We start from the raw sequence: 57671 nt of genomic DNA, 5'->3' as shown, positions 1-57671 counted from the left end.
GGGCTAACTCGATTCGAATGCAACTATCAGTGGTTATGTCACAAATATTCCGCCGGTGATATTGCTGAACACACAAAGGCAAGATGCTCGCGCTAAACGAAAAGTGCACACTATAGGTTATTTCGGCTCCCCCAGTTGAGCCAGTATCAATCGCGCAAGCAGGACGGCTTATCTGGCTTGGAAAGTCATTCACAGACGCAAAAGCTGGTTGCGCTTTTGCTGGCAACGCGTAGGGCCTGGCAAAGCTATTTATTCACACGCTTTCTGATCAATACGCCTTGATGATAGTGGAACGCTTGTCGACAATCGCCCTGTATGTGGGAAGATAGATTGAAAAATCCGCTCCCCACCTCAACAAATTGTTGAGCAAAGAAAAAGAGAGCAATTTTCAGGCCAATCGGTTAAATGAGGAGATTGATCGGGCTTGACCCCCACGCATTGCTGGAAGAAACTGCGAGCAAATATCAGAACGCCTCGATAGTAAACAGGATATCAACATGTACGGCAGGATGAACCGGATGAAACAAATTTCTAAAGCGGTATTTTTGGCTAGTGCTATTCCGCTGACATTCGTTGTTCCGGGACAAGCAGCAGATTATTTTAGCACTTCGCCAGCGGTTGTCGTCGATGCTGGGGTCTGCAGCCAGCAGAGCGTTTTGCGCAGAGTCGTTGCCGATTTTAGCTATCAAGTCCGTCACGTTCCTGAGCTGCCGCAGGTTGGAATTTCGGCCATGAGCGATGTGCAACTCACTCGCTATGAACCGAAAACCAATCCTGCCGAGATTGAACGTACATATTGCAAGGCCACCGCTGTTTTGAGTGATGGTCAATATCGCCCGGTTTGGTACATGGTCGAAGAGGGACAGGGTTTTGCCGGCGTCGGCACGAATGTCGAATTTTGCGTTGACGGCTTCGACCGGTGGCATGTTTATGATGCCAATTGCCGTGTATTGCGTTGATAAAATCCACAATAAACCGGTTTGCGACATTTATAGGGGTATCCCTATTGCTTGCGGGACTGGCAATAGCGCCAGTCTCTGCACAAAGTTTTGAGCGATATGAAGCCGGGAACTTTGATTTCTATGTTCTCGCCTTGTCTTGGTCACCCAGTTATTGTTCGCTGGAAGGCCCCCAAGCAAACCGGCAGCAATGCGCCTCGACTCGAAATTTTGGCTTTGTGGTTCATGGATTGTGGCCGCAAAACGAATATGGCTATCCTGCAAATTGTGAATTGAGCGCCAAAGAGAATCGCGGAAGTCACGTTCCTATGCGATTATTGTCTGGCGTTTCCGACATTATGCCGTCTGCCGGTCTTGCAGCCTATCAATGGCGAAAACACGGTAGCTGTTCCGGTCTTACGCAAGAAGACTATTTTGCAACATTGCGAAAAGCGCGTTCAAAGATCAATGTTCCGCCCAGCCTGCGCAATATTGCGACTGATCGGCAGATTTCCCCGGTTCTGATTGAAAAAGCATTTATCGCAGCCAATCCGGGAATGAAGGCCGATGGAATTGCTATTGCTTGCAAGCGCAAACATTTGACGGATGTGCGCATTTGCCTGACCAAGGATCTCGAGTTTCGTAGCTGCGAGCAAGTTGACCGTTCCGCATGCCGCAGCCATTCTGTTTTTATTCCCGCGAGTCGCTAGTGTTCAAGTATAGGAATTGCCATGGCACAGATTCTTTATTCTCCCCCCTCGCCTTATAGCGCCAAGGTGCGCATGGCTGCTCATTATGTGGGCATTGAGGCGGATAGTGTGGTGGTGACCACAGCGGCTGATCCGAGGAGTTAATTAATGCTAATCCGCTAGGGAAAATACCTACCTTCATCACTGATGAGGGAAAGTCTGTTTTCGATAGCCGGGCCATTACGCAATATCTTAACCGTGTCTCGGGCCACAAGCTTTTTCCCCGGAATGCCGAAAGGCGCACGGATGCTGAGCGCTATGAAGCGCTCGCCGACGGTCTTTGTGATGTATTGCTGGTGCATATGTATGAGCGCCGCGTGCGCCCTGAAGAAAAAGTTCATCAGCCATGGCTGGATAGGCAGTGGAGCAAGGCCGAGCGCGCACTTGATGCGCTTAACGAAGCGCCGCCGCGCCTTGCTGGAAAACTCCATGCTGGACATTTGGCTGTAGCGGCAGCTCTTGGCTATTTAAACCTGCGTTTTGAAGGAAAATGGGAGCGCGGACGGCCAAAACTGAAACGCTGGCTTAAGCGCTTTGAGGAAGTTCATCCGGAGCTGGCTAAACTGCTGCCCCATGAATGATAGCCGTGAATGGTAATTAAGTACGACGAGAGGCGCTGCTTTTCTTTAGCGCTAAAACAAAAAACCGGGCAAAAACTGCCCGGTTTTTTGGTTCGATATAAATATCAGAACTTGTAGCCAACACCGACGCGAATGTCGTGGCTGTCGAGCTTGTTGCGAATTGATTCGCCGCCGAAATGATAGGTCTTGTTACCGAACTGGGTGTAGCGGTATTCAACACGACCCAGAATGTTTTCAGTAAGCTTGGCTTCCAGACCCGCACCAGCAGTCCAACCTACGCGGAACTTGCTTTCATCATCGATGCCGTTGTCAAGCTTGACCTGCGCACCAGCAATACCAGCAGTGATGTAAGGCAGAACCGGGTTCATGTCGTAACCAAGACGGGCGCGGAGCGAGCCTTCAAAGCCCTGCTTAACTTCCAGGCCGTTCTTAGATTTTTTGGCCCAGTTGTAGCCTGCGTCACCTTCAACACCGTATACGAACAGGTCTTCTTGGAAGTTCCAGCCCGCATAAGCGCCAAGCTTCACATCATCAGGCTTAATGGTACCGACAGCGTTGTTCTTAAGTTTATTCCAGCCATAGCCGAGATAAAGACCGGTGTAACCGCCAGCCCAGCTATACTGAGGAGCGATTTCGACTGGTGCAGGAACGGGAGGCTGTTCCATGATAACATCTGCCGCAAATGCGGTTGCAGAGAACGGCAGCAGCGCAGCCGAAGCGATTACCAATGATTTAAGAGTGCGCATAGCATTCTCCTTATTAATTACTTTCGCGCGGTCCCTTATCGGGCGGACGTTTGGAAGGGACGCCCGTTCCGCGCTGACCGGAAAGATATATCGGAGCTAAATGCGGCATGACCTGACCGGTTTTGTGTGCAAAAACTGTCCAGAAGATGGCAGAAATGAGATGTTGCATTCTCGCAACGCTTTGATCGAGGCCCTAGGGGGATGAATCAATAATGATCGCGGCAGTGCTGACGACTAGGCAACGTTGCGATCTACTTGATTTAATTAACGTTTTGTCATCAAACTAAAATTTTTGTAAGTTTAGTAGCTGCATTTTGCGGGGCAAAATGGCATGAACGAGAGTATGAATCACAATAAGGAAGTGTTTACCCTGTTACAAAATCCTTCAGTCCCCCATGCGAAAGACTGCCCTGTTTTAGTGACCGGTGGAGCAAAACGAATCGGAAAAGCAATCGTACTCGACCTTGCTAAGTGGGGTTTTCCCATCGCCATTCACTGCAACCATTCGATTGCCGAAGGCGCGGCTTTGGCTGCGGAAATTCGCACGCAGGGCGGAAAAGCCTGCGTTTTGCAGGCAGATCTGACGGTTGAGCAGGAAGTTCGCAAATTAATAAGCGAAGCGGCGACAGAGCTGGGCCCGATTCGGCTGCTGGTAAATAATGCGTCTTTGTTTAAAGATGACAGAATCGGTCATTTGGATATGGGACTGTGGGACCAACATTTCGCGGTCCATGTGAAAGCGCCTATTATTCTTGCCGAAGAAATGGCCAAAGCCCTTTCAAAAGATTACACCGGCCTTGTCATAAACATGATCGACCAGCGGGTTTGGAAACTAAACCCTCATTTTTTCTCCTATACATTATCAAAAACAGCGCTTTGGAACGCTACTCGCACGCTTGCTCAAGCGCTTGCTCCGCGTATTCGGGTCAATGCAATCGCACCTGGGCCAACATTACCCAGTGCCCGGCAAAGCGAAAGCGATTTCCAATCACAAGTTAGCAAGCTGCCTTTGCAACAAGCGCCTGATCTGTCTGAATTTGGCCGTACTATTCGCTATTTTTGGAAGAATACAGCGATAACAGGCCAAATGATTGCTCTTGATGGCGGGCAGCATCTCGCCTGGGAAACACCGGATATTGCAGGAATTAATGAATGACCGGATCCCGGAAGTCTCGTAATGACGCCGCGTCACATCTACCGATAGTGGGCGAGATGGACGGAGGCAGGATCATTGCGGTGGATGCGGAACCACAGATTGATGAAAAAAAAGCCGAAGAGCCCCCTGCGGTCTCGGCGGTTGATAGTATTCAATGGGATAGTTCTGACGGCCAACCGGACACAAAAGGGCTAAGTGGGCCTGACATTATCAATGCATTTGTGAAGCATCTGCCCAATAGTCCTGGCGTCTATCGAATGATTAACGAGGCGGGCGACGTGCTTTATGTGGGTAAAGCACGGAACCTCAAAAAACGCGTTTCCAATTATGCTCGCGGCGTGGGTCATTCTAATCGCATCACGCGGATGATTCATGATACGGTTACGATGGAATTTGTCGTAACGCATACGGAAACAGAAGCGCTTTTATTGGAAGCCAACCTCATCAAGAGATTGCGCCCGCGCTTCAACGTTTTGCTGCGTGATGATAAATCCTTTCCTTATATTCTTTTGAGCGGCAATCATCGCGCACCGGGCATTTTCAAACATCGGGGTGCTCGCAGCCGTGCAGGCGAATATTTTGGACCTTTTGCATCAGGCGGGGCGGTAACGCGCACAATTAATGCGTTGCAACGGGCTTTTTTGCTGCGGACCTGCACTGATTCCGTTTTTGAATCCCGCACCAGGCCGTGTCTGCTTTATCAGATCAAGCGATGTTCTGGGCCGTGCACGCATGAAATTAGTGATGAGGATTATGCCGAACTGGTGAATGAAGCGCAGGCGTTTCTTACCGGAAAGAGCCAAAGGGTCAAAAATCATCTCACCCAAATGATGCAATCTGCTTCTGACGACCTCGATTTCGAACGCGCAGCAATTTATCGAGATCGTTTGAGCGCCCTATCTCACGTCCAATCACACCAAGGTATAAACCCACAGACCGTTGAAGAAGCAGACGTTTTTGCTATTCATCAAGAAGGCGGAATGACCTGTATTCAGGTGTTCTTTTTTCGCACCGGACAAAATTGGGGTAATCGCGCTTATTTTCCAAAGGCCGATAGTTCGCTCAGTGCAGCGGAAGTGTTGGGGGCTTTTCTTTCTCAGTTTTACGACGATAAGCCGTCTCCGCGCTTGATCCTTCTTTCAACAAAAGTGGACGACCAAGCGCTCATCGAAGAAGCCTTGTCGACCCGCGCTGCACGCCGCGTTCAGCTAAACGTGCCGCAACGGGGAGAAAAAAGAGATCTGGTTCAACATGCATTGACGAATGCGCGCGAGGCGCTCGGCCGACGTCTAGCAGAAACGTCTTCACAAGCGCGTTTGTTAAAAGCATTTGCCGAAACATTTGGTCTCGCCCGTCCCGTTCGACGCATCGAAGTCTATGATAATTCTCATATTATGGGAACAAATGCTGTTGGCGGCATGATCGTGGCGGGGCCTGAAGGCTTTGTCAAAAATCAGTATCGAAAATTTAATATCCGCTCTACCGACATTACGCCAGGCGATGATTTTGGCATGATGCGCGAAGTAATCGGCAGACGTTTTGCACGTTTGATCAAAGAAAATAGTCCGGAATTGAACATTCCTGCCGCTAGTTCTGATGAAGCGGAGGAAGATTTTCCAGCATGGCCAGACGTCATATTGATTGACGGCGGCCAGGGGCAGATAAACGTCGTGCGGCAGGTTCTTGCCGAATTGGGCATCACGCATTTGGTGACTGCGATCGGCATTGCAAAAGGTGTTGATCGTGAAGCAGGCAGAGAACGATTTTTCGTTGAGGGCAAGCCGTCTTTTACTCTTCCGCCCCGTGATCCCGTTCTTTACTTCGTTCAGCGTCTGCGCGACGAAGCGCATAGATTTGCGATTGGAACGCATCGAGCGCGCCGGAAAAAAGAAATGATTAGCAATCCGCTCGATGAAATTGCCGGAATTGGACCAAAGCGCAAACGGGCACTGTTGCATCATTTTGGGACAGCCAAGGCAGTATCGAGAGCTGCTCTTGAAGACTTGATGCAGATTGAAGGCATATCAGAAGCGATGGCCCGAGTGATTTACGAGCACTTTCAGGAAAGATAAGGCTTAATTATAGGGGGCAATGTTAAGCTTTTCAAAAACAACAGGTTTAGTCATAAGATATTAGCGTATGGGTGTTGATTTTCCGGCGGCGCTAATGATGATGAGGCTAATGCACAATTTCTCAGATTAGAAGATTTGAAAAAACTTTGTGTAGGTCAATGAGTTGAGTACGTCGCCCGGCTTCAGTCGGTGCCTGACGTCCTGACAAAGATGCGGCGGTACAATGCGGAATAACCACACACTTTCCTTACCTAACATTCTGACCTATGGACGGATTTTAGCCGTACCACTTGTCGTTTTATGTTTTTTTGTGGAGGGACGTCTGCAATCAAGCGATTTTGCCCGTTGGACCGCTCTGGGTATATTCATCGTGGCAAGTATTACCGATTTTTTTGATGGTTATCTCGCACGAATTTGGAAACAAACCTCAACTATTGGCCGCATGCTCGATCCAATCGCTGATAAATTGCTGGTTTCCGCCTGTCTTTTATTATTAGCGGGCGATGGTACTATTGCGGGATGGACTTTGTGGGCTGCTATTATCATCCTCTGCCGCGAAATTCTTGTTTCGGGATTGCGGGAATATCTCGCAGAACTCAAAGTAAGTGTTCCTGTCTCACGGCTAGCTAAGTGGAAAACCACTGCCCAGATGGTCGCGCTAGCCTTCCTGCTCGCTGGGCCTGCGGGAGATAAAATCCTGCCCTATACGACTGAATACGGCATTATCCTGCTTTGGATTTCTGCAATTCTGACACTCTATACCGGCTGGGACTATTTCCGGGCTGGCCTCAAACACGTGATGGATTAGTTTCGTGAGCGTAAAAATTTTCTATTTTGCCTGGGTGCGCGAGAAAATTGGTCTGGACTACGAGGAGTTTCAGCTCCCATCACCCCAAATAACCATTGCGGACTTAATCTCATCGTTAAAAAGCCGTGGGGCCCCGTATCAAGACGCGCTTGAGCACGAAACCGTAATCAGGGCCGCCATTAATCAAGAACATGCCGACCACGACCAAATGATTAAAGATGGCGACGAAATTGCGCTCTTTCCACCGATGACCGGAGGATGAAATGAGCCTCTTAGAGAATTGCCCAATGCTGATTAGCGTATGCAGCGCAGATTTTGACACGGCTGCGGAGATTCGCCGGCTCAGTGAACACAATAAAAATATTGGAGCGGTCGTGAGTTTCACGGGTCTATGCCGAGATGAAAATGGTAGGCTGTCCGCTTTGGAGCTCGAACATTATCCGGGAATGGCTGAAGCTGAGATGAAGCGTATTGCGCGAACTGCTGCTGAGCGTTGGGCTTTGTCGGGCCTTTCGATCATCCATCGATATGGCTTGATCAAGCCCGGCGAAAATATCGTTCTTGTGTTGACTGCATCTGCCCATCGAAAAGATGCTTTTGAAGCGGCATCCTTTTTAATGGACTATCTGAAAACCGATGCGCCCTTCTGGAAACGGGAGCATTTTGCAGATGGTCGGCAGGGTGATTGGATAGCGGCGAGCACAGAGGACCAACAAAGGCGACAACGTTGGCAGATAAGCTAAAGTGAAGCACAGTTTATTATTATAGTTTTCTGCTTTAATTGTGAATTAACCATTTAACCCCCTAGAATAAGAGAGAAATACGCGCTCAGCTAATGAGCCGCCATAATTTTCACATGAAGCTTGGGTTTAGCTCAGTGAAGAATCAGGAACGGGAGTTTTCGAAAACTTTAATGCTCAAGGGACTAAGCACATCGCTGTCGATCACGGTAGCTCTCATAGTCGGCATTAGCATGCTTGGCGGTGCGGCTTTTTTTGTCACGACCTCTATGCCAACTGCCAGCGTCGCTGCTGAAAAGACGGTTAGTGGTGAGGTTCGATATCGCGAACGCATCGCACTGCCGCCCGAAGCTTCCCTGACAGTACAGTTAAGCGATATTACCGATCCGAATGTGCCGATTAAAACTGTGGCAGAAACGCGTATTGATGAAGCGCAAGGATCACCTATTCCCTTTGCTATTCATTTTGATTCCAGCCAGTTTAAGCTGGGGCATAGTTACGCATTACAGGCGCGAATTGCTGCTGGAGATACACTTTGGTTTGTGAATGAAAAGCCCATTGAAGTTGATATGCAGAACTCACCGACATCGGCCAATATCGATCTGGTGATGGTTCGCAAAAATATGGATGAGGTAGGGTCGGCTGGCATTGAAGGTAAAGACTGGCTTGCTGAAGCCATTCTCGGGTCCGAGATAAGCCCAAATGCGCATGCTACTCTGACTGTAAGCGATGATGGTGCGGCGAGTGGCTCTGCAGGCTGTAACCGGTTTTTTGGTCGAATAGCGATTGATGGAACTAATCTTTCCTTTTCTGAAATCGGCTCGACTTATATGCAGTGCCCGCCTGCCCTTATGCAGCAAGAGCGCAAATTCATCGACGCTTTGAACAAAACCCGTTCCTACAGAGTCGAAACCGGCAAGCTTTTTCTTATTGATGAACAAGGCAATGACTTGGCGAGTTTTTCGCAGAGCCTATAAAATAAACTGAAATGAATTTAAGTGCAGTCATAAAAAAGCCGGCGATGCCGGCTTTTTCTATTAGCGAATGCTTTGGCAAATTAGCCGACGATTTCGGTGCCGGAGAACCAGTAAGCAATTTCTTCTGCCGCGGTTTCGGGAGCGTCAGAGCCATGAACCGAGTTTTCGCCGATGGACAAGGCAAATTCCTTGCGGATGGTGCCTTCAGCAGCATCGGCCGGGTTGGTTGCGCCCATGATTTCACGGTTCTTGGCGATTGCGTTTTCGCCTTCGAGTACCTGAACAACGGTTGGGCCGGAAGACATGAATTCTACCAGTTCGCCGAAGAAAGGACGCTCTTTATGTACTGCGTAAAAGCCTTCAGCTTCACGACGGCTCATCCAGACGCGCTTTGATGCTACGACGCGCAGGCCAGCCTCTTCGAGCTTGGCAGTGATCGCACCCGTGAGATTGCGACGGGTTGCATCGGGCTTAATCATGGAGAAAGTACGTTCAATGGCCATTATGACACCTTGTTGAGTGGGAATTGATGAAGTGGTCGCTCTATACCGTTGATAGGTGCAATTGCCAAGGGGCAGCCCTCTTGTTCTACGTTTCATAGACATTGTAATCGCTGCTTGAGGACATCCATATTAGTTTCATAAATAGTGGGTCATAATTAGCGGGCATTGTGCGGAGACATTCTGCTTTGAAACAATATTTTGAGATGATGGCCCATTACAATCAATGGGCCAATGAGCAGCTTTATGCAGTGGCGGCAGACTTAAGCGATAGAGATTATCGGCTGAATCTGGGTTTGTTTTTTGGCTCTATCCATCGGACTTTCAATCACCTATTGGTGACTGACCGGATTTGGATGAAGCGTCTCAGCGGTGTCGGAGCGCATCCGGATAGGCTTGATGCGGTGATTACCGATAGCTTTATTGAGCTTCGCGATTTACGTCGGGCGGAGGACGAACGAATTTGCAATTTCATAGCATCACTTGATTCAAAAAGAATTGCTGGTCGGTTTACTTATATAAGCGTCACGGATTTGCGGACGATCAGCCAGCGACTGGCTCCGGCATTAGCCCATTTATTTAATCATCAGACCCATCATCGTGGACAAATCCATGCAGGGCTGACCCGTTTGGGAGTGGATGCACCCTCCCTTGATCTTATTTATTTTCAGCGTACAGAAAGCGGTCGGCGCTTCGCTTGAGGCTTGCGCTAACTTCTCAATACGTGCAAAAGCCAGACCATGCTGATACTTGATGATATATCCGTTCGCATTGCAGGGCGCCTGCTCATCGACCACGCCAGCATTACGCTGCCAGCCGGTTCCAAGACCGGCTTTGTTGGACGAAATGGAACCGGAAAATCGACGCTTTTCCGCGTGATAACTGGCGAGCTTGCGCCAGAAACCGGCAACATTTTTCTTCCCAGCCACACGCGGATCGGTCAGGTGGCGCAGGAAGCGCCCGGCACAGAAGAATCTCTGATTGAGATCGTTCTGAAAGCCGACAAAGAACGCACTGCACTTCTGGCCGAAGCAGAACAGGCAACCGATCCGCATCGTATCGCAGAAATACATACGCGGTTAGCGGATATTGATGCACATTCTGCAGAAGCGCGCGCTGGCGCGATCCTCTCTGGACTTGGCTTTAGCGCTGAAGCACAGCACAAACCGGCATCGGCTTTTTCTGGTGGCTGGAGAATGCGTGTGGCCTTGGCGGCCGTGCTTTTTGCGCAGCCAGACCTTCTCCTTTTGGATGAGCCGACCAACTATCTCGATTTGGAAGGCGTCTTGTGGCTGGTGGATTATGTCAGGCGATATCCCCATACGGTGATTATCATCAGCCATGATCGGGATCTGCTTAATTCGGCGACCTCTTCGATCATGCATCTTGACCAAAGGAAAATAACATTCTGGCGGGGGAATTATGATCAATTCGAGCGTCAACGCCATGAGATGATTGAGCTTCAGCAAAAAGCTCATACGAAACAAGAAGCCCACCGCAAGCATGTGGAAGCCTTTGTCGAGCGCTTCCGTGCCAAAGCCACCAAAGCGCGACAAGCACAGTCGCGTCTTAAAGCGCTGGAAAAGCTAAAACCCATCGAACTTTATGTTGAAAGCCACGTGCAACCTTTCCGCTTTCCTGATGCGGAAAAGAAAGCGGCCTCCCCTATCATCGCCCTTGATCACGCAGATGTGGGCTATATAGCTGGCGAGCCGGTTTTGCGTAATCTGACCTTGCGGATCGATAATGATGACAGAATTGCTCTGTTGGGTTCTAACGGTAATGGTAAATCGACACTGGCAAAGCTTATTGCTGGTCGCTTGAAGCCCGAAAAAGGCACACTCACGCTTTCACCTAATTTGAAGGTGGCATTCTTTGCACAACATCAGCTTGATGATCTGATGCCAGAAGAAAATGCCATCGAACATGTGCGCAAACTTATGCCTACTGAGCCAGAGGCAAAAGTGCGCGCTCGCGTCGCCCAAATGGGGCTTTCCACCGAGAAAATGCTCACACCTGCCAAAGATCTTTCAGGTGGCGAGAAGGCACGGCTTCTGATGGGGCTTGCAACATTTCACGGACCTAATCTGCTTATTCTGGACGAGCCGACCAACCATCTGGATATTGATAGTCGTGAAGAGTTGATCCACGCGCTCAACGAATTTAACGGCGCTGTTATTCTGATCGCGCATGACCGTCATCTGATAGAAGCAACTATGGAACGGCTTTGGCTGGTGCGCCAGGGCGGCGTCGGCCCGTTTGAAGGCGATCTGGATGATTATCGGCAGATCGTGCTTGCAGATGCCAAGGGCGAGCCGGTTGCTGTTCGCGACGAAAGCCCTAAACTGAATAAGGCAGAACAGCGAAAGCTTGCGGCTCAAAAGCGTGAAGCGCTCGCCCCATTACAGAAAAAGATCAAAGAATCCGAACAGTTAATCCAGAAGCTGCAGAAACAGATTCAAGGTTTTGAAGGCCAGTTGGAAGATCCGGCGCTTTATGAAAAAGACCCGCAAAAAGCGATCCGCATCAATAAGGAGTTGAGCGAAGCGCGCTCAAGCCTTGCGAATTTAGAAGAACAATGGCTGGAATTGTCCACGGAATATGAAGAAGCAATGGCCGATTAATCGGCCATTCTCCGCATGAAAGATCAGTTATTGTAGTATAGAATACGCTTCATATCATCTTCTGAATAAAGATCGATAAAATCGACAGGCAACAGGCCATAATAGCAAGGACTAACCGGAGCTTGCTCAATATAATTCATAAATTTGTTTTTAGTATATTGTGCTATATCCTTGATCGATGACGTTAAGTCAATCGGATCATGAGCGTTGAAGCTATTCAGATAATACTGATCCTCATGATTATTATGATAAGAAGCCGCGTCATTGAGCAGGGTTTCAATCAGGTTCCATTTTTTGGCGTGATCATCTTGCTCATCGTCATCTTGAATTTTCAAATCATCCCAGCGGATGCCCGGCAGCGGCTTGACGTTTGAAACAACTGTTATCTTACCTCGGGCTTCTCCCAATCTTCCGGGAGAGATGCGCGTATCAACAAAAAGCATCGAGGTTTGATAATGTCCGTATTTTCCATTGAATATACTCATAAATTCCGGATCAGACGCAGAAGATTGTTCTTGCTTGATGCGCATAAAAATCGTCTCGCTCGGATTATCGCTCAAAAAGCCAAGACATTCCTGCATCACATCATCAAAGCTTTGCCTTTCATCAATGATGCTGTGATGCATCTCAAATGAGCCGTTTTTTACATAACAGCGAATATCAAGATAGCGTGCTCCAAGTTTTAACTGCTCGGTCAAGCGGAGCGTCTGACATTTTCCGATGCCGACAATTTCGTGTATCGCACAAGAATCATGAGTTCCCATGATCGTCATTTGCGAAAGTGCTCGGTTGGAGTCGACAGCTGACATCCAGCTCGACAGCGGTGTGTTTAATGAAATCTGAGCGTGATTAGTCATCAATAAATCCATCAGCTGAAAAGGTTCAAGGCTGGACAGATTATCGACAGGCAGTCACTCACGGTACTGCTATAATTTGCACTTATCTTCGATCAACTGCGAGCACTCAATGCTTGGCTTCGGGGCGTCGACGACGCAATCTGGTGCGCATCAGCGCATAGACACCCATAACACCCATTATCAGGCCAATGGTTGTTATGGTTTCGTCCGCCTCTTCCGCACCCCGACGCAGAACCAGCTCGGCTTTGGATAGTCGCAGACCATCAATATCGCCTTTGACTGTGCGGAAAGAATAATTTCCCTTAATGACCGGATCTATATCTCCGGCACTCTGTCGCAAGACATCTCCATTCTGTGGGCGATCCACATTCATTGAACTGCTTTTGGCTACAAAATCGAGCCGCTCAGAAAGAACGGGGAAACCATCGCGACTTACGGCAAGTCTGATTACAGAGCGGCGTTCAACGGGCACATATCCTGGCAGCGGTGTTGCGTCGACAAATATTCTGACCGGACCATCGCTTTCTTGCAGCAGGACCTCTTTTGTAATGAAACCGCTGGCCGGATTTTCAAGTATCACCCATCGTCCGATCTCGCTTCCGGTAAAATGGCGCATATACCATGGGTAGCCCAGAGCAAGGCTGAAGCCCGCAATAATCATAGCGACAAAAATTGCACGCATCAGGCTTTTCTCTCCCAGCGACGATCCGGGGTGTGTTGCCAATAGGTTAGCTCGTGGCTCTCGGCTTTAAATGTCTTCCACTGCGCGCGCGCCTTATCGAGCTGCTCTTGATCGTGGCCATCAAACATAATCACCAGCCGTTCATAGTCGCCTGCATGATCAAGCTCCGCTCCCTCAACAAGAAAGCGAACCGTTGCCCCGTTGGGGTTCATTTGGCTCGTGGTAAGCAGCACTGGTTGATGCTCCGGATGCGGCTCTTTGTCGGTGCCATGGGCAACAAAGGATGTATCTGAAAAGGTCCAAAGCAGAACATCCAGCGCATCGCGACGCTCTTCGCTGACGGTCTGAATGGCAACCCGCCATCCGCGCGAAAGCGATCGATCCACGAGCCTGGGCAAAGCTTCGTCAAGGGTGGATTCCGTCAAATGGTAAAAGAGGATTTCAGCCATGCGGTATCCGTACAGGATAAAGCAGAGTGAAGAAAGTGATTCACCTCTTCACTCCACCTTCTTGATCTTTAATCGGTATCAGTTTTCAAAATGATCACGAACCAACCGATCCAACAGCCGCACCCCATAGCCCGAAGCCCAGCTTTGATTATATTCATTAGTAGGCGACCCCATTGCGGTACCGGCCACATCCAGATGCGCCCAAGGCGTTTCTCCGACAAAGCGTTTAAGGAATTGTGCCGCGGTGATCGCGCCGGCATAGCGACCTGAGCTGTTTTTCATGTCGGCGAATTTCGAATCAATCATCTTGTCATAGGTCTTGCCCAACGGCATGCGCCAGACTTTCTCACCAGTGGAGATACCGGCATCATAAAGCTGATCGGCCAGTTCATCATCATTGGAAAACAGCCCAGCATGATCTGTGCCTAAGGCAACCATAATCGCACCCGTCAGAGTAGCAAGATTGATGATGAAGCGCGGTTTGAAACGATCATTGGTATAATAAAGCGCATCGGCCAGCACTAGGCGGCCTTCGGCATCGGTATTTATAACTTCAATCGTCTGGCCTGACATGGATTTAACAATATCGCCCGGACGCTGCGCATTTCCATCAGGCATATTTTCAACAAGGCCGATAACTCCAATCGCGTTGACTTTCGCCTTGCGGCTTGCCAATGCGCGCATAAGTCCGGTTACTGCAGCAGCACCGCCCATATCGCCTTTCATTTCCTCCATACCGGAAGCAGGTTTAATGGAAATGCCGCCTGTGTCGAAGACTACGCCTTTGCCAACAAATGCAACTGGCTGTTCTTTGCTCTTAGCACCTTGCCACTGCATGACAACCAAGCGTGGCGGCCTAACTGAGCCTTGTGCCACGCCAAGCAGCGCGCCCATGCCAAGCTTTTTCATCTCTTTTTCGCCGAGAACTTCGACCTTCACGCCCAGTTTTTCGAGCTTTTCGGCTTCGTTCGCAAATTCTACCGGCCCAAGAATATTAGCTGGTTCATTCACTAGGTCCCGCGCCTTGCGCACCCCATCAGCTACGGCTTCCGCTACCGTAAACGCAGCTTTCGCACTTGCGACATCCGCGACGCAAATATTGATTTTAGCCGAAGCTTTCGGTTCTTCCTTCTCTTCATCTTTACGCGTTTTGTAGCGGTTGAATTCATAAGAACGCAGAAGCGCACCTAGGGCTACATCAGCTGCTTCATCGCCGGCGATCGTGGTTTCGGGAAGAGCTAGAGTAATGGTTGCGCGATCAGATTTTCCGATGCGTGAAAAAGCCGCGCCGCCAATTTTTAGCCAATCATCATTTCCAAGCTTAGCCGGGTCACCTACCCCTACGAGTACGATTTTCTCTATCCCGTCGCTTGAGGCTTCGATGGCCTCGGCCGTTTTTCCCAATGTGCCAGTGAACCCTGAAATTTCGCAAATCCGAGAGATCTTCTGCGCGCCGCCGACCGCCTGGGCCGCTTCTTCAGAAAAATTTCCTCCCTTGGCGACCAAAACGATGCTCACACCACGTTGCGGTGCTGAAAATTCGGCAAAGGAAACGGAAGGACGTTTAGACATATCAACTCCAAGTTGGTCGAGTGGCAGGAAACACGGTTGTGTCGCAATTTATTATTCAGGGGAATATGGCAAAACCGCAAAGATAGCGCATCATCTAAATCAAGTTTTGGTCAACTTCGGCTTATCGGCTACAAAAACTGTTGCATCAGTGGATGCGTATCTTTTAACAACTGGCACAAGCGAAAATTATTTCATAAACTGTTAACCAAGTTTATTGGGTTAATTTTAGCCAAAAACAATTAGTATACGCCTTATCTAATACGCATTCATTTATCAGGGTAGGCTCCGTCAACGAATCGGGATGTAAACTCCACCTATGAAACTAATTGAGTTATACATCCTCCGCCGTGTGGCGGTAATGTTCTTCGCGGTACTGGGTGCCGCTGTTGGCATTACCTGGACGGTGCAGGTCTTACAGCGCATCAATTTTCTCACCACAAGCGGACAGTCGTTTCAAACCATTGTCCAGTTCAGCTCGTTGCTGATTCCGTCAGCCATTCCGCTGGTGATGCCGTTCGCGCTCATCATAGCGATTACGCAAACGCTATCGACAATGAATCAGGATTCGGAACTGGTGGTCATCAATGCTTCCGGAGCGCCACGCAGCGCTGTGATGAAGCCAATCCTTCTGCTTGCTGCCGCGATTTCGGTTGTTTCCTTTCTGGTTGCCAATTATGTCGACCCATATGCGCGCTTGAACATGAGAGCTATGATAGCCAATGCAAGTGCGGATCTGCTCAATGTCGTCGTTCAGGAAGGTAGCTTTCACAAGCTTGCCGATAATCTTTATATTCAAATTGCCGAACGTGAGGCCGATGGCAGTATCGGTGGGTTGTTCATTGCTGATTCTCGTGATCCACAGCTTGATCTAATTTATTACGCGGCTGAAGGAGCTATTGCGAGCACACCTGCAGGGGATATGCTCCTCATGCAGGAAGGAGAAGTGCAACGGCGCGATGTTTCCGACAACACCGTTTCCATCATAAAATTCGATTCCTACGCGTTTGATCTCAGCCAGTTCACCTCGGCTGGTGATTCGATGGTTATTTATGCCAAGGATCGACCACTGTCCTATTTGCTCAATCCCGATCCCAATGATCCGATTCTGCAAACCCGACCGTTGCGTTACAAGGCGGAGCTCCATCGGCGGTTGACGGAATGGCTTTATCCGATTGTTTTCGCAATGATAGCCTTGGCCTTGGCAGGAGATTCGCGCTCACATCGCGAAGCACGTATATCGGCTTCGTTCTCCGCTATCAGCACGGCCCTATTGGTTTATTGGGCAGGGTATTTTTCATCTGATCGAGCGGATCGGGACCAGACTTTCATGGTAATAATGTATTTGGTTCCGCTCGGAGTAATCCTGATAACGGGCTTTACACTTGCGACGGGCCGGAGGATCGGCTTACCTGACAAATGGAACGATCGGGCGCTCGAAAGTTTTGACCGACTGAAACTCAGTTTATCGAATCTTCACAGACGCCTGCTCAAGCGTTCGCATAAGGATGCAGGAGGTCGCGCATGATCGGATGGACTCTCAGTCGCTATTTTTTTATGCGCTATGTGCAGATCACATTTTATTTTCTGCTCGGCATTTTCGCATTGGCGCTGCTGCTCGATTTTACAGAGAATGCCAGTAAGCTTGCCAACCTGCCCGGCTATTCCGTGTGGGCGGCGCTGGGTATTTCCGCTATCCGCGTCCCTTTCATCATGCAGCAAATGATTCCTTTTGTGGCGCTTTTTTCCGCAATGGCCACGCTCATTTCGCTTAATCGGAGATATGAGTTGGTTGTTGCGCGATCTGTCGGGGTATCGGCGTGGCAGTTTCTGTTACCCGCATGTTTTGGCGCGTTTTTATTCGGCTTGGCAACGATTTTCATCCTCAATCCATTAGCAGCTTATGGGTTTGCTAAGGCTGAGGAAATCTCTTCATTTTGGAAGAATGGGAATGTAACCAGCGTTTCCGCTTTACGTGATCCGTGGATTCGGCAAAAAACCGATGAAGGCGAAACAATTATTGGTGCGAAAAGCATCCTCGATAATGGGACAACCTTATCGGATGTAACCTTCATTGAGTTTGATGAGGGCAAGAATATTCGTCAGCGCTATGACGCACGTATTGCCAAGCTCAAAACCGGGCATTGGGAACTTAGCGATGTCACGCGATTCGCGCGCGGGGAAGAGCCAACGCATATCGAAACTCTAAATATCGCTACGCAGCTGCGTCCGGAATATGTGGAAGAAAAACTGGCTTCCCCCGATACTATCCCCTTCACACAGCTGCGAGAAAAGATAAAAGTTGCGCGTTCGTTTGGTTATTCTGCCAATGCATTTGATATGCAATACCAATCACTTCTCGCACTTCCGGCCTTATTAATGGCAATGACACTCATTGCCGCAACAGTTTCATTAAAATTTGTCCGCTTCGGACAATCAGGAACGATGATTCTGGGTGGCGTTATTGCTGGCTTCATGCTTTATGTCGTCTCAGTGCTGGTTAAGGCATTCGGGAATGCGGGATTCGTTCCGCCGTTCGTGGCTGCCTGGGTACCGGTGGTCATTGCAACGTTCTTTGGTGTCTCCTTTTTGTTGCATAAGGAGGATGGTTAGTGGGTATGAGTAAAGCCCGCATAGTGCTACCTAATTCGCTCGCCCGCCTTGCTCGCGGAACGGCTTTGGTATGCGCATTTGCTGGTCCTTTTGTTTCTGTCGCAGTTTTACCTTCTCCAGCTTTGGCGCAGGATGCGCTTTCCGCTAACTATCAGAGCGACCCAAACGCGCGTATGCTTTTGCAGGCGGATGAGCTGGTTTATGATCGTGATCAAAATCTGGTCACTGCTCAGGGTGCCGTGCGTATTGAATATGACGGCAACCGGCTGGTTGCCGATCAGGTAACTTACAATCAGCAAACACGCCGCATGACTGCGAGCGGTAATGTCGAAATTGTCGAACGCGATGGCAACCGCATCTATTCTGATCATCTCGACGTAACAGATAGTTTCCGCGATGGTTTTATTAATGGCCTTCGTGTTGAGACCACTGACAATACCCGCTTTGCCGCAGAGAGCGCCGAACGCAGCAATGGCGAGATCACAACCTTTAACAATGGTATCTATACAGCCTGCGAAGCGTGTGAAAAAAATCCAGACAAACCTGTCCTCTGGCAGATCAAGGCTCGTAAAATCATCTGGAACAGCACGACGAAAACCGTTCGTTTTGAACGGGGCCGTTTTGAGCTGTTTGGGATGCCGCTGGCTTATTTCCCGGCTTTTGAGATGGCTGATCCTACCGTCAAGCGCAAAAGTGGTTTCCTGTTTCCCGGCTTCGGCTATAAAGACGATCTTGGCTTTGGAATTAAGAATTCTTATTTCTGGGCGCTGGCGCCTAATTATGACGTCACCCTTTCCACAACGGCTTACACTAAGCAGGGTTTTCTGACGGAAGCAGAGTGGCGCCATCGGCTGGAGAGCGGCACTTATAATTTCAGAATTGCCGGCATTCATCAGAATAAGCCGGATGAATTTGACCTAGGGACCATTGACCGCGAAGAAAAGAATCGCGGGATGGTCGCGTCTAAGGGTGATTTCGCAATCAATTCGCGTTGGCGCTATGGCTGGGACGTGATGGCTCAAACCGATCGCAATTTCAGCCGTACTTATGACATCGAAGGCTATAGCAATCAGACACAGGTCTCTAAGATTTATCTAAGAGGAATTGCCAACCGCAATTACTTTGATCTCAACTTCTATCGGTTCAACGTGCAGGAATCTTCCCTGCCTAACAACCCCAACGAGACCTACACCAAGCAACCATGGGTTTTTCCAAGCCTTGATTATTCCTATACCGCGCCCGAACCGGTCTATGGCGGCGAGCTGAATTTCACGACCAATCTTCAGGCGCTTTATCGGAAGAATGCAGACCACACGCCGGAAAAAGTCCGCGTTCGGGATGCAAGTGGAAACTGGAAAGAAATAACGAACCCTTATCCACGTGTCCCAGGTTTTAACGGTACCAATGTTCGGCTTACCACTGAGGCCGAATGGAAGCGGACCTATATCACGCCGGCTGGGCTGGTGATCACGCCATTATTAGCGCTGCGCGGCGATGCCATCAGTGCAGACACCAATTTTAATCCAGTTCTGGCAGGTTTTGCGGCCGATGCAGTGCGCAAAGAGGCTTTTCGTGGCATGGCAACTGCGGGTTTAGAGCTTCGCTGGCCCGTCCTGTTTTCGACCACGAGTTCGACCCATATTCTCGAGCCAGTTGCGCAAATCTTTGTGCGCAATAACGAACCTTATGCAGGCGATCTTCCAAATGAAGATGCGCAAAGTTTCGTATTTGATGCGACCAATCTGTTTTCACGCGACAAATTCTCCGGTTATGACCGCGTTGAAGGCGGTACCCGTGCGAATCTCGGCCTTCGTTATTCAGGCAGCTTCGACAATAGCGATTGGACACTTTATGCGCTCGGTGGACAGTCCTTCCAGCTTGGCGGGCTAAACTCGTTCAGCACCAGTGATTTTGTCAATGTCGGTATTGAGTCGGGACTGCAGGATGCCCGGTCAGATTATGTGGCAATGGTTGGCACATCCAATTCAACCGGCTTTTCATTCGCTGCGCGTGGACGTTTCGACAAGGATGAGCTTGATATCAAGCGCGGCGAAATGGAAGCCCAGCAAAGCTGGAAACGCCTCACCCTATCAGCGCGCTATGCCTATATCGCCCCACAGCCCGCTTATGGTTATAGTGAGTTAAGGCAAGAAGTATCTGGAACCGCCCGAGCGCGTATCAACGCCAATTGGAGCATATTCGGTTCAAGTACTTATGACTTGGTCTCCGATACTTTGGTGCGTGCGTCATCCGGGCTTTCCTATGACGATGAGTGCTTCACCTATTCGATGGTTTATGCCCAGACGCGCAATCCACGTAACGATAAAACAACGCACACTGTCGGCTTTAATATATCGTTCCGTACTCTTGGTGATATAGGCAGCGGAAATCAGACCTTCTAAAGCTAAAAAACGAGGGGTTTGCGTCATCGTATACTCCTCGTAAATAGCGAAGGGTCATTGTTTCGCCGCACTGCCTACACTATACAGTATCTTAAATGGGTGAATTTTTTCGCCGGCTGGTAAATTGGCAGGATAATTGGCTCATCCAGATACGGACCGACGAGGCTCCGCCTTGCCTATCTTAAGGAACCGGGAAAACACGATGAAGTTTGCAAGACCTCTTTTCGCCTCCATATTAGGCGCTGCGGTGTGTTTAACGGCGCTGGGTACAGCTGTGAGCGTCAACCCGGCTGTTGCGGCCAGCGGTGGAACCGAGATTAAAATCATTGTTTCTGGTAATGCGATTACTTCCGGTGACATTGCGCGTCGGGTCGCATTTCTCAAGCTTCAGCGCCGCGGCGGCAATCTCAACCAAATAGCCCGCGAAGAGCTCACTGAGGAAATGCTCAAGCGTGTGGAAATGAAAACCCGCGGCATCAATGTTTCTGATCAAGAAGTCGATCAGGCTTATGCAGGTTTTGCGACACGCAACAATATGAGCGTAGCCCAGCTTAACCAGTTGATGAATCAAGCCGGGATTACACCACAGCATTTCAAGAATTATATTATGGTTCAAATGGGTTGGGGCCGCCTTATCAGCGCACGTTTCCAATCTACCGGTATGATTAGCGAACAAGAAGCTGTCCAACGCATGCTCAAAGATGGTGGTAAGAAACCGGTTGCCACCGAATATCATCTGCAGCAGGTAATCTTTGTTGTTCCTTCTACAAAACGTTCGCCAGCCACATTGGCAAAGCGCAAGCAGGAAGCCAATGCTTTACGCTCGCGTATTCAGAGCTGCAACACAACGCGCCAACAGGCAAAGGGCATTATTGATGTGACTGTGCGTGACCTTGGGCGCATACTTGAACAACAATTGCCGCAAGAATGGGCGAAGCAGGTCAAAGCTACCAAAGTGAATGGCTCTACACCTCCGCAAGAAACGGAAAAAGGCGTAGAATTTCTTACTCTATGCAGTACACGCCAGGTTTCTGATGACCGTGTAGCGCAACTGGTCTTTTCAATGGAAGGTACAGAATCGCCCGGAGGTCAGGAAAAGAAAGCCGAAGAAATGAGCAAAACCTATCTCAAGGAACTTCGTGAGAGAGCGACGATCATCAATCGTTGATCCGTTTGCCATTCCTTGCCCTCACTTTGATCACATAATTTAACGGGCGTTACCCCCATTTTCTGACAGTGAGAAATCATATGAGTGCTCAGCCTGTCCAGCCGCTCGCGGTTAGCATTGGCGACCCCTCCGGAGTGGGACCAGACATTGCACTTCAAGCATGGCTGAAGCGTGAAGCTCTGGCTTTGCCGCCCTTCTTTCTAATCGCGGATCCAGCACAGCTTGCGCAACGGGCAGAACGACTTGGATTAGAAGTGCCAATCGAAGTAATTGCTTCACCCTCACAAGCCGTTGAAAAATTTGCTCATTATCTGCCGGTTCTTGCTCTTTCAGCCGCACATAAAGAGAGCCCCGGCGTGCCACTCGCAGAAAATGCTGAAGGTACAATTGAAGCAATAGAACGCGCAGTGTTCCTGACGTTGAGCGGTGAGGCCAGTGGGGTTGTCACCTGCCCTATTGCAAAAAAGCCGCTTTATGATGCAGGCTTTAACCATCCCGGGCATACAGAATTTCTAGCTGAATTAGCAAGCCGTCATGTGGGGCGGGGTGTAACTCCTGTTATGATGCTTGCCGGACCGCAATTACGCGCAGTTCCGGTTACTATTCATATTCCGCTGGCTGAAGTCCCATCTGCTCTTTCAACATCGGGCATAGTTGAGGTCGCCCGTATCACAGCCAAGGATTTAAGCGCTCGCTTCGGTATAAAAGCCCCTCGCCTTGCCATATCCGGTCTAAATCCACATGCTGGCGAAGGTGGCGCGATGGGCAAAGAAGATGACACTATCATCCGACCAGCAATCAAAGAGCTGCAAAGTGAGGGCGTGAATGCCTGGGGCCCTCTGCCCGCTGATACAATGTTTCACGCGGCGGCACGTAAAGCCTATGACGTCGCCATATGCATGTATCATGATCAGGCATTAATTCCTGCGAAAGCGCTGGCATTTGACGAAACGGTGAATGTGACACTGGGCCTTCCCTTTATCCGCACTTCCCCCGACCATGGGACGGCATTCGACATCGCTGGCAAAGCCATTGCACGAGAAGACAGTTTGGTAGCAGCAATCAAGCTGGCGCGCGAGCTTGCACAGAATGAAATGGGGCAGCTCGTATGAGTATCGACAGTCTCCCTCCGCTGCGAGAGGTGATGCAGCGTCACGATCTCATGCCGAAGAAATCTTTGGGGCAGAACTTTCTGTTTGATCTCAATCTGACATCTAAAATTGCGCGACAAGCAGGCAATCTGCAAGATCAGCCCGTAATAGAAGTTGGCCCCGGCCCCGGTGGACTTACCCGTGCTTTGCTGGCCCAAGGTGCAATAGTGACTGCAATCGAGCGAGATGATCGCTGCCTGGGGGCCCTTGCAGAAATTGAGGCTCATTATCCCGGTCGGTTGCGCATTATTGCAGGGGATGCGTTGGAGCAGGATTTTACCAAGCTTTTCCCAGATGGTCAGAAACCAAAAATTGTAGCAAATCTGCCCTATAATGTAGGGACACAATTGCTGTTAAATTGGCTGCTTTGCGAGCCTTGGCCGCCATTTTATGAATCCATGACATTGATGTTTCAGCGTGAAGTCGCAGAACGGATCGTCGCGCAGCCTAATGGCCATCATTATGGCAGACTGGGTGTTCTTTCTGGATGGCGGACCGAAGCCAGAATTGCGTTTGATGTGCCGCCACAAGCTTTCACACCACCGCCCAAGGTTATGTCATCAGTGGTTCACATCGTGCCGCGTGAGAATCCCCTACCCTGTCGCGCTGCACGTCTGGGACAGATCACCCAGGCCGCTTTCGGGCAACGTCGTAAAATGTTACGCCAAAGCTTGAAATCAATCGGCGGAGCGGAGCTTCTCGAAAAAACTGGCATTGACGGCACAAGACGCGCAGAGGCACTCAGCGTTGAGGAATTCATCGCTTTGGCCAATGCCTGATCTCGCATTCTAAAAGGTAACCTATTTTTCGGCGGCCTGTGCGCGGCGATTTTCCATGATCATTGTCCATGTATAAAGCGCAAGCCCTGTCCATATCAGGATAAAGGCGATGAGTTGCACCCAGGAAAAAGGCTCTCCGAAAATAAAGATAGCAAAGAAGAACAGCATTGTCGGTGTCATATATTGCATCAATCCGAGCGTAGTATAACGTAAGAGCTTGGCGCCCGCCGCATAAAGGATCAAAGGTATTGCTGTAAAAGGCCCGGCGAGTATCAGCATTGATATGTCAAATGCCGTGCCAGAGAAAAAATGCTCATTACCTTTTGAAATCAGCCATATAATATAGCCAAGGGCTGGGATAGTGAGCAAAATTACTTCCAAAGTGAAGCCCTGCAATGCGGACATGGGCAGGGATTTTCGGAAAAAACCGTAAAGGCCGAATGTAGTCGCCAATATCAACGAGATCCAAGGCAAGCCGCCGCTATTTATCGACAAAATAGCCACTGCCGCGGCAGCAAAGCCGATCGCAACATATTGTATTTTGCTCAATCGTTCTGAAAGAAAAAGTGCCGCCAGCACAACATTTACCAATGGGGTAATATAATAGCCCAGTGCGGCCTCGCTTAACTGGTTGTGAGCGACCGCCCAAACATAGGTCGACCAGTTAACCGAGATCAGCGTTGCGGTCAAAGCAGCCATGGCCAGAAGCCGCGGGTTTGTGAGCGCACTTATGATGGTTTTAAATTGGCCGAGCAAAACCGCCAGTATAAGCGCTACCGGCACGGACCATACAATTCGGTGCGCGACAACCTCAACGGCTGGTATATGCGATAGCAATTTGAGATAAAACGGGAGCGCTCCCCAAAGTCCATAGGCAGCCAGAGCCATCAAAAAGCCCTGTGCCCCGTCCGAAAGCCTTCCTTCGGACAAGGTTTGCTTGGTCATTATCAGCTCCGTTTAACACAGCTCTCAAGCTGTCACCCATGTTCGATTAGATGCTATGCCCCAATGAATAACAAAATCTATTCAATTTAACTGATCTAAAGTTCAATTGATGTGATCGTGTTTATTCAGCTGCGACGACACCGGCGAGAGATCGATTTTTCAAAAGCTTATAGTTGATAGAGTCCATCAGGGCTTGGAATGAAGCATCAATGATATTGTCAGACACACCAACCGTGCGCCATCTGGCCCCAGTCGCGTCTCCCGATTCGATTAGAACCCGGGTGATTGCTGCAGTACCGCCATTCAAAATGCGGACCTTGAAATCGACCAACTCCAGATCTTTGATTTCTTCCTGATAACGTCCGAGGTCTTTGCGAAGTGCAATATCCAATGCGTTGACCGGTCCGTGACCTTCCGCAACGGACATATGCATCTGTCCATCAACTTCAACTTTAACGACCGCTTCTGAAACGGTCTTCAACACTCCATTGACGTCAAAACGGCGCTCGACCAAACAGCGGAAAGAATCAACTTTGAAAAATTCCGGTTGGGGATGAAGCATATTTCGGGCGAGAAGTTCGAAACTGGCATCTGCGCCTTCATAGGCATAGCCTTCAGCTTCGCGTTCTTTGACCAGCGAAATAAGACTATCGAGGCGCGGATCCTTTTTTGTAACATGAATGCCACGGCGTTCGAGTTCAGCGATAAAATTTGACTTACCGCCTTGATCCGACACCATAACCCGCCGTTGATTGCCCACCGATTCCGGTGGAATATGTTCGTAAGTTTGCGGTTCTTTCAAAAGTGCTGAAGCATGGATTCCAGCTTTCGTAGCAAAGGCCGATGATCCTGCATAGGGCGCCTGTGCCATCGGGGCACGGTTAAGTATATCGTCAAAGGTGCGCGAAATACGGGTGATTGATTGCAGAGCATCGGCGGTCACACCCAGCTCGAAGCGGTCAGACCAATAAGGCTTCAATGCCAATGTCGGAATGAGCGTAACCAGATTTGCATTTCCACAGCGCTCGCCGATTCCGTTAAGCGTTCCTTGAACATGGCGCACTCCGGCATCAATCGCTGCCAGCGAGACTGCTACCGCCTGTTCTGTGTCATTATGGGCATGAATACCTAAATTCTCTCCCGGAACCAGATCCATTACCGCTTTAATGATGTTTTTAACTTCCGAGGGCTGTGTGCCGCCATTTGTATCGCAGAGAATCACCCAGCGCGCTCCGGCATCATAGGCGGCTTTGACGCATGCAAGCGCATATTCCGGATTGCCTTTGTAGCCATCAAAGAAATGCTCACAATCAACGAGCGCCTCACGGCCAGACCCGACAGCAGCTTTCACAGAGGCGGTGATTGAATCGAGATTTTCTTCGTTGGTGCAGCCAAGCGCAAGCTTCACATGGTAATCCCAACTTTTTGCGACGAAGCAGATTGCGTCACTTTCAGCCTGCAACAAAGTCGTAAGGCCCGGATCATTGGATGCGGAGACGCCCGCCCGCTTGGTCATGCCAAAAGCAGCAAACTTCGCATGCGTGGTCTGCCGTTTTTGGAAAAAGGCCGTGTCGGTAGGATTGGCGCCGGGATAACCACCTTCGACATAGTCAACGCCCAATTCCTCAAGAAGCGCGACTATAGATTTTTTGTCTTCGACCGAAAAGTCAACGCCAGGCGTTTGCTGCCCATCCCTTAGCGTGGTGTCATAAATATAGATGCGCTCGCGTGTCATATGTTTGCCTGTCATTGCAATATCGATCATTTTGGCTCGTCGCTGACCTCATGGTCAGGGTGCTGATAGGAGACCATCGTCCTTGCGAATTCGTGACTTTTCTCATCCCGTTCGGTAGGAAAGCCCGGCAGTGCCGTGAGTTCTTCGAGATAAGGGAGCTTCTTTTCAACGCCCCATTGTATGGTTGGCTTTATCGCGGCAAGATCATCGAACGTACCAATCGCCAAAGCGATTTTGTCAGAGACTTCGTAAGTCAGAGGCGTGCCGCATTTTTCGCAGAAACCACGCTTAACATGATTTGACGATTGAAAACGTTGCGGCTCTTTGCGTCGCCAAGTCAGCTTCGCCTTGCCTACGGCAACCAATGGCGCATAGAAATTTCCAAAGGCTTTCTGGCACATGCGACAATGACAGATCGAAGCGTCGCCAAGCTGACCCTCAATGTGAAAGCGCACCGCGCCACATTGGCATCCGCCGGTAAAATGCGGCTTATTATCAAGTGTCATAGCGTCCTCCCAGATCCAAGGCGCTAGCCTATCACGTCCCAGGTCGTGATGCGCTCACCCGTAACGGGATCTTTGCTGTCTTTTAATTGGATACCTTGAGCCAGAAGCTCATCGCGGATGCGGTCAGCATCAGCCCAATTTTTCGCGGCAATCAAATGCAGGCGTTTGGATATTTGCGCGTTCACAGCGTCTTCATCAACTACGGCGGTAGAAAAAATTGGCAAATCTGAAGCCGTGATGAAATGCGGGTCGAGCAATCCCAAAATAGCCATGCCGTCCCCAAGGGCTGATACATCGCGATTTTTGAAAGCTTTGCGCAAAGCGGTGATTGCGGACCACGTATTCAAATCATCGGCAAGCGCTATGACAACTTCATCAGCCGCCGATAATTGCTTCGAGCTGCTAAACTCTTGCTCACGCAGCAATCCATACCATCGACGCAATTCCTCAGCGGATTGGGCCAATCGTTGTGCTGTCCAGTTTATCGGCTCGCGATAATGAGTTTGCAGCATTGAAAACCGCGCTGCGAGACCAACCCAACGATCACGCTCATCTTTATTAGGCCAATCTCCCAATTGCGGCAGGCCGTTGTCCAATACTTCGCGAATAGTGATGAAATTGCCGAGTGATTTCGACATTTTCTGGCCTTCGACCTGCAAAAAGCCATTGTGCATCCAAAGCTTAGCCATACGCTCGGTGCCCAAAGCGCAGCAGGACTGGGCGATTTCGTTTTCATGATGGGGGAACACAAGGTCGATCCCTCCCCCATGAATATCGAATTGATTCTTCTCCGGATCATCGCATTGAAGACCGCCACCAAAAGGCTCCAACAACTTAGCCATCGACATGGCCGAGCATTCAATATGCCAACCTGGTCGCCCGACAACCTCGATTCCGGCGGGAGACGGCCAACCGGGTTCGCCGTCTTTTGATGGTTTCCAGAGCACAAAATCCATCTCATCGCGTTTGTAAGACGCCACATCGACCCGAGCACCTGCAAGCATTTCATCAAGCGAACGTCGAGCGAGCGCGCCGTAACGCGGCCCTTTGAGATTATTCATTGCAGATGGGGAAAAGAGAACATGATCCTCTGCCACATAAGCAACGCCGCGTTGGATCAGCCGCTCAATCAGCGCTCTCATTTCATCCATATGTTCGGTGGCTCTGGGCTGAGTCGTGGGCTGCAAATTGCCCAATGCTGTTACATCAGCCTGAAACTGCGCATTGGTGCTTTCCGTAACTTTTCGAATAGCTTCATTAAGAGGCAAATCGGGATAATCACGGGCAGCTCGCGCATTTATCTTATCATCGACATCGGTAATGTTGCGTGCGTAAGTGACATGAGCTTCGCCATAAACATGACGAAGCAAACGAAAGAGAACATCGAAAACAATGACCGGCCGCGCATTGCCAATATGTGCATTATCATAAACGGTCGGGCCGCAGACATACATGCGGACATTATCCGCATTAAGAGGAGTAAACACCTCTTTCGTGCGGGTCAGCGTATTATAGAGTTTAAGTTGCGGCGTCTGAGCCATTTCATTTCCCCAAAAGGCTTGAATACAAGAACAAATCCAGCCGGCTGGCCGGGGCGTTATCATCCTGTAATCGCTAAGGGAGACGAAAACGACCGGGCCAGCAAACTGCTAGCAAATAATAGAACCGGTGCAAATAATCGCGATCGCCATTTTCATAAATGCACTTATCTCTACCCACCCGGCCTCCGTCAAGTATTTTAAAAATCTGCCCGATAAGCCCAGCGCTCAGCGCTCTTTACCTGTGTCATTTTAGCAACCCTGGGGTTTTAAGATTGCATAGGTCGGGATTTCCCCAAAACCGGCTTCAATCAGCCTTCATTCCGTCTCATTCCATCACGAAATAGTGATCGGTAATTCGGATGAGGATGAGGCCATGTGTAAAACTGAACCACCACTGCGAGAAGATCCGCTTCTCAGTCAATATCGGGATATCGGACCTGCGGTCCTTGTCGCAGCTTTGATGAGCAATCCCAAGCGCCAAGAGGTCGAAAAAGACAATATTAGGCGCTCAATCTTAGCTGTTAAAAAACCGCGCTATAAGGCTTAAGCCGATCAGCGCCATGACAACGCCGATAATGCCATCCAATATGCGCCAGGCCGAGGGTTTGGCAAAAAACGGTTGCAGCAGACGCGCGCCGTAGCCGAGGGAAAAAAACCAGACAAAAGAAGCAGTGGCAGCACCTGCACCATAAGCGGCACGGTCTGTGCCTTCAAATTGTGCCGATAAACTTCCCAATAGAACCACGGTATCAAGATAAACGTGGGGATTGAGAAAAGTCAGTGCGAGACAGGTTGCTACCGCTGCTTTGAGGCTCATTCCGCCGTCTGAGGTGGTCAGCATGGCTTCTGGATGAACGGCCCTGCGAAATGCGGTTATGGCATACCAGAATAAAAACAGCGCTCCGGCGATTGTAACGAAAGAAATAAGCGTGGGCGATTTAGCAATCAGTGTTCCCAGCCCCGCTACTCCAGCGGCGATTAACAGAGCGTCCGAAACTGCGCAGATTAGACATAAGATGAATACATGCTGCCGCAAAAGACCCTGACGCAAAATAAATGCATTTTGAGCACCTATTGCTATAATCAATGTGGCGCCTAGCAAGAACCCTGAAATTGCAGCTGAATACACGAGAGTTCCTTACGCTCAGAACATTGAAAGCTGGTCGTCCGAAGAATCTTTCGGACCCGGTTTATTCTTTTTTGTCGGTGGCTCGGTTCCCGTCAAGCATTCTTCAACACGGGTCTGTAGATCAGGCGATGTATTAGCAACTTTGTTGACCTTATCGGAAACAGGAATGATTTCGAAAAATTCTTTCTGCACGGGATTCATGACGTCGTGGACTTCTCTAGCCAACACATCTTTGCAGTTTAACCAGCGCTCATAATCTTCGGGCTGAACAATTACCGGCATCCGTTCATGGATAGAACGAAGTTCATTTTCGGCACGGGTGGTCAGCAGGCCAACCGTATCAATTTGGGATCCGTCAGCGCCGCTCCATGTTTCAACCAGCGCGGCAAGTGCTATGGTTCCGCCCGCACGTGGCTTTATCCAATAGGGTTGCGACTTGTTTTTGCCCACGCGTCGCCATTCATAAAAGCCAGAGGCGGGAACCAGAGCGCGGCGGTGCACAAGTGCGGCACGGAATGATTTCTTTTCGGCTGCTGTCTCGGAACGAATGTTGAAAACAAGCGGCCATTCATCGGGCTGTTTCACCCATGATGGTATAAAGCCCCACCGCGCTAGAACGCCAATCCGGTTCGGATGATTGCTGCCAGGCCGCGGTGTTTCGCCCGCCAAGATAGATAGGATCGGCTGAGTCGGAGCAATATTGTAACGAGGTGGAAAATCCTCCGCGATCATTGCACCGAATAATGCCTCAAGCTCATCCCGACTTGCTGTTAATGAAAAACGTCCACACATTTGACCCATGTTCAGGCTTTTTCTTTCCGGGTCAAGCCATCTGCATGTTGCAAAAACTTTCAGCACCGATCATAGCTTAGACATGATTACTACCGCGATCTTTCCCGTCCCAGCTCAAGTTCAGGGAGTGTCGTTAATTTGCCGCCGTGACAAGCGTTTCCTCCTGGTTAAGCGGGGCAAAGAGCCGTTAAAGGGATGGCTTGCCTTTCCCGGCGGCAGTGTTGAACCCGGCGAAACTGCGGAAGAAGCAGCAAAGCGAGAATTAAAAGAAGAAACCGCTCTCCATGCGGCAAGACTAGATCATATGATCACCGTAGATCTGGCAACGGGTGAAAAAGCCTATGATAAATGCTATTATTTATCGGTGTTTCGCGCCCATGACATTACCGGTATGGAACAGGCCGGAGACGACGCGGTTTCAATTCACTGGCTAAGCGTTGAAGAAATGGAAGGGCAGCAAGTAACGGAATCGACGCTGGCCATGGCACGCTCCGTAGCTCAAGCCGAAGACACTCCATAATTCTTTGCGATATCGACGCCTTGATGCAGCCTCGATTCTTTGCAAAACTTCAGGTCAAGAGAGGGCACGATTTGAAAGGCAGACTGCTTTTCCCTTTTGCTGTGATGCTTGCGTTGGGCTTCAATTCCCCGACGCTTTATGCACAAGACGCTTATGATGGGAAATTATTGCGGGTTGCGGAAGTTTTAGGTTCCCTTCACTATTTACGAAACTTGTGCGGGGAGACGGCAAGCATTTGGCGCGATCAGATGGATGCAATTATCGCAGCCGAAAACCCTACAGAATCTGAACGGCTGCGTTTAATATCGGGCTTTAATTATGGATATCGGACTTTCAGCGAGAATTATATTCGCTGCACGCCATCTGCCCTTGCGGCGATTGATCGCTATATGAAAGAGGGAGAGCGCTTGTCCAATGAGATCATTTCGCGCTATGGCAATTAACCATTTAATAATTCTTATGCGCATTGACGCAAATTACGCGATTCAGAATCGCTATTATCTGTTAACACTGTCTTAAAGACAGGTAGTTGCAAGGTTGCCCCCTCTTAGTTGAGTGAACGCCCTGCAAAAGAAAGATGCAAGCCAAGATGAAATCGATGGATCATTTACCAGCCGATCTGGACGAGATGATTGCCCGTGAAAAGAAGCTGGTCGCAATTGAATATCAAAACGAAGCCTGGGCGGATGGTGTCTCCGAAGGTATTGAGACCGAAATTTTGGCAGAGGCTGCCCTCACCACCGCTTTGACCGAACTCATGCGGGAAGCAGGTGAAGATTGCGCACTGGAACTGATTGAGAAAATGCGCGGCCAGATCATTGCCGGAAGTTTACTTCCAGAACGAACCCTTCAATAAGCCCGTTCCAGCGCCGCCCAGCACAGTATAGCTCAACACAAATACAGCACAGCGAAAATGCCTCGCCAGAGGCCATTCCCATTCTCCTAATGAGGCAGCGCTTCTATAAATTCGACTGGCTCGCCCCTATGTGGGCTAACGATCTCGCCTTCCCACATCACCTTGATACCGCGGACGAAAGTGCCGACAGGCCATCCTTGGACGGTCTTGCCATGATATGGCGTCCAGCCGGCTTTCGAGCCTGACTGTTCATGGGTGATGGTTTCTTGACGCTTCATATCGACGATCGTCAGATCAGCATCATAGCCAACAGCAATACGACCTTTGCGAGCCATACCGAAAATTCGGTTGGGACCGTGGCTGGAGAGATCGACAAAACGTTCCAGTGAAAGCTTTCCAGCATTAACATGATCGAGCATAATGGGTACTAGGGTCTGGACACCTGTCATGCCCGAGGGCGACGCCGGATAAGGCTTTTGCTTTTCTTCCATAGTATGTGGCGCGTGATCAGAGCCGAGCACGTCAATAATGCCTTGCTCAATGCCTTTCCAAACACCGGCGCGGTGGCGCTTATCGCGCACAGGCGGGTTCATTTGAATGAGATTACCCAATGTTGCATAATCATCGGCGGAAAGTGTCAAATGATGCGGGGTGGCTTCGCAGGTCGCCACATCTTTATACTGGCTTAGAAGGTCGATTTCTTCGGCGGTAGAAATGTGCAATACATGAATACGAGCGCCTGTTTCACGCGCGATATTAACAAGACGCTGCGTGCATTGTAGCGCTGCCACCTCATCGCGCCAGATTGGATGGCTGGACGGATCGCCTTCAACACGCAAATCCTGCCGCTCGTTAAGGCGAAATTCGTCCTCGGAATGAAATGCCGCACGCCGACGCGTGTTTTTCAGTATTGAGCGAACGCCTTCATCATCCTCCACCAACAGATCCCCCGTCGATGATCCCATGAAAACCTTGATACCCGCAGCGCCTGGCAAACGCTCAAGCTCGGCCACATCCTTGGCATTCTCTCGCGTTCCACCCACCCAGAAGGCAAAATCGCAATGCATACGATGACGACCGCGCCGGATTTTATCTTCAAGCGTTTCGGCAGAAGTGGTGAGTGGTTGTGTATTGGGCATTTCAAAAACAGAAGTCACCCCGCCCAGCACTGCGGCGAGAGAGCCCGTTTCCAAATCTTCCTTATATTCGAGACCCGGCTCACGAAAATGAACCTGACTATCCACAACACCGGGAAGGATATGAAGTCCTGTACAATCAACAATATCGCCAGCGGAAGCAGCCGATAAAAAACCTATCGCAGCTATTCGTCCATCACGAATTCCAATATCGCGCTGACCAATGCCGTCATGATTAACGATGGTGGCACCTTTCAGGATCGTATCGAACGTTTCAGCCATTGTTGACTCCTACTGGCTTGATGGGGCTTGCGAGCCTCTCCGATGGGGCTTACGTAACGATAGTGGTAAAGGCAAGGAAGAAACGATGGTGACGGTAACGGGTGCGATAAATCTTTCCAATAGAGCGCTGGTTCATATTACAGGAGAAGAGGCAGAAAAATTCCTCCAGGCTGTAATTACCACCAATCTCGATAAATTAGGCCCGGATGAATTAAAGCCCGGCGCACTTCTCTCGCCGCAGGGGAAAATTCTATTCGATTTTCTGGTCTCGCGTATCACGGACGGTCTGCGCTTTGAGATGCCTGCAACTATTGCAGAGGATTTCATCAAGCGAATGACCTTTTATCGTCTGCGGGCGAAAGCGGAAATTTCGCTTAATCCAGAATCACTTGTGAGCGTTTGTTGGCAAACAGATTCTAGTCCTTCTCAGCACATCAAGCGCGATATGCGTTTTCCGTCAGAGCTTAATGTGCTTCGCATCTATGGCAGCGCCGGAGATACCAGCGATGAAAGCGCATGGATCAGGCTTCGCGCTGAATATGGCATTGCTGAAGGCGAGACTGATTATGCTTATGGCGACGCTTTCCCGCATGATGTTAATCTTGATCAGATCGGGGGCGTCACTTTTCCTAAAGGTTGTTTTGTGGGGCAGGAAGTTGTTTCCCGTATGCAGCATAGGGGCACCGCGCGGCGGCGTGTTCTGGTGGCAACAAGCGATGGCTCACTTCCGGCAAAGGGCACAGCAATCAGCGTTGGCGGGCGCGAAATTGGCACGCTGGGAAGCTCCTCCGGCGATCTCGGCCTTGCTTTGGTGCGCATCGATCGGGTCAAAGATGCCATGGACTCCGGCACTGCAATCATGGCAGGAAATCAAGAGATTCAACTTCACCTGCCTCCTAATGTCCGGTTTGGATTTCCAGAAACGGAACCGAGAGGCACTTAATGGCCGCCACAGATCGCTTGATAGGCAAAGAGCGGGCCTGGCAGCGTATGCTTTCCGGGCGCCGCCTCGATCTTCTGGACCCCTCGCCGCTTGATATTGAGATTGAAGATATTTCACATGGCCTAGCGCGTGTGGCCCGGTGGAATGGTCAAACGATTGGCGAGCACGCTTATTCGGTTGCACAGCACTCTTTGCTTGTTGAACAGATTTTTGGTCAACTTATGCCGGATGCGAGCCAAGAATGGCGCATGCATGCCCTGCTGCACGACGCGCCGGAATATGTGATTGGTGACATGATTTCGCCGTTCAAAGCGGTGATGGGTGGCAATTATAAGCTGATAGAGGCACGGCTCGAAAATGCTATTCGCTTACGCTTTTCTCTATCGGCAACCATTCCAATGGTGTTGAAAAAAGCGATTAAGCGGGCCGATCGTATCGCCGCCTTTTTTGAAGCTACCCAACTTGCCGGTTTTACGGAACGGGAAGCTGTTAAATATTTCGGTCGCCCCAGAGATTTCAACCCGGCTGGCCTTATGCTTGATCCGCGACCAACCCAGTCAGTACAAAGTGAATTTCTTGATCGCTTTAACGCCTTAGACAATGCGCGTGGAACGTGACATGGCGGAAATAATTGTCAGCCCGCTATCGCAACTCAATTCATTGATAGAACTGCGCAAGCCGGACCATATTGTAAGTTTGACCAGCGGCGAAATTCCTGATCTTCCCTATGATACCCGGCGACTATGCCTGACTTTTAATGATATTGTGGAGCCGCGTGACGAACTCATAGTGCCAAGCCAGGTGCATGTTGAGCGACTGCTCAGCTTTGCTCAAGAGTGGGATCAGTCGCGGCCATTGCTTATTCATTGTTATGCGGGCATATCGCGCTCTACCGCATGCGCGTATATTGTGGCGCTGGCGCTCAATCCACATCTGCAAGAAGCCGCGCTTGCGCAAAAATTGCGCCAAATTTCTGCTTCTGCCACGCCAAATATACGCTTAATTTCACTCGCTGATGCCATATTGGGACGCAATGGTCGCATGGTGGCAGCAATTCAAGCAATCGGTCGCGGAACTGAGGCGTTTGAAGGCGAAGCTTTCAGCCTCTATTTATGAGGCCATATTGCGTGACAATGCGGCAAGGAAACCAGCTCGTGCATCGGGCGGTGTCTGCCCGCGCGGTTCCCATACATGGCGCATTAAAAAGAACCCTGTCATATTAAACGCACGCTGAAGCTCGTCATAGGATGCGGGACGGATGGATGTATTATTGACGAAAGCTGGCAGTGGTAGGAGTTTATCTGCCCAAGGAGCGCCAGCATCTGCACTTACTGCCCGTCCAGATTTTGGCGAGACATAGATGAGATTCTCGTGGCTGCCGGTCGCAGCGCATGCTTTGAGATCAAGGCCGAAGCCCAATTCTTCAAGTAGCATGACCTCGAAGCGAAGCAATAATTCACCCGCAGCAAAAGCATCGTCAAAATGATCAATGATCAGCCGCAAGGTTTCATAAAGTCCGCCATGCGGATCGCGTTCAGGCAAAAGTCGTAAATGCGCTGCCGCCAGTTGAATGCCATAAAGCGCAGCCGGTGTTTCAATAAGGCGCGCTGCGGCAAAGCTTAAGGGCTCGATGGTAAAGCTTCCTAAATGTTCATCCAGCCGCGCCCACCAAGTTAAATCGACATGATTTCCGGGCTGAAGCAAGGGTTGCATACGACGTGAACGGCCGCCTCGCACGACTCCCATATGGCGACCATGCATAAGCGTCATCACTTCTACGATAGCGCTCGTTTCGCCATGTCGACGTGTGCCCAGAATTATGCCTTCGTCTCGCCATTCCATAGAGTTTGATGCCAATCATCACGATTTTCACGGTATTATTTCGGAAAATCGAGGCCCATTTCACGGTAGCGTTCTGGATCGTTGCCCCAGTTTTCTCGCACTTTCACAAACAGAAACAGATGCACATTCTGTTCAAGAATCTCACTGATTTCTTTTCGTGCAGACTGGCCGATAGCTTTGATCGTTTCGCCCTTATGGCCAAGCACGATCTTTTTTTGACTTTCGCGCTCGACATAGATGACTTGCTCTATCCGAACCGAACCGTCCTTACGTTCTGCCCAACTTTCAGTCTCTACCGTCGATGAGTAAGGCAGTTCTTCATGCAGACGCAAATAAAGTTTCTCGCGGGTAATCTCCGCAGCCAATTGGCGCATTGGCATATCGGAAATTTGATCTTCCGGATAATACCAAGGCCCGTTGGGAACAGTTTGCGCAAGATATGTCGCAAGGTCTTTACAACCTGAACCATTAAGGGCCGATATCATGAAAGTGCGGTCGAATGTGACAATTTCATTGGCTTTTTGAGCAAGCTCAAGCAATTTAGGTGGATCGACGCGATCAACCTTATTAAGCACCAAAACCTTGGTTTGGCGGACATTCGCCATGCTTTCGAGCAGCGCCTGGGCATTTTCATTGAACCCGCCCTGCGCGTCGACGATGACCAAAATAATATCAGCATCCTTTGCGCCGCCCCACGCAGTGGTAACCATTGCCCGGTCAAGCCTGCGCTTGGGGCGGAAAATACCAGGCGTGTCAACAAGCACGATCTGGGCATTGTCTTCGATGAAAATTCCACGCACCAAGGCGCGCGTCGTCTGTATCTTGTGGGTGACGATGGAAACTTTAGTTCCCACCAGTTGATTTACCAGCGTGGATTTACCGGCATTAGGCGCACCAATCAGCGCCACAAAGCCAGAACGGGTCGAACCGGCTTCATTTTCACCGATTGCAGGCATGGTCGGGATGCTCATTATTTATCCTTTTAAGAGCGCGTAGCTCCGAAATCTTAATCAGATTGAATATTTTTCAAAAAAATACAAGCGCGTTTAGCTTATGGTTTGTCGTATTTCCAGATACCCTGACGATAAAGCATAGCTTCTGCTGCACTTTGTTCTGCTATACGCTTAGATCGTCCCTGCCCCTTTTCGGGTGGAAAGCCCTTTACACTCACTTGGACGACAAATTGAGGGTCATGATCCGGCCCGCTACGGCTTTCTATACTATAAATCGGCTGCAAATTACCTTGCTGATGTGCCCATTCCTGCAATTCTGTTTTTGCGTCGCGTCGTGCGGCCCCCGTTTTGAGAGATCGCGGCTGCCAATAGCGATTAACAAAGTTGCGGGCCGCTTCCAAACCGCCGTCGAGATAGATGGTTGCAATCAACGCTTCCACCACGTCGGCGCGTACATTCATCATGCGCTTGTCATTGAGGGATTTTATGTCTGAACCGGTACGAATAAATTCGGCCAACCCAATCTCATCCGCAATCGCTGCGCAGGTTTCTGCATTAACCAATGCGTTCAATCGTACGGACAACTCGCCTTCAGAGGCTTCAGGAAAAGCTTCAAAAAGCATTTGCGCGACAGCTATGCCCAAGACGCGGTCGCCTAGGAATTCCAGACGCTCATAATTGGAACCGGACGGTGATTGGGCGCTTGAGTGGGTCAGCGCCCGTTGCAACCGTTCTAAATTGAGATAGTGGTGACCGGTGCGCTGCTGGAGAAGCGCTGCTGCTTTTTCAGTCGATATCATTTCAATTCCCGGTTACGGCCGTATCCGGCTCTCCGTTTATCCAAGTGAACAAGCGACTGAACCGAACGTCGGTCGGCCATTTCCAAATCTCAAGCGGGCTAGCCTTATCGGCTATCGAAAAGAAAATAATGTTTGAACGGCCGACGAGATTTTCGAAAGGCACATAACCCACGCCAAAACGACTATCGAGCGAATTATCGCGGTTGTCGCCCATCATGAAATAATGACCAGCCGGCACTTCGAATACGCGTGTATCATCGCCAATTGAGTTGGGCGTGAGATCCAAAGTATCGTAGCTTACGCCGTTGGGAAGTGTTTCGCGATAAACTTCGACCGGCCGGTTTACTTCGGTTACATCGGGATTATCGATAGTGCCAATACGTTCGCGTTGAACTGGCGTATCGTTGATAAAAAGCTGCCCACCTCGCATTTGCACCCGATCACCGGGTAAACCAATAACGCGCTTTATATAATCAACTGATGGATCGCTTGGCAGTTTGAAAACAACAACATCGCCACGCTTGGGTTCCGCGCTCCAGATACGACCTGAGAAAAGATCCAAGCCGAAGGGCAGCGAATAGCGCGAATAGCCATAGGCATATTTCGATACGAAGAGATAATCCCCCTCGAGCAAAGTTGGGCGCATTGAGCCAGACGGTATGCTGAATGGCTGGAATAACAAGCTGCGGATGACTAGGGCCAGCAACAGCGCCTGAACGATGACGCTAACCGTTTCGCCAAGGCCACCGGATTTCTTTTTTTCACTCTTGCTGGACGCGCTCATAGTATCTCCGCTTACCGTTGTAAAACCTATTAACGGCTAAGATTGCCCGAAGCAATCCAGTTGAAATCAATCTAATCTTCAATCGCTTCAATAATTACAAATGCTTGTGCGAGAGGAAAATCATCCGTTATTGTCAGATGTATGGCAGCGCGCTTTCCGGCGGGGATAAGTTTTTGCAGCTGCGCTTGTGCTCCACCGGTTAACGCCATAGTCGGTTTGCCGGAGGGGAGATTGATCACACCCATGTCGCGCCAGAAAACGCCCTGAGCAATACCCGTACCGAGCGCCTTTGCACAGGCCTCTTTTGCGGCGAAACGTTTTGCATAGGATGCAGCACGCTGTCTGCGGGCATCGGACTTTGCCTGTTCGATAGGTGTGAAAACGCGCTGCGTGAAACGCTCACCGTATTTTTCGAGAGTTTTTTCGACACGGCGGATGTCAATGAGATCGCTGCCAATACCAATGATCATGTTTTCGTCAATTCCTGATTGCGACGCTGATCGAGCTTTTGTGATAGGGCTTCCAATCGCCGTCGGCGGAAAGCTGTTACGGCGAATCGCGTCACACAATAGGTCAGCACCGCAAATATTGCGCCCAGAATGGTCGATCCTAACAGCATTGGTTTGAGCACAGGAACCCATATTTCTTTGAAATTCATGGATTCCAGTGCGCGTGAAATATGTATCGGCTCGGAGTTCGCAAGTTGGCCACTGATTAAAAACCGACCCAACTCATAGGTGCTCCCCCAGATGAAGGGCAATGTCAGCGGGTTGGCCAGTGCTGTTCCGAGTGCGGCTGCTGCAACATTTCCTGCCAAAAAATAAGCTAGCACCATCGCAATAATGAGATGAAAACCAAAAAACGGTGTGAAGGCTGCGAAAACACCAATTGCCAATCCCGCCGCGACAGCATGCGGAGATGCGGTTATGCGCAAGATTCTTTTACCGCCATATTTTAATGAACGGGAAAAAGACCGGCGCGGCCATACGAGCAGCCTGAGGCGCTCTTTCATGGTTGGCGGATTACGACGACGAAACAGCATGGACTTTTCATACTGGTCTGCGCGAGTGGAAACAATTGCTATTATCTATTTTGGCGCTATCAGCAGCCAAATCATGTAAAATGAGCGCGTAAAGTGCAAATCCCAAGCTTTCGACGACGCCCAAACCTTCTAAATTGTGAAGCACCGCTCGCGCCCCCCGGGCAAGCGGTGCTTCTGCTACCCCCACGCTTTAACGGCTTACATAGGGGCAAACTGTTACCAGCTTCAGATGGCCATACTGAAACCTTTCGCATTTTCCTTGCGAAACTCATCGAAAACCGCTGCAACGAGCCGTATTAATGGCTTGCCCGCCGTGGTCGCTGTGATCACACCATCGCGCATTTCAACCAATCCATCGGAAATAAGCGGTCGCAGCAATGCGGCTTCATCAGCAAATTCCCTATCCGGCGCGATTTCATTGAGATCGACCCGAAAATTGCACATCAATGATGCGATGATCGCAGCGCGTATCCTGTCCGTCTCGCGCATCACATAGCCACGTGTCGTCGCCAGAGTGCCTTTGGATAAGCACTGACTATATCGTTTCACATCAGATATATTCTGCGTATATCCGCCAGGAAATTGCGAGATAGAAGACGGGCCCAAGCCAATCAAGGTCTGACAATTATCAGTCGTGTAACCCTGAAAGTTCCGGTTTAACACCCCATCCTCAGCAGCAATTGCTAAATCATCATGCGGCAGGGCGAAGTGGTCAATCCCGATTGGCCGATAGCCGAAACGCTCAAAATTTTCAGCAACTATCCCTGCCTGAACAAACCGCTCTTCCGCATTTGGAAGATCCGCAGCATTGATCAATCTCTGGTTTGCCCGGCGATGTGGCAAATGTGCATATCCGAAACAGGCAATCCTATCGGGCGCAAGTGCAGCAACCTGTTCGCAGGTATTTTTCAAAGTAAGGGCGGTCTGGAAAGGAAGCCCATAAATAAGATCAAAATTTAATCGGTTGATCCCAACATCTCGCAAATATTTCGTCGCGTTAATGACAGTCTCAATCGGCTGAATGCGACCGATCGCTGTCTGAACCGTGGGATCGATATCTTGCACACCAAGGCTTGCCCGATTGACCTTCATGGCAGCCAAGATTTTGGCCAGTGCAGGAGTAACGGTGCGTGGGTCAAGCTCGATTGCATGTTCCGCCTCAGGGTGGAAATCAAAACCACGACGAAGAGCAGAGAGAATGCGCGTAAATTGTTCGGGGGAAAGTATCGATGGTGTTCCGCCACCCCAATGCAGATGCTTGATCTGCGGCCTGACCGCCAAATTGCTAATAACGATTTCAATTTCATGCAAAAGCGCAAAAACGAAGCTTTCTACAACATCGTCACGCAGTGCCATTTTAGCGTGGCAGCCGCAATAGTGGCAGATCTGTTTGCAATAAGGGACATGAATATAGAGTGAGAGCGTATCTTCTTCGCCAATCTGACGAAGCCAACGACGTGTAACTTCTTCGCCCACTGCGGTGAAATCCGCTGCAGTAGGAAAAGACGTATAACGCGGAACCGCGAGCGCGGCATATCGCTTTATCGCAGCGTCAAGCACAGCTCGCATACACCCCAAAAAGAATAAAATCCCCGTTACACATAACGACACTCACCTCGTCAGCCGGCACATTAAACCATCCGCAGATGTGTTGACGGGCAAGTTATCGAGAGTGCCGGGTATATGCATTGATTCAAATCAATGGTGGGTATTCAGCTTTTGGCTGGCTGATAGGATGAGAGCCAAGTTTTAAAAACGGACAAGTTTAAAGAGCGTCGATATTTATTCCACCGACCGCCGCCAAAGAGCCACGTGCGAGAATTTCCACTGTGTTAGCGTCTTTTAATTGGATCAGGCCCTGCATTCTGAGCTTGGTAAAGCTGCGGCTGACCGTTTCGATGGTCAATCCGAGATAGTCAGCAATATCGGTGCGGTTCATCAGTAAATGAACCATATTCGACTTGCCTCCTCGGCGCTCAGAACGCGTTGCTAACACCAATAGAAAGCTTGCCAGTTTCTCAACCGGCGCCAAACGCCCCAAAACGAGCTGATTGCCAGTTGATGCACGCAGTGCCGCGCGTGTCATTTGATGAAGCCGTGCTTTGAGCCTTGGGAAGCGATCCATCAACGCTTCCATTTCCTTCACTGAAAACCCGCAAAGCTGCGAGGGAACGACCGCCTCGACCGTGTGCGAATAAAAATCATCATCGGCGAGACCGAGATAATCACCAGGAACCAAAAAGCCAACAATTTGTCGCCGCCCGTCCGGAAGAAGCGAATAAATACGCAACATGCCGGACGTTAGACTATAGACACGTTTTTTCGCGTCCCCTTCCTCAACCAGCACTTCATTGGTTTCCAAATCCTTTGAAGTCATGATCGCTTCTAAAGCGCCTAGATCTTCATCCTCAAGCGCCGCGCACACCGCCATGTGCCGCACATCACAATCGACACATGTGGCTGCCGAACCACGGCAAGCTGGATTTGGATCTAAAATAAACGGAACAACTGACACGATCGGTTCCTAGCACTGGCTAGTGAAAGCTTTCTTTCCTCTAAAGTAAAGTCTGCAAACCTATTCCGCAAATGTAATTTCGACGCAGGTTATATTATCCCAATATTACCGTCACAATCTTAAATATTACGGCTTCCCGGTTTGACAGCCGGTAAAGAGGCAAGTTCAGGGGGAAGATTGTCGGGGGAGTAAGTTGGAACTTCATATTGGGCAAGCGAGATTAGTTTTGTTCCCACATCGGCTTTACCCGCAGATCGATCCACAATGCAGGCTGCTGCAACGACTTCAATGCCGATATTTTTCAAGCAATCGATGGTCTCGCGAATTGAAAGACCGGTTGTGACGATATCTTCTACAATCACGACGCGAGAGCCTTGGGCCACGTCAAAGCGGCGCAGACGGAAAGTTCCATTTTCCCGTTCAACCCAAACCGATGGTACCTTAAGATGCCGCGACGTCTCATAAGACGGAATGAGCCCTCCGATTGCTGGCCCGACGACATAATCGATCTGCCCTAAGTCGGAAGCTTTGATTTTTTCCGCTAGTCCCTTACAAAGTTTCTCCGTTTTATCGGCATGCATGAATACACGCGCCTTTTGAAGAAAAACTGGGCTATGCAATCCGGAAGTGAGAATAAAATGGCCTTCTAGAATCGCTCCAGATTCGCGGAAAACAGCCAGTACATCTTCGGTATTCATTCTAAATCCTATCCATTCACGCGCTGAGCGCCGCTCACGCTCGCACTTTCTTTCAACTGGGAAATGATGCGATTGAGGTGTTTAAGGTCCCAAACTTCCACGTCAATCATCATTTCGGTAAAGTCTGGTGCGGTTCTCACCATTGAAAGATTGTGGATATTGGCGTCGTTGGCGGCCACAATCTGCGCAATTTCTGCCAATGAGCCCGGCGAATTGATCGCGGACACGCTAATGCGGGCGGGAAAGCGCTCATGCATCGTTTCATCAATATCCCAACGCACATCGATCCAGCGCTCTGGTTGATCATCATAGGCTGTGAGCGCTGGCGACTGGATTGGATAAATCGTGATACCAGCTCCGGGCTGAAGAATTCCAACGATGCGGTCACCGGGGACTGCGCCTTCAGGCGCAAATCGAACTGGAAGATCTGAATTGGTACCGCGAATCGGAAGTGCCTTCTTATTGGGCTTTTCACCGCTTTCGGCTGGCATGGATGAATCATCAGATCCTTCCGGCACTTTAAAGATCATGCCCGCGGCGTTCTGAATATTAAACCAGCCTTTTTCACCGGTTTTAGTCGGGTTATTTTGCGAGGTAACGCGCGTATCCTGGTAATCTGGATAGACCGCCTTGACGACATCTGATGAGGGCAACTCACCGCGTCCGACAGCGGCAAGCACGTCTTCAACGTCTTTGCGGGCAAGTCGTGGCAGAGCGGGCTTGAGTATTTCTTTGCTAAAGGGTTTCCCTGCCCGTTCAAAGGTGCGCTCCAAAATTCTCATACCAAGCCCGGAATATTGTTTGCGTACCGCAGTGCGGGTAGCCCGGCGGATCGCTGCCCGCGCCTTGCCTGTCGCAACCAAAGATTCCCAGGCCGCAGGCGGCACCTGCGCTTTGGAGCGTATAATTTCAACCTCGTCGCCGTTTTTAAGTTCAGTCATTAGGGGCATGATGCGGCCATTTACTTTGGCGCCTACGCAGCTATCCCCGATATCCGTATGAACGGCATAGGCGAAATCTATCGGAGTAGCGCCACGTGGCAGCGCGATTAGCTGGCCTTTGGGCGTAAAGCAAAAAACCTGATCTTGGAAAAGCTCAAGTTTTGTGTGCTCGAGAAATTCCTCCGGATTGTCTCTCTCTGAAAGCTGCTCAATTGTCTGGCGCAACCAAGCGTAGGCGTTTGTTTCAGTAGAGATTTTATGTGGATTACCGGCGCTGCCGCGATCTTTGTAAATTGAATGGGCGGCCACACCAAATTCGGCGATCTCATCCATTTCGTGGGTCCGAATCTGCAATTCGACACGCTGGCGTGACGGGCCAATGATAGTAGTGTGGATGGAACGATAATCGTTCTGCTTAGGTGTTGAGATATAATCCTTAAACCGGCCTGGCACCATCGACCATGTAGTGTGGATAAGCCCCAACGCACGGTAACAATCCTGCACCGTGTCGACGATAACTCGGAAACCAAAAATGTCTGAAAGCTGCTCGAAGGAAAGCCCCTTGGATTCCATTTTCCTGAAAACGGACCACGGCTTTTTCTGACGACTGGTCACGCTAGCTTTGATATTATTTTTCTCAAAAATTTCTGAAAGGTCCGCCTCGATTGTCTGCAAGAGACCGCGGTTTCTTTCAAGCAATTCAGCGAGCCGGTCCGTGACAGCCCGCCACGCATCGGGGTTGATATAGCGGAATGCCAGATCTTCAAGTTCTTCGCGTGTGTCCTGCATACCCATGCGCCCGGCCAAAGGCGCATAAATATCCATGGTTTCTTCAGCGATGCGAAGTTGCTTGTCCTCGCGCATGACGCCCAATGTGCGCATATTGTGCAGTCGGTCCGCAAGTTTGACCAAAAGCACTCGCACATCTTCGGAAATCGCGAGCAGCAGCTTGCGAAGATTTTCTGCCTGCACGGCCTTTTTAGAGACGAGATCAAGCTTTTTTAGCTTGGTAAGCCCTTCAACGAGCTTCCCGATCTCAGGGCCAAACAATTGGTCAATTTCCTGACGCGTAGCCGTCGTATCTTCAATTGTATCGTGCAAAAGAGCAATAGCTATGGTTGCCTCATCAAGATGCATGTCTGTGAGGATCGCCGCGACTTCAAGCGGATGGGAGAAGTAAGGATCACCGGACGCACGTTTTTGACTGCCATGCTTCTGCATCGCATAAACATATGCTTTGTTCAGAAGCGCCTCATTAACGTCGGGCTTGTACCGCTGCACGCGCTCTACAAGCTCATATTGGCGCATCATCTACCGAAACTCCTCATACCGCACTTCGCCAATTATTATTCTGACTGAAATTGCCGAAAAAATTAAACCTTTATTCGATGCCGTATCTCGTTAATGCGATAAGGTTAAAATAAAACATTCGTCGCTGAAACGAAAACGTGCGTCTCAGCTGGTTAGCCGGACGCACGCCTTGAACTTAGCAGCAGAAATGCTGATTAAAAATCGTCGCTCTTTTCAGGTGCTACAAGGCCCTCAATACCGGCGAGCAATTCTTCTTCCGTCATGCGGTCAAACGACACCATTTCATTTTCTGCAGAATCAACGCTGGTTTCGACACCATCATCTGAAGTGCCGGGAAGCTGTGCAGGAGCTGCGGCTTCTGGCTCGTCGATTTCAACATGTTTCTGCAATGAATGAATCAGATCTTCTTTAAGGTCATCTGGCGAAAGCGTTTCGTCAGCAATTTCCCGCAACGCAACGACCGGGTTTTTGTCGTTGTCACGATCAACGGTGATTGCAGCGCCTTGGGAAATCTGCCGCGCACGGTGGCCAGCCAGCAGAACCAATTCAAATCGGTTCTCGACCTTATCTACGCAGTCCTCTACAGTGACGCGGGCCATGGACAGTCCCTTTCATTATTAACTCTACAGGAATTTTCCCTGCACATAGCGCTTGTCAGGTCAAATTACAAGTAAAAGCAGCTTAAAGCGGGTCTAAAGTTGCTAATACACCCACAATGCATATTCAAGGTTGATTTTTTCTACTAAAACACTAGATGGTTCATTATGAAACACCCAGCCCCTCGCGGCGGATGGCCTTCATCGACACTCATAATTTAGTGGGAGCAAATAACAACCATTAGTTGCTTGTTTTTCTATAATTTCCCCTTAGAACGCATTATATGTGTTTGGTGAAACTTTATCGACCCGCCGTTTGAAAACAAATTCTAAATACGCGGTTGAGTGGCTTGGCCCGCATCAACTGGAGAGTGGATATATTACACGATGTTTGATTCTCGTGAAAAAATTGCGCTTTTTATTGATGGCGCCAATTTATATGCAGCCTCGAAAACTCTCGGTTTCGACATCGATTACCGCAAATTATTGAAGGCCTTTCAGAAGCGCGGTTATCTCCTGCGCGCCTATTATTATACGGCTCTGGTGGAAGATCAGGAATATTCCTCGATACGCCCGCTTATCGATTGGCTTGATTACAACGGATATAAGGTTGTCACCAAGACAGCCAAGGAATTTACGGATTCTACCGGACGTCGCAAAGTAAAAGGCAATATGGATATCGAACTTACGGTCGATGCCATGCAACTTACCGACACGGTCGATCACTTCGTGATTTTTTCTGGTGATGGCGACTTCCGTTCGCTCGTTGAAGCGCTTCAACGTCGTGGCCGCAAAGTTTCTGTTATCTCAACGCTTACGACGCAACCGGCAATGATATCTGACGAATTACGTCGTCAGGCGGATCATTTTATCGACCTGGTTTCGTTGAAGGGTGAAATTGGTCGGGAAGGTTTTGATCGTCCGCAATTTCGCCGAGCCGACGAGGAAATCGACGAAGACTATTGACGTCGTTCGCCTTTCGGTTCATCCAATAGCATGTTTTTAGAACCGTCACCGAACTGTCGCATTTGTCCTCGACTTCATGATTTTTTACAAGAATGGCGGCGCAAAGAGCCTGAATGGCACAATGCGCCGGTTCCGCCTTTTCGGCCCGCACATGATGATGATGTTAAGCTGCTGATTGTGGGGCTTGCACCCGGCTTGCGTGGTGCAAATCGGACCGGTCGACCATTCACAGGCGATTATGCTGGTGAGCTTCTTTATAGCACATTGTGCGAATTCGGTTTTGCGTCGGGAAAATTCGAGGCGCGACCAGACGATAGTCTTCGGTTAATAGATGCCTGCATCGTTAATGCGGTGCGGTGCGTTCCACCTGAGAACAAGCCCACAGGCAGCGAGATCAATAATTGTCGGCAGTTTTTTAGTCCGCTTCTTACGCATTTCAAAAATCTACGAGCAGTGGTAACTCTGGGCACGATTGCTCATCAATCTACTGTTCGCGCACTTAATTCGGCCGTCGCCCGGCATCCGTTTGGGCATGGTAAAGTGACAGAAATTAATGGTTTGCGGATTTTTTCGAGTTATCATTGCTCGCGTTACAATACGAATACGGGCCGACTGACCGACCCGATGTTTCGCGAAGTTTTCAAAAATGTGCGCAGCTGCCTGAATAGTGCCTCAGCTTGATCAGCCGCGATCCCTTAGCAGACGGGCTTTTTCACGGTTCCAGTCACGCATCTTTTCAGTTTCGCGCTTGTCATGATTTTTCTTACCGCGTGCGAGAGCGAGTTCTAATTTAGCCCTACCCTGCTCATTAAAATAGATTTTAAGCGGAACGATAGTCATCCCCTCACGAGAAACCGAATTGAACAAACGTGACATTTCACGCCTATTTACCAATAGCTTGCGATGTCTGCGAGGATCGTGATTGAAACGGTTTCCTTGTGTATATTCCGGAACATAAGAATTGATCAGCCAAAACTCACCATCCTCAAAGCTTGCGTAACTTTCGGCGATATTGGCTTGGTTAGCGCGCAATGATTTCACTTCAGTCCCGGTCAGAACGAGGCCGGCTTCTAAAGTATCGATTATCTCAAAATTGAAACGCGCTTTGCGATTCTCTGCGATAGTTTTGCGTGTGGGAGAGTTCTTTGATTTATTCATAATGCCATCATATACAACAAGCTTTCCCCAATCGAAACGCATATTTGGAGAGAGCATGTGGCGGGATCAAGAGTCCGCTCCCTAAAACTTAAGATCTCCATGCAAAAACGCCGCTGAATTCCACAGCGGCGCTCGCTACATCTGCGCTTAAAATCAGTTAATCAGGCCCGCATGCTGCATGGCTTGATCGATTTTCTCTGCTGTCGCAGCCTCGACAAGCACCATAGGCGAGCGGAGAGCGTTAGACACGCGGCCAAGGCGCGATAAGGCGTATTTTGGCCCTGCTGGGTTTGGCTCAATGAACAAAGCCTTATGCAAGGGCATCAATCGGTCTTGTAGTTCAAGTGCTTTTCCAAAATCACCATTTTGACAGGCGTTTTGAAACTCTGCACAAAGGCGCGGCGCAATATTTGCCGTCACGGAGATACACCCTACCCCGCCATGCGCGTTGAAACCCAATGCAGAAGCATCTTCGCCTGACAGCTGGATAAAATCTTTGCCACAAGCCAAGCGTTGTTCTGACACACGTTCAATTTTGCCAGTAGCGTCTTTCACACCGATAATATTATCATGATTGCGCGCCAGTTCGCCCATTGTCTCAGGCGACATGTCGATGATGGAGCGGCCAGGGATATTATAGATTATGACCGGGATCGAGATTGAGCGCGCCACCCGCGAAAAATGTTCATACAATCCGCGCTGGTTCGGCTTATTATAATAGGGAGTTACAACCAGTACGGCATCGGCACCGGCTTTTTCTGCAAATTGTGCAAGTTCGATCGCTTCGGTTGTGCTGTTGGAACCTGCCCCTGCAATCACTGGTACGCGACCTGCTGCGACTTCGATACAGACTTCCACCACCCGCTTATGTTCGTCATGGGAAAGTGTCGGCGTTTCGCCAGTCGTACCGACAGGGACAAGACCTTGCGTACCTTCTTGGATTTGCCAATTTATCAAATCCCGAAAGGCTTTCTCGTCGAACGCCCCTTCACTATCGAATGGCGTGACAAGTGCGGTAATTGAGCCTTTCAGCATCCCTGAACTCCTGAAAAATATCAACGAAACCTTCCGCGCTATGTCGATCTACAACCGTGGGAAGGCGATGCACCATAATCCTGCGACGGTTTTCGAGCAAGCAATTTGCTGTTACTGTTCGTCAAATTCAGCACCAATTTTTGTTTTATGCTAGCTCCGACAAGGATTATGAAATAATCTAAGCTATCGGAACCCGACTTTGCTGAAGAAGTCTTCACACAATCGATCGGGCAAATGCATTTTTGGCCTTTATTGCGGGTCATTCGTCAGCGAAAACGAAGTAAAATGCAATAGGGCTTAGAAATGCCTAATTTTATCGTTAGCACTATCAAGTAAATTTAGGCATAAGCGCGTTTGGATGAAGGTTATAGCCAAGCTCAGCAAACAAAAAAACAGCCTTCTCCTGTACTTGCTGTTGTCAAGTTCAGTGCTAGCGGGATTAATCGGATCTGCCACGGGGCAATCATTGCCACGTAATGATATTCCCACGCCTTTAGCTCGCCCCTTTCTCCCCACTGAAAATCATGAGCAGGCTCTCACTGATTCTCCCATGAAATTGGTGCTGCCGCAAGCCAGACCAACGCCGCCTGATTCACTGATTACTTCCTCTTTCGCCCGGATTGAGAACCCGGAAACAGTCGCTCGAACTCTTACAGGAGGGCTTGATTTAGTTAGTGCCGGTGAAATCGCAAAAGCCATCGCGCTGCGAGATAGTTTGTCTCAAGGTTCTCTCGACCGACAAATAATGACCTGGTTCATCGTGACAGCTCGGAACGGTGTAGTTCCACGGGACGAGATTTTGAAAGCGGCAGCCGAGTTGCCAGGCTGGCCGGGCCTGATGGGACTTCGCAATAATCTTGAACGCGCGCTGCTGCGTGAAAATCCACCGGCCGATATTGTTATTTCGACATTCAAATCATCGCCACCGCAAACACGCGAAGGCATGGTTGCGTTAGCTAGGGCGTTTATCTCGAATAAGGATAATGCTCAGGCTCAAGAAATTTTGACGAAATGGTGGCCTAGCGCACGTCTGACGCTTGATCAGGAAAGCGAAATACTCGCGGAATTTGCTCCAATACTCACGCGGGAATTAAAAGAAAAGCGCCTTGCTGCATTGCTTTATCAAGAGCGCTTACAACCGGCTAAATTGCTCGCTGACGCACTACAAGCGCAGTCGATATATCACGCCTATGTAGCATTGACGCAAAATTCGCCGAATATTGAAAAGGCGATTGCGGCGGTGGATTCTTCATGGCGGTCGAATCCTGCATATCTGTTTTTGCAAATACGCCATTTAAGACGCGCGGGAAAATTTCAAGAAGCAGCGAAGCTAATGCTTCAAGCGCCCACCGATGCCGGTACCCTCATCGATCCAGATGCCTGGTGGATCGAACGTCGCCAGCTTTCGCGTGAGCTGCTCGACATTGGAGACGCGCAACTTGCTTATCAAATTGCGGCAGCTCATGCGGCCGAATCGCCAGCTAAAGCGGTGGAAGCGGAGTTTCACGCAGGGTGGTACGCACTTCGTGGTCTGAAACAACCAAAGCTTGCCATGCCGCATTTTGCTAAGATCGCAGCTACCGCGTCTGGCGCTATTTCCGCGTCCCGGGCTTATTATTGGTTAGGCCGTGCTGCCGAAGAAGGTGCGCAGGGCAATAACGAAGCTTATTATCGTCAATCGGCCCGTTACGGAACGTCGTTTTACGGGCAGCTTTCGGCGGAAAAGCTCGGCATCCAGTTGCCCGCGCTTTCCTATCCCAGCCCTACCGACGCAGAGCGTGTCCGGTTTTCTGGAAGGCCAGCGGTCCAAGCGATAAAACGACTTGAACAGATCGGATATAGTCATCTCGCCGCGCCGCTTTACACCCGCCTAGCGCAGGAGTTGAACAATATTGGCGAGCTTGCGCTTTTGGCGGTCATGGCTGAAAAAAATCAAAGCCATTATCTAGCTCTCCGGGTCGGCAAACTGGCTTTACAACGCGGTCTTGATGTTGGTGCTTTATCACATCCTATCGGCGCTATCCCAGCATCTGCAGATATCGACCGTACCGGTCTGTCGCTTGCTTATGCTATTGCTCGGCAGGAAAGTGAGTTTAATGTGGCTGCGGTCTCAAGTGCTGGCGCGCGAGGTCTTTTACAATTAATGCCCGCCACCGCAAAAGGCGTTGCCAGTCGAAACAACATCAATTTTACCGCGCAAAAATTGACTACAGATGCTGCGTATAACGCTACTTTGGGATCGTTTTATCTGGCAGAACAGCTTGATCGTTTTGAAGGCTCCTATGTGCTTACCATAGCGGGTTATAATGCAGGGCCTGCCCGTGCAACGCAATGGGTTGAAAAATACGGTGATCCTCGCGGCAAATCTCTGGAAGAGGTTGTCGATTGGATTGAACGTATCCCCTATTCTGAAACAAGAAATTACGTGCAGCGTGTGATGGAAAACTACCAAGTGTATAAAACACGTCTCACGGGTAAAAGCGATATACGCGCAGATCTTATATATGGTCGTCGCTGACAATGACGATGTTTTTTAGCTTGGGAAAATCGCTGCCGGAATTGGCCCCCAGCCCGCTAAATATGTGTGAACTAAAATAACGCAATAATCGCGCATATCGGGCGCAAAGCACCTTGGATTATCGTATTTGCAATCGGCCTGGCATGCCTGGCTTTCGCTTTTTGTGTTGGTAGCGGGTGTAGCCCCATGCGTTCAATAGTGCGGCGGCGGGGCAAGGTTAATATCGAAAGCGCGCAGAATGGGCGGCAGCGTGCCTGCGCAATGTCAGGCCAGCTTAAGTCGTCGGCTTTTTTGACCGCGTTCTTTTCCCATTCTTAGAGGCAGGTTTTCGGGTTTTTGTGGCAGATTTTTTCTTTGCCGCTTTTGCCGGAGCTGCTGCCAGCTTCTTAGCCTGCTCTACCCATTTTTCCCGTGTTACGCGTCCAGAAAAACCAATTTTTCGTTCGACCCAAATTGCCTCGTCGCTGCTCCAATCCGCAATTTGAGAATAATGGAATATTCCATTCTCATGCAACATAGATTGAATCGCCTGACCTATACCTTTAATCGCCGTAAGGTCATCAGCTTTTCCGTTTCGCGGACCGTCCAGCCCGGCCGGGCGAGGTTCTATCTTGACGGGAGCTTCTTCAATTTTCTCTTCCGAACCAGAGGGAAGCTCCGTTTCTTCTACAGGCTTTTCCGCATCCGTTTCTGGTGCCTCTTCTGCAACTTTGGTCTCGACCGCGGTTTCTGTTACTTGATCTTTGTCCGCAATCACCGGTTCTGCTGCCGGAGTTTTAGCATTGTCAACGCAAGCAGGCGTAGAGAGTGCGGCCGCAACTATGATGTCTTCTCGTTCGACGGCAGACTTTCCACGTCTCCGAGACCACAAGGCCACAAGAAACAAAATAACAAGAGCGATAGCAACGAAAACCGTTAAGTGAACGGTTAACATGGGCATTTAATTTCCTCATATTATCTGTCTGGCCACGACCAAATCAGTACCTGCCTGGATGCGCAGAATACTTGGCCTTCGTCTAACAGCCAACAGCTACCTTTAAAAAAACTCGTTCAACACGAACGATCATTATGCAAGTTGATATCAAGAAGATCATGAATTTGCTGCAGAAATCACTGCAGCTTTAATCTCGATACAGAAACAGCGTGATAGTTGCTACTGTCAATTTGTACCATGACCGAGAATTAGAAGAAATCTCAGCGCCCCCGCGAATTCTAAACACAAAGGGGTCGTTATTATTTTAGTTTGATAATAGTCCTTCAAACCGGTGCGAAGGCACTATGCGCTTAAAGCATCGCATATAAATAATTTCTTTTAATAAATCTCAGTTCGGAGGAAAACGCAGTTCTCCCTACCGATCCTTATTCGGCAAGGTGGTGCAAAGTTTTATTGCTTGAATGACATCGACAGGAAATTAGCTCAATGGCCGCCGGTTGCGTCCAAGCCTATTATAAACAAAAAACCCGACAGCAAGCTGTCGGGTTTTCTGCAACCAATCCTTAAAGGATTAGAACGTACGCTGGAAGCGGATCATGCCCTGCCAAGCGTCTTTCTGTGACCGGATACCATCGTTGACCCAGTTGTAATCCTGCCATTCGCGGCTGAAGCGAGTGTAGGAAACTTCTGGTGTAATGGTGAAGCCAGGAACCATCTGGTAAGCTACGTTAGCTGAAACAGCGGTCTTGCCCCAATCGTCGTAAGCACCCTGAATGTTGAAGGTTGCTTTTTCGGTTGCGATGTACTTGAAGCCACCCCAGACAGCCCAATCGCCGCCCCACTGGCCGTACATCTGATCAGGAGTACCTTCCGAAGAGTAACCACCCTGTACCCAGGCGGAGAACTGATCGGTGAGGTTAACGTCCAAACGAACTTTACCAGACCATTCTTCGATGACCGAGTCGTAAGCTGCAACACCAGCGATCGAACCCCAGCTCTGAGCGTACTTCAAGCCACCAACGATATGCGGTACGTATTCGTCAATGACGTAACCATCCGAACCTTCTTCAACTGCGATAACAGCCGAGAAGCCGTTTCCGCCGGTGAAGGTGTAAGAAATCTTACCAGTGCGGTAACCTCCGGGAGAGATTACGTCATCATTGATGATGTCGCCGAGGTAACCGGTGAAGGTATGGAACTCGGACTCATCGATACCGACTTTCAGGCCGCCCAACTCAATGTATGCGAACTGAAGAGCAGTACCTTCATAAGAACCGCCGTATCTCTCACCATTGTATGTACGACCGCCATAAACACCGTCTTTACCAGACGCGTCAGCGCCATAGTTAAAACGGGTTTCGGTGTAGGTTTTCAGTGTACCGAATTCGGTTTCCGAAGCGGTCGAGGTGCGAAGCGCGAAACGGGCGAACTTGTCCCAACCACCGCGTTCTTCGCCAGTGTACGCATTGTCACCGCCCTTAACGTCGTAGCGGATGTAACCATGAATGCGCAGGCAGGTTTCAGTGCCTGGAATGTAGAAGTAGCCAGCGCCGTAAGCGTCGCAAACGCGGACATATTCAACTGCTTCTGGCTCTGGCGCGACAATGATGTCAGCTGCCTGAGCGCTGGTTGCTGCGACGAGTGCTGCAGCGGAGCCGAGGAGAAGGCTCTTGATGTTCATTTCTGACCTCCAGTCAAAGTTAAAAATGGGTCTGGGCATTCTGTTTTGGCTGAAGGACAACCTGTCCCCATCCCCTGATGAAAAAGTCGCCCCGAAGCGCTCCTTCTTCTGAATGTGAAGATACTCGTCCCCGCCATCGATTCAACATCGAATGTGGGTTGGCGCCCTTTCAAGCGATGCTATGCGATGGCGCTGTTGCAGAAAAGCCACGTATTTGCCACCTTTGAAATTAGAAATTAATGATTTCTTCATATTCATAAACAGTCGTTAAACATTCTTAACGCTTGAAAATACATATATTTTGGCGAGCCTAGCCTAAATAAGCGCGAATCTATCGGCCTTACTGAATTGTGGCGAAGTGCGGCGAAGCTCATCAGAATCGATTCAACGCTGGCCCGGAGAAGCCCTCTGCACACCTGTTCGAAATGCTATTAGTGCCAAATAGGCTTACGATTACGGTGCTATATGTATGAAGAGCGATAATTTCTCGGGAATTTTTCTTTCAAATGCGCAATTTGCTTGAAATGATCGAGCGTACCGGTTATCTGGCCCTTATCGGAGAGGTGGCCGAGTGGTCGAAGGCGCTCCCCTGCTAAGGGAGTAGACCCGTAAGGGTCTCGTGGGTTCGAATCCCATCCTCTCCGCCATTATGATTGGTTTCATTAAAATTTTTAGCTTTTTCATCAGTTGTCATAACACTGAATAACCTTGCCCATTTTTCGCAGGCAGAGCCTTCGCTCGTTCTGGGGTCCGGAATCACTACTGGAAAGATCGGAACTGGGTTGATGCTGGTGGCGATGAGACAGTTTTGCTGCCAGAGACGGGAAATTGCCGCTTCGTTATTATAGTAACCTTCGCTACAATTGGACTTACCTGGATTTGCCGGCGTCGCTTTTGCCGCATTTCATTCCACAGTGATGTGTGAGGTTTTCAATTCAATGAAAAGGGCCCCCGCAGGGCCCTCTCAGAATTGCTATATATGGATCACCATTTTACCCGGAAACCGAGATTGCTCCTTAAAGAATAGCTCTCTGCAAGATCGTGTAGGTAACCACCAAATCCAAATTCTCCAAAGATTGAGAACTTATCGTTTTGGAAGCTGTAAACTCCGCCCAGACCGAGTTCACCCCAGCTACGTCCTTCGTGCCCTAACTTGATCTTCTCTTGAGAGACCAGCATGCCGGAATTGCGTCCCCAAAACTCATGACTTAAATGAGCACTTCCGTAAAGCTTACCGCGATTCATAAAGCCTTGGCTGTCTAACCAGCTCTGTCCATACTCAATGCGAATGCCTCCCCGAGCAGTTAATGCCTGTGGGCGATCAAATGAAACTTGGGCATAAAAAGGGTCTGAAAACTCGTCCAGGCTAGTTTGTGACCAAGTAATTTGACCGTTTGGTATCAGTGTCCACGCTTGGTTGATAGCATAGACCTGCCCCGCCTCAACGCTGAGCGCGTAACCTTTCCCTTTAACGCTATTAACAAGGTTTCGATTGAGAGTGGAGGATGAGATATCGCTTTTAGTCCACAGAGCCTGTGCTTGTGCGTCCAAATAAAGACCACTATCCCCAAACCAGGTTAAAGACGTCCCTAGCGCATTTCCATTGACGTTAATTCGACCGTTACCAAAGAAAGATAGCAGATCAGCTTTCACATTCGAGTATTCAAACCAAGCACTTCCGATTAGGCGGCCATGTTCGGTTTCAAGAAACTGATTGTCGATACCAGCACGAATTTTCCAACTATCCATTTCATAGCGGTTACTCGTCGTGGATTCATAGAGGTTTGCGTTGGTATGCGCTGTTTCGATTCGTCCCCACACCAAGCCAGCATCGGTGACCATTTCCCTCCGAGTAGGATCGGATGCTGCAGTCAGCGTGCCAGGTCCATCGCCCTCGACTATATTCGCTGCCCCTGCACCGCGCCAGTAACGATCAGCCCCCCTCTCAAACAGGCCTGCAATACCGTTCAAGCGATGAACAATTGAGGCTAATCCGGAATAAAGCGGGACACCAGGCTGATAGATTTCCTTATCTTGATCGCCTCGGGAATTTCCACTTAGTCGTACACCACGCTGAGAGGAAACCGTAGCTTGGGTCGCACTGGAATTTCCATCTTGTGGCGCATTAGCCGGAACGGGAGCCGCGGCTGGAGCTGCACCAGTATTTCCATCTTGCGGCGCACCGGCCTGAGCGGGAGCCGCGGCTTGAGCTGCACCAGTATTTCCATCTTGCGGCGCATTAGCCGGCGCGGGAGCCGCAGCTTGAACAGCAGGATTCCCACCTTGCGGCGCACCATGCGGAGGCAGAGGAGGAGCCACATTTTGACCCCCGCCGGGATTTCCACCCTGCGGCGCATTAGCCGCAACGGGAGCCGCAGCTTGAACAGCAGGATTCCCACCTTGCGGCGCACCATGCGGAGGCAGAGGAGGAACCACATTTTGACCCCCGCCGGGATTTCCACCCTGCGGCGCATTAGCCGCAACGGGAGCCGCAGCTTGAACAGCAGGATTCCCACCTTGCGGCGCACCATGCGGAGGCAGAGGAGGAACTACATTTTGACCCCCGCCGGGATTTCCAACTTGCGGCGCATTAGCCGCAACGGGAGCCGCAGCTTGAACAGAAAGATTCCCACCTTGCGGCGCACCATGCGGAGGCAGAGGAGGAGCCACATTTTGACCCCCGCCGGGATTTCCAACTTGCGGCGCATTAGCCGCAACGGGAGCCGCAGCTTGAACAGCAGGATTCCCACCTTGCGGCGCACCATGCGGAGGCAGAGGAGGAGCCAAATTTTGCCCCCCGCCGGGATTTCCATTTTGCGGCGCATTAGCCGGAGCGGGAGCAGCAGCTTGAACAGCAAGATTTCCACCTTGCGGCGCACCATGCGGAGGCAGAGGAGGAGCCACATTTTGACCCCCGCCGGGATTTCCATTTTGCGGCGCATTAGCCGGCGCGGGAGCCGCAGCTGGAGCTACGACGGGATTCCCAACTTGCGGCACATTAGCCGGAGCGGAAGCCGTAGCTTGAACTACACTAGGATTTCCGCCTTGCGACGTAGCATGCGGAGGGGGAGGAGGAAACATACCCGCGCCCGGGTTCCCACCGAGCGGCGCACCGGCCTGAGCGGGAGCCGCAACCTGAACTAAACCGGTATTTACACTCTGCGGCGCACCATGCGGAGGGAAAGGAGGCATATTGTGAACTGGACCGATATTTCCGTCTACAAGAGCATCCCCACCGAAAGCATCAAGCTGCACAGCGTTTGGCGCGTCGTCCAGACCTATTAGATCGCTGCCAAACTCCCAGTTTGTATCTTGCGGCGCACTGGGCTGAAGGACAGCCATAGTTTGAGTTGCACCGATATTTCCGTCTACAAGAGCATCGTCAGCGACGACATCATACAGCACCGCGCTTGGCGCGTCGTTCACACTCCGCTCGCTGCCAAAGCTCGAGCTTGCATCCTCCGGCGCACCATGCGGAGGGAAAGGAGGCATATTGTGAACTGGACCGATATTTCCGTCTACAAGAGCATCCCCACCGAAAGCATCAAGCTGCACAGCGTTTGGCGCGTCGTCCAGACCTATTAGATCGCTGCCAAACTCCCAGTTTGTATCTTGCGGCGCACTGGGCTGAAGGATAGCTTGAGTTGCACCGATATTTCCGTCTACAAGATCATCCTCACCGACGGCACAACATGGCACTGCGCGGTATAAGTCTGCATCCTGCGGCGCACTAGGCTGGAAGGCAGCTACAGCCTGAGTTGCACCAAAATTTTTATCTACAAGATCAACTTCAGGAACGACATCATACATCACTTCGCCTGACGCGTCGTTGTTTTTGGTTAGCTTGCTGCGCAAGTGGAGTGCCCCCGTTTCACCGGACAGATCGGCTAGTTTGATTTAGCCCTGATGAACTGCCGAGGGGAAGCCATCTTGAGCGCGGAATGAGGATGT

At 50.0% G+C, this 57671-nt stretch carries 54 protein-coding genes, 1 tRNA gene and 1 pseudogene; 27 read left to right on the top strand and 29 right to left on the bottom strand.

Going from position 1 to position 57671, the window contains the following annotated elements; genetic code table 11:
• The first annotated feature begins 509 nt into the window (after positions 1 to 509).
• From C7374_RS08465 to C7374_RS08455, 3 genes and pseudogenes are all read left to right on the top strand, one after another.
• Positions 510 to 959, top strand: coding sequence for a phage portal protein (locus C7374_RS08465; protein ID WP_374850295.1), 450 nt, complete (start codon positions 510 to 512; stop codon positions 957 to 959).
• A gap of 47 nt (positions 960 to 1006) precedes the next feature.
• Positions 1007 to 1648, top strand: coding sequence for a ribonuclease T2 family protein (locus tag C7374_RS08460; protein ID WP_374850217.1), 642 nt, complete (start codon positions 1007 to 1009; stop codon positions 1646 to 1648).
• 21 nt (positions 1649 to 1669) lie between these two features.
• A pseudogene (locus C7374_RS08455) lies at positions 1670 to 2268 on the top strand (glutathione S-transferase family protein).
• Between the two features lie 104 nt (positions 2269 to 2372).
• On the opposite strand, the gene omp25 reads toward C7374_RS08455, so the two are convergent.
• Complete coding sequence (omp25, locus tag C7374_RS08450; RefSeq protein WP_111575187.1) at positions 2373 to 3014, bottom strand: outer membrane protein Omp25; 642 nt, start codon at positions 3012 to 3014, stop codon at positions 2373 to 2375.
• Between the two features lie 343 nt (positions 3015 to 3357).
• On the opposite strand from omp25, the gene C7374_RS08445 reads away from it, so the two are divergent.
• From C7374_RS08445 to C7374_RS08420, 6 genes are all read left to right on the top strand, one after another.
• A complete protein-coding gene (locus C7374_RS08445; protein ID WP_111575186.1) occupies positions 3358 to 4170 on the top strand; it encodes an SDR family oxidoreductase in 813 nt (270 codons plus the stop codon).
• A complete protein-coding gene (gene uvrC, locus C7374_RS08440) occupies positions 4167 to 6242 on the top strand; it encodes an excinuclease ABC subunit UvrC (RefSeq protein WP_111575185.1) in 2076 nt (691 codons plus the stop codon). Before C7374_RS08445 ends, uvrC begins: the two co-directional genes overlap by 4 nt.
• 223 nt (positions 6243 to 6465) lie before the next feature.
• The gene (gene pgsA, locus C7374_RS08435) at positions 6466 to 7050 is read left to right on the top strand and encodes a CDP-diacylglycerol--glycerol-3-phosphate 3-phosphatidyltransferase (RefSeq protein ID WP_111575184.1); all 585 of its coding nucleotides are present in this window, start codon (positions 6466 to 6468) and stop codon (positions 7048 to 7050) included.
• 4 nt (positions 7051 to 7054) lie between these two features.
• Positions 7055 to 7312 carry a molybdopterin converting factor subunit 1 gene (gene moaD / locus C7374_RS08430; protein ID WP_111575183.1) on the top strand — a complete coding sequence of 86 codons (258 nt, stop codon included), beginning with the start codon at positions 7055 to 7057 and terminating at the stop codon, positions 7310 to 7312.
• 1 nt (position 7313) lies between these two features.
• The gene (locus C7374_RS08425; protein ID WP_111575182.1) at positions 7314 to 7793 is read left to right on the top strand and encodes a molybdenum cofactor biosynthesis protein MoaE; all 480 of its coding nucleotides are present in this window, start codon (positions 7314 to 7316) and stop codon (positions 7791 to 7793) included.
• A 170-nt stretch (positions 7794 to 7963) separates the two neighbouring features.
• Complete coding sequence (locus tag C7374_RS08420; RefSeq protein WP_111575181.1) at positions 7964 to 8767, top strand: META domain-containing protein; 804 nt, start codon at positions 7964 to 7966, stop codon at positions 8765 to 8767.
• Positions 8768 to 8847: 80 nt separating this feature from the next.
• On the opposite strand, the gene ndk is transcribed toward C7374_RS08420, so the two are convergent.
• Positions 8848 to 9270 carry a nucleoside-diphosphate kinase gene (gene ndk / locus C7374_RS08415; RefSeq protein ID WP_111575180.1) on the bottom strand — a complete coding sequence of 141 codons (423 nt, stop codon included), beginning with the start codon at positions 9268 to 9270 and terminating at the stop codon, positions 8848 to 8850.
• A 185-nt stretch (positions 9271 to 9455) separates the two neighbouring features.
• On the opposite strand from ndk, the gene C7374_RS08410 reads away from it, so the two are divergent.
• Both C7374_RS08410 and C7374_RS08405 read left to right on the top strand, forming a co-directional pair.
• Positions 9456 to 9968 carry a DinB family protein gene (locus C7374_RS08410; RefSeq protein WP_111575179.1) on the top strand — a complete coding sequence of 171 codons (513 nt, stop codon included), beginning with the start codon at positions 9456 to 9458 and terminating at the stop codon, positions 9966 to 9968.
• Between the two features lie 39 nt (positions 9969 to 10007).
• Entirely contained in the window at positions 10008 to 11891 is a 1884-nt protein-coding gene (locus C7374_RS08405) for an ABC-F family ATP-binding cassette domain-containing protein (RefSeq protein WP_111575178.1), read from the top strand.
• Between the two features lie 23 nt (positions 11892 to 11914).
• Here C7374_RS08405 and C7374_RS08400 read toward each other — a convergent pair whose 3' ends face one another.
• The 4 genes from C7374_RS08400 to C7374_RS08385 form a co-directional block, all read right to left on the bottom strand.
• Positions 11915 to 12760: a phosphatidylinositol-specific phospholipase C domain-containing protein gene (locus C7374_RS08400; RefSeq protein ID WP_111575177.1), complete on the bottom strand. Its 846-nt coding sequence runs from the start codon at positions 12758 to 12760 to the stop codon at positions 11915 to 11917.
• A gap of 94 nt (positions 12761 to 12854) precedes the next feature.
• Entirely contained in the window at positions 12855 to 13430 is a 576-nt protein-coding gene (gene bspB / locus C7374_RS08395) for a type IV secretion system effector BspB (RefSeq protein ID WP_111575176.1), read from the bottom strand.
• Entirely contained in the window at positions 13430 to 13879 is a 450-nt protein-coding gene (locus C7374_RS08390) for a DNA polymerase III subunit chi (RefSeq protein ID WP_111575175.1), read from the bottom strand. The genes bspB and C7374_RS08390 overlap by 1 nt, the downstream gene beginning before the upstream one ends.
• A 78-nt stretch (positions 13880 to 13957) precedes the next feature.
• Complete coding sequence (locus tag C7374_RS08385) at positions 13958 to 15451, bottom strand: leucyl aminopeptidase (protein ID WP_111575174.1); 1494 nt, start codon at positions 15449 to 15451, stop codon at positions 13958 to 13960.
• Between the two features lie 316 nt (positions 15452 to 15767).
• On the opposite strand from C7374_RS08385, the gene lptF reads away from it, so the two are divergent.
• The 6 genes from lptF (at position 15768) to rsmA (ending at position 23561) form a co-directional block, all read left to right on the top strand.
• The gene (gene lptF / locus C7374_RS08380) at positions 15768 to 16976 is read left to right on the top strand and encodes an LPS export ABC transporter permease LptF (RefSeq protein WP_111575173.1); all 1209 of its coding nucleotides are present in this window, start codon (positions 15768 to 15770) and stop codon (positions 16974 to 16976) included.
• A complete protein-coding gene (gene lptG / locus C7374_RS08375) occupies positions 16973 to 18061 on the top strand; it encodes an LPS export ABC transporter permease LptG (protein WP_111575172.1) in 1089 nt (362 codons plus the stop codon). The genes lptF and lptG overlap by 4 nt, the downstream gene beginning before the upstream one ends.
• Complete coding sequence (locus tag C7374_RS08370) at positions 18061 to 20463, top strand: LPS-assembly protein LptD (RefSeq protein WP_210205102.1); 2403 nt, start codon at positions 18061 to 18063, stop codon at positions 20461 to 20463. Before lptG ends, C7374_RS08370 begins: the two co-directional genes overlap by 1 nt.
• 202 nt (positions 20464 to 20665) lie before the next feature.
• Positions 20666 to 21631 carry a peptidylprolyl isomerase gene (locus C7374_RS08365; protein ID WP_111575171.1) on the top strand — a complete coding sequence of 322 codons (966 nt, stop codon included), beginning with the start codon at positions 20666 to 20668 and terminating at the stop codon, positions 21629 to 21631.
• An 80-nt stretch (positions 21632 to 21711) separates the two neighbouring features.
• Complete coding sequence (gene pdxA, locus C7374_RS08360) at positions 21712 to 22743, top strand: 4-hydroxythreonine-4-phosphate dehydrogenase PdxA (protein ID WP_111575170.1); 1032 nt, start codon at positions 21712 to 21714, stop codon at positions 22741 to 22743.
• The gene (gene rsmA, locus C7374_RS08355; RefSeq protein WP_111575169.1) at positions 22740 to 23561 is read left to right on the top strand and encodes a 16S rRNA (adenine(1518)-N(6)/adenine(1519)-N(6))-dimethyltransferase RsmA; all 822 of its coding nucleotides are present in this window, start codon (positions 22740 to 22742) and stop codon (positions 23559 to 23561) included. Before pdxA ends, rsmA begins: the two co-directional genes overlap by 4 nt.
• A gap of 21 nt (positions 23562 to 23582) precedes the next feature.
• Here the strand turns inward: rsmA and rarD are convergent, their stop codons facing one another.
• From rarD to C7374_RS08320, 6 genes are all read right to left on the bottom strand, one after another.
• On the bottom strand, positions 23583 to 24506 hold the full coding sequence (rarD, locus tag C7374_RS08350; RefSeq protein WP_111575168.1) for an EamA family transporter RarD: 924 nt from the start codon (positions 24504 to 24506) through the stop codon (positions 23583 to 23585).
• A 121-nt stretch (positions 24507 to 24627) separates the two neighbouring features.
• Positions 24628 to 26241: a citramalate synthase gene (cimA, locus tag C7374_RS08345; protein ID WP_111575319.1), complete on the bottom strand. Its 1614-nt coding sequence runs from the start codon at positions 26239 to 26241 to the stop codon at positions 24628 to 24630.
• Between the two features lie 26 nt (positions 26242 to 26267).
• Positions 26268 to 26747, bottom strand: a complete 480-nt coding sequence (locus tag C7374_RS08340; protein WP_111575167.1) for a GFA family protein — start codon at positions 26745 to 26747, stop codon at positions 26268 to 26270.
• A gap of 23 nt (positions 26748 to 26770) precedes the next feature.
• A complete protein-coding gene (gene cysS, locus C7374_RS08335) occupies positions 26771 to 28288 on the bottom strand; it encodes a cysteine--tRNA ligase (RefSeq protein ID WP_111575166.1) in 1518 nt (505 codons plus the stop codon).
• Between the two features lie 514 nt (positions 28289 to 28802).
• Positions 28803 to 29417: a LysE/ArgO family amino acid transporter gene (locus C7374_RS08325; protein ID WP_111575164.1), complete on the bottom strand. Its 615-nt coding sequence runs from the start codon at positions 29415 to 29417 to the stop codon at positions 28803 to 28805.
• A gap of 15 nt (positions 29418 to 29432) precedes the next feature.
• The gene (locus C7374_RS08320) at positions 29433 to 30209 is read right to left on the bottom strand and encodes an SOS response-associated peptidase (protein WP_111575318.1); all 777 of its coding nucleotides are present in this window, start codon (positions 30207 to 30209) and stop codon (positions 29433 to 29435) included.
• Between the two features lie 82 nt (positions 30210 to 30291).
• Here C7374_RS08320 and C7374_RS08315 point away from each other — a divergent pair, with 82 nt between their 5' ends.
• The 3 genes from C7374_RS08315 (at position 30292) to C7374_RS08305 (ending at position 31585) form a co-directional block, all read left to right on the top strand.
• Positions 30292 to 30729, top strand: a complete 438-nt coding sequence (locus tag C7374_RS08315) for an NUDIX hydrolase (protein ID WP_111575317.1) — start codon at positions 30292 to 30294, stop codon at positions 30727 to 30729.
• Positions 30730 to 30833: 104 nt separating this feature from the next.
• A complete protein-coding gene (locus tag C7374_RS08310; protein WP_111575316.1) occupies positions 30834 to 31172 on the top strand; it encodes a TIGR02301 family protein in 339 nt (112 codons plus the stop codon).
• A gap of 146 nt (positions 31173 to 31318) precedes the next feature.
• Positions 31319 to 31585 carry a hypothetical protein gene (locus C7374_RS08305; protein ID WP_111575315.1) on the top strand — a complete coding sequence of 89 codons (267 nt, stop codon included), beginning with the start codon at positions 31319 to 31321 and terminating at the stop codon, positions 31583 to 31585.
• 86 nt (positions 31586 to 31671) lie between these two features.
• Here the strand turns inward: C7374_RS08305 and C7374_RS08300 are convergent, their stop codons facing one another.
• Complete coding sequence (locus C7374_RS08300) at positions 31672 to 33003, bottom strand: dihydroorotase (RefSeq protein WP_111575163.1); 1332 nt, start codon at positions 33001 to 33003, stop codon at positions 31672 to 31674.
• An 85-nt stretch (positions 33004 to 33088) separates the two neighbouring features.
• On the opposite strand from C7374_RS08300, the gene ygfZ reads away from it, so the two are divergent.
• From ygfZ to C7374_RS08285, 3 genes are read left to right on the top strand one after another with little or no spacing between them, the layout of a single operon-like run.
• Positions 33089 to 33946 carry a CAF17-like 4Fe-4S cluster assembly/insertion protein YgfZ gene (gene ygfZ / locus C7374_RS08295; protein WP_111575162.1) on the top strand — a complete coding sequence of 286 codons (858 nt, stop codon included), beginning with the start codon at positions 33089 to 33091 and terminating at the stop codon, positions 33944 to 33946.
• On the top strand, positions 33946 to 34563 hold the full coding sequence (locus C7374_RS08290; RefSeq protein WP_111575161.1) for a YfbR-like 5'-deoxynucleotidase: 618 nt from the start codon (positions 33946 to 33948) through the stop codon (positions 34561 to 34563). Before ygfZ ends, C7374_RS08290 begins: the two co-directional genes overlap by 1 nt.
• A gap of 1 nt (position 34564) precedes the next feature.
• Positions 34565 to 35062: a tyrosine phosphatase family protein gene (locus C7374_RS08285; RefSeq protein WP_111575160.1), complete on the top strand. Its 498-nt coding sequence runs from the start codon at positions 34565 to 34567 to the stop codon at positions 35060 to 35062.
• Here C7374_RS08285 and recO read toward each other — a convergent pair.
• The 11 genes from recO to rpoZ all read right to left on the bottom strand — a co-directional run bounded on the left by recO (position 35057) and on the right by rpoZ (position 45431).
• Positions 35057 to 35788 (bottom strand): DNA repair protein RecO, encoded by a 732-nt coding sequence (gene recO, locus C7374_RS08280; RefSeq protein ID WP_111575159.1) that lies wholly within the window; start codon positions 35786 to 35788, stop codon positions 35057 to 35059. The two genes, C7374_RS08285 and recO, sit on opposite strands and share 6 nt — an antisense overlap.
• A 35-nt stretch (positions 35789 to 35823) precedes the next feature.
• On the bottom strand, positions 35824 to 36759 hold the full coding sequence (gene era, locus C7374_RS08275; RefSeq protein ID WP_111575158.1) for a GTPase Era: 936 nt from the start codon (positions 36757 to 36759) through the stop codon (positions 35824 to 35826).
• A gap of 80 nt (positions 36760 to 36839) precedes the next feature.
• Positions 36840 to 37541, bottom strand: coding sequence for a ribonuclease III (gene rnc, locus C7374_RS08270; protein WP_111575157.1), 702 nt, complete (start codon positions 37539 to 37541; stop codon positions 36840 to 36842).
• Position 37542: 1 nt separating this feature from the next.
• Positions 37543 to 38325 carry a signal peptidase I gene (gene lepB, locus C7374_RS08265; protein WP_111575156.1) on the bottom strand — a complete coding sequence of 261 codons (783 nt, stop codon included), beginning with the start codon at positions 38323 to 38325 and terminating at the stop codon, positions 37543 to 37545.
• A gap of 71 nt (positions 38326 to 38396) precedes the next feature.
• Positions 38397 to 38795 (bottom strand): holo-ACP synthase, encoded by a 399-nt coding sequence (gene acpS / locus C7374_RS08260; RefSeq protein WP_111575155.1) that lies wholly within the window; start codon positions 38793 to 38795, stop codon positions 38397 to 38399.
• Positions 38792 to 39367, bottom strand: coding sequence for a type IV secretion system effector BspA (gene bspA, locus C7374_RS08255; RefSeq protein ID WP_111575154.1), 576 nt, complete (start codon positions 39365 to 39367; stop codon positions 38792 to 38794). The genes acpS and bspA overlap by 4 nt, the downstream gene beginning before the upstream one ends.
• A gap of 225 nt (positions 39368 to 39592) precedes the next feature.
• Positions 39593 to 40927, bottom strand: a complete 1335-nt coding sequence (gene hemN, locus C7374_RS08250) for an oxygen-independent coproporphyrinogen III oxidase (RefSeq protein ID WP_111575314.1) — start codon at positions 40925 to 40927, stop codon at positions 39593 to 39595.
• A gap of 205 nt (positions 40928 to 41132) precedes the next feature.
• Positions 41133 to 41882 (bottom strand): Crp/Fnr family transcriptional regulator, encoded by a 750-nt coding sequence (locus tag C7374_RS08245; protein ID WP_245412608.1) that lies wholly within the window; start codon positions 41880 to 41882, stop codon positions 41133 to 41135.
• 119 nt (positions 41883 to 42001) lie between these two features.
• Entirely contained in the window at positions 42002 to 42580 is a 579-nt protein-coding gene (pyrE, locus tag C7374_RS08240) for an orotate phosphoribosyltransferase (RefSeq protein WP_111575153.1), read from the bottom strand.
• An 8-nt stretch (positions 42581 to 42588) separates the two neighbouring features.
• Positions 42589 to 44832: a RelA/SpoT family protein gene (locus C7374_RS08235; RefSeq protein ID WP_111575152.1), complete on the bottom strand. Its 2244-nt coding sequence runs from the start codon at positions 44830 to 44832 to the stop codon at positions 42589 to 42591.
• 194 nt (positions 44833 to 45026) lie between these two features.
• Positions 45027 to 45431 (bottom strand): DNA-directed RNA polymerase subunit omega, encoded by a 405-nt coding sequence (gene rpoZ, locus C7374_RS08230; RefSeq protein WP_111575151.1) that lies wholly within the window; start codon positions 45429 to 45431, stop codon positions 45027 to 45029.
• Positions 45432 to 45815: 384 nt separating this feature from the next.
• Between rpoZ and C7374_RS08225 the strand changes: the two genes are divergently transcribed.
• Positions 45816 to 46394, top strand: coding sequence for a LabA-like NYN domain-containing protein (locus C7374_RS08225; protein WP_111575150.1), 579 nt, complete (start codon positions 45816 to 45818; stop codon positions 46392 to 46394).
• Between the two features lie 30 nt (positions 46395 to 46424).
• Positions 46425 to 47075, top strand: coding sequence for a uracil-DNA glycosylase (locus C7374_RS08220; protein ID WP_111575149.1), 651 nt, complete (start codon positions 46425 to 46427; stop codon positions 47073 to 47075).
• Here C7374_RS08220 and smpB read toward each other — a convergent pair whose 3' ends face one another.
• Positions 47076 to 47552, bottom strand: coding sequence for an SsrA-binding protein SmpB (smpB, locus tag C7374_RS08215; protein WP_111575312.1), 477 nt, complete (start codon positions 47550 to 47552; stop codon positions 47076 to 47078).
• 153 nt (positions 47553 to 47705) lie between these two features.
• On the bottom strand, positions 47706 to 48587 hold the full coding sequence (dapA, locus tag C7374_RS08210; RefSeq protein WP_111575148.1) for a 4-hydroxy-tetrahydrodipicolinate synthase: 882 nt from the start codon (positions 48585 to 48587) through the stop codon (positions 47706 to 47708).
• A gap of 409 nt (positions 48588 to 48996) precedes the next feature.
• On the opposite strand from dapA, the gene C7374_RS08205 reads away from it, so the two are divergent.
• A complete protein-coding gene (locus C7374_RS08205; RefSeq protein ID WP_374850291.1) occupies positions 48997 to 51105 on the top strand; it encodes a lytic transglycosylase domain-containing protein in 2109 nt (702 codons plus the stop codon).
• A gap of 274 nt (positions 51106 to 51379) precedes the next feature.
• Here C7374_RS08205 and C7374_RS08200 read toward each other — a convergent pair whose 3' ends face one another.
• Positions 51380 to 52045, bottom strand: coding sequence for an endonuclease (locus C7374_RS08200; RefSeq protein WP_111575146.1), 666 nt, complete (start codon positions 52043 to 52045; stop codon positions 51380 to 51382).
• A gap of 565 nt (positions 52046 to 52610) precedes the next feature.
• Entirely contained in the window at positions 52611 to 53720 is a 1110-nt protein-coding gene (locus C7374_RS08195) for a porin (RefSeq protein ID WP_111575145.1), read from the bottom strand.
• A gap of 557 nt (positions 53721 to 54277) precedes the next feature.
• On the opposite strand from C7374_RS08195, the gene C7374_RS08190 reads away from it, so the two are divergent.
• A tRNA-Ser gene (locus C7374_RS08190) sits at positions 54278 to 54367 on the top strand.
• Positions 54368 to 54704: 337 nt separating this feature from the next.
• On the opposite strand, the gene C7374_RS08185 is transcribed toward C7374_RS08190, so the two are convergent.
• A complete protein-coding gene (locus C7374_RS08185; RefSeq protein ID WP_146612716.1) occupies positions 54705 to 57575 on the bottom strand; it encodes an autotransporter outer membrane beta-barrel domain-containing protein in 2871 nt (956 codons plus the stop codon).
• Positions 57576 to 57671 lie beyond the last annotated feature (96 nt).

The organism is Falsochrobactrum ovis, assembly GCF_003259955.1.
Taxonomy (GTDB): Bacteria; Pseudomonadota; Alphaproteobacteria; order Rhizobiales; family Rhizobiaceae; genus Brucella; species Brucella ovis_A.
Note: the sequence above shows the minus strand (reverse complement) of the source record. Positions and strands in the feature narration are given on the sequence as shown.

Excerpts from the sequence above, each read along its gene's own strand:
- C7374_RS08465 (WP_374850295.1), top strand. The coding sequence starts at position 510 with ATGAACCGGATGAAACAAATTTCTAAAGCGGTATTTTTGGCTAGTGCT.
- omp25 (WP_111575187.1), bottom strand. The coding sequence starts at position 3,014 with ATGCGCACTCTTAAATCATTGGTAATCGCTTCGGCTGCGCTGCTGCCG.
- C7374_RS08445 (WP_111575186.1), top strand. The coding sequence starts at position 3,358 with ATGAATCACAATAAGGAAGTGTTTACCCTGTTACAAAATCCTTCAGTC.
- uvrC (WP_111575185.1), top strand. The coding sequence starts at position 4,167 with ATGACCGGATCCCGGAAGTCTCGTAATGACGCCGCGTCACATCTACCG.
- pgsA (WP_111575184.1), top strand. The coding sequence starts at position 6,466 with ATGCGGAATAACCACACACTTTCCTTACCTAACATTCTGACCTATGGA.
- C7374_RS08425 (WP_111575182.1), top strand. The coding sequence starts at position 7,314 with ATGAGCCTCTTAGAGAATTGCCCAATGCTGATTAGCGTATGCAGCGCA.
- C7374_RS08420 (WP_111575181.1), top strand. The coding sequence starts at position 7,964 with ATGCTCAAGGGACTAAGCACATCGCTGTCGATCACGGTAGCTCTCATA.
- ndk (WP_111575180.1), bottom strand. The coding sequence starts at position 9,270 with ATGGCCATTGAACGTACTTTCTCCATGATTAAGCCCGATGCAACCCGT.
- C7374_RS08405 (WP_111575178.1), top strand. The coding sequence starts at position 10,008 with ATGCTGATACTTGATGATATATCCGTTCGCATTGCAGGGCGCCTGCTC.
- C7374_RS08400 (WP_111575177.1), bottom strand. The coding sequence starts at position 12,760 with ATGGATTTATTGATGACTAATCACGCTCAGATTTCATTAAACACACCG.
- bspB (WP_111575176.1), bottom strand. The coding sequence starts at position 13,430 with ATGCGTGCAATTTTTGTCGCTATGATTATTGCGGGCTTCAGCCTTGCT.
- C7374_RS08390 (WP_111575175.1), bottom strand. The coding sequence starts at position 13,879 with ATGGCTGAAATCCTCTTTTACCATTTGACGGAATCCACCCTTGACGAA.
- C7374_RS08385 (WP_111575174.1), bottom strand. The coding sequence starts at position 15,451 with ATGTCTAAACGTCCTTCCGTTTCCTTTGCCGAATTTTCAGCACCGCAA.
- lptF (WP_111575173.1), top strand. The coding sequence starts at position 15,768 with ATGAAACTAATTGAGTTATACATCCTCCGCCGTGTGGCGGTAATGTTC.
- lptG (WP_111575172.1), top strand. The coding sequence starts at position 16,973 with ATGATCGGATGGACTCTCAGTCGCTATTTTTTTATGCGCTATGTGCAG.
- C7374_RS08365 (WP_111575171.1), top strand. The coding sequence starts at position 20,666 with ATGAAGTTTGCAAGACCTCTTTTCGCCTCCATATTAGGCGCTGCGGTG.
- pdxA (WP_111575170.1), top strand. The coding sequence starts at position 21,712 with ATGAGTGCTCAGCCTGTCCAGCCGCTCGCGGTTAGCATTGGCGACCCC.
- rsmA (WP_111575169.1), top strand. The coding sequence starts at position 22,740 with ATGAGTATCGACAGTCTCCCTCCGCTGCGAGAGGTGATGCAGCGTCAC.
- rarD (WP_111575168.1), bottom strand. The coding sequence starts at position 24,506 with ATGACCAAGCAAACCTTGTCCGAAGGAAGGCTTTCGGACGGGGCACAG.
- cimA (WP_111575319.1), bottom strand. The coding sequence starts at position 26,241 with ATGACACGCGAGCGCATCTATATTTATGACACCACGCTAAGGGATGGG.
- C7374_RS08340 (WP_111575167.1), bottom strand. The coding sequence starts at position 26,747 with ATGACACTTGATAATAAGCCGCATTTTACCGGCGGATGCCAATGTGGC.
- cysS (WP_111575166.1), bottom strand. The coding sequence starts at position 28,288 with ATGGCTCAGACGCCGCAACTTAAACTCTATAATACGCTGACCCGCACG.
- C7374_RS08320 (WP_111575318.1), bottom strand. The coding sequence starts at position 30,209 with ATGTGTGGACGTTTTTCATTAACAGCAAGTCGGGATGAGCTTGAGGCA.
- C7374_RS08315 (WP_111575317.1), top strand. The coding sequence starts at position 30,292 with ATGATTACTACCGCGATCTTTCCCGTCCCAGCTCAAGTTCAGGGAGTG.
- C7374_RS08310 (WP_111575316.1), top strand. The coding sequence starts at position 30,834 with ATGCTTGCGTTGGGCTTCAATTCCCCGACGCTTTATGCACAAGACGCT.
- C7374_RS08305 (WP_111575315.1), top strand. The coding sequence starts at position 31,319 with ATGAAATCGATGGATCATTTACCAGCCGATCTGGACGAGATGATTGCC.
- C7374_RS08300 (WP_111575163.1), bottom strand. The coding sequence starts at position 33,003 with ATGGCTGAAACGTTCGATACGATCCTGAAAGGTGCCACCATCGTTAAT.
- ygfZ (WP_111575162.1), top strand. The coding sequence starts at position 33,089 with ATGGTGACGGTAACGGGTGCGATAAATCTTTCCAATAGAGCGCTGGTT.
- C7374_RS08290 (WP_111575161.1), top strand. The coding sequence starts at position 33,946 with ATGGCCGCCACAGATCGCTTGATAGGCAAAGAGCGGGCCTGGCAGCGT.
- C7374_RS08285 (WP_111575160.1), top strand. The coding sequence starts at position 34,565 with ATGGCGGAAATAATTGTCAGCCCGCTATCGCAACTCAATTCATTGATA.
- recO (WP_111575159.1), bottom strand. The coding sequence starts at position 35,788 with ATGGAATGGCGAGACGAAGGCATAATTCTGGGCACACGTCGACATGGC.
- era (WP_111575158.1), bottom strand. The coding sequence starts at position 36,759 with ATGAGCATCCCGACCATGCCTGCAATCGGTGAAAATGAAGCCGGTTCG.
- rnc (WP_111575157.1), bottom strand. The coding sequence starts at position 37,541 with ATGATATCGACTGAAAAAGCAGCAGCGCTTCTCCAGCAGCGCACCGGT.
- lepB (WP_111575156.1), bottom strand. The coding sequence starts at position 38,325 with ATGAGCGCGTCCAGCAAGAGTGAAAAAAAGAAATCCGGTGGCCTTGGC.
- acpS (WP_111575155.1), bottom strand. The coding sequence starts at position 38,795 with ATGATCATTGGTATTGGCAGCGATCTCATTGACATCCGCCGTGTCGAA.
- bspA (WP_111575154.1), bottom strand. The coding sequence starts at position 39,367 with ATGCTGTTTCGTCGTCGTAATCCGCCAACCATGAAAGAGCGCCTCAGG.
- pyrE (WP_111575153.1), bottom strand. The coding sequence starts at position 42,580 with ATGAATACCGAAGATGTACTGGCTGTTTTCCGCGAATCTGGAGCGATT.
- C7374_RS08235 (WP_111575152.1), bottom strand. The coding sequence starts at position 44,832 with ATGATGCGCCAATATGAGCTTGTAGAGCGCGTGCAGCGGTACAAGCCC.
- rpoZ (WP_111575151.1), bottom strand. The coding sequence starts at position 45,431 with ATGGCCCGCGTCACTGTAGAGGACTGCGTAGATAAGGTCGAGAACCGA.
- C7374_RS08225 (WP_111575150.1), top strand. The coding sequence starts at position 45,816 with ATGTTTGATTCTCGTGAAAAAATTGCGCTTTTTATTGATGGCGCCAAT.
- C7374_RS08220 (WP_111575149.1), top strand. The coding sequence starts at position 46,425 with ATGTTTTTAGAACCGTCACCGAACTGTCGCATTTGTCCTCGACTTCAT.
- smpB (WP_111575312.1), bottom strand. The coding sequence starts at position 47,552 with ATGAATAAATCAAAGAACTCTCCCACACGCAAAACTATCGCAGAGAAT.
- dapA (WP_111575148.1), bottom strand. The coding sequence starts at position 48,587 with ATGCTGAAAGGCTCAATTACCGCACTTGTCACGCCATTCGATAGTGAA.
- C7374_RS08200 (WP_111575146.1), bottom strand. The coding sequence starts at position 52,045 with ATGCCCATGTTAACCGTTCACTTAACGGTTTTCGTTGCTATCGCTCTT.
- C7374_RS08195 (WP_111575145.1), bottom strand. The coding sequence starts at position 53,720 with ATGAACATCAAGAGCCTTCTCCTCGGCTCCGCTGCAGCACTCGTCGCA.